Here is a 56432-nt window from a genome sequence, read left to right as displayed (position 1 = left end):
TCGGCATCCGGACGCGCAAGGGTGGCCAGCAGCGCCTCGATAACCTCCCGGGTATGCGCGGGCGGCGCAGGCCAGTTCAGCAACATCCGGCGCAGGCTTGAGATCGCACTCGTCATCCGCAATTGCTGATGCAGCAAATAATTAAGCAGCGTGTTCTGACGGCGAAAACGGTAGTGGCTCCAGAAAGCCTGGATGCGCAGCAGGTTCATGGTCAGGATTTGGCCGATGACTTTTTCATGCGCGATACGGATATCATCGTTAGTATCGGGCTGCCAGAGCAGGCTGGCATGTTCCAGCAAACGCGCGTGCATCGTTTTAAGGGCGGTGATGAGCGCGGTGCCATCTGAGGTGCTGGGCAGGATCATCATCATGACGCCCCCGCACAGAATGCCGACCATCACTTCACACACGCGTGCCTGGGCGATATCCCACAGCTCGGTGGTATCCAGCACGTTAACGACGGGAAAGGCGATAATGGCCGCAGTGTAACCTGCCAGCTGAAAGGCGTACGCAACGTTATTGGTAAAATGGGCGCAGGCCCAAGTGCACAGCCCCAGCCATGCCGACATGCTTAACAGAAACAGCCAGGGATCGTTCAGGGTATGGCCGGCAAGGAGCAACGCGGCGGTCGCTCCCAGCAGGCTACCCGCCACACGCCCGAGACTTTTACTGATAACGCCACCGACGGTCGGGAAGCTGACGACCGCCGCAGAGGTCATCGCCCAGTAGGGCTCATCCAGATTCAGATAATAGGCAACCGTAAGCGCAAGGCACATGGCGATGCCGTTGCGCAGCGCGTAGCGCCACTGCGGGCGCGTCGCTTTAATCCAGGGCGTATTGCGCCAGGAGAAAGCCCCCAGGTTCATCACCGTGACCCGATGGAGACGGTGCAGGTTGTGCCTGAGACCAGGGTAATGTCTTTCGGCAGTTGATCAAACTCGACGCGAACAGGGACGCGCTGAGCCAGACGCACCCACGGCACGTTGGGTTTGATATCGGGCACCAGACCCGAGTCGGTTTCGACGCTCTGATCGTAAATCGCCCGGCCTATACTTCCAACGTGACCCTGTAACGTTTCTGCGCCGCTGTAGAGCGTGATCCGGGCAGGTGCGCCCTCGCGGATATGACGCAGCTTGGTCTCTTCAAAATAACCCACAACATAGAAAGAGTGGCTATCGACGAGGGCAAAGACCGGCTGTCCTGTGGTGGCATAATCACCTACGCGGGTAGACAGGCTCGTTACCCATCCATCTACCGGGGCTTTAACCACCGTCTGGGTCAGCTGCCACTCGGCCTGTTTCAGCGTTGCCTCTGCAACCTTCAGGCTGGCCTGCATGGTTTTAACATTGATATTGGCGGTATCGAGATCTTCCGCAGAAATGTAATTTCTCGACAGATGTCGGCGGCGGTCGGCTTCATTATTGGCTTTTGCCAGATCTGACTGAGCCTTAGCGAGCTGCGCCTGGGCATTAAGAACCGCAATGTGGAAAGGGGTCTCATCGATGCGGAATAACACATCGCCCGCATGAACGAACTGATTATCCTTCACCAGTAGCGCGCTGATACTGCCGGATACCTGGGGCGTGATGCTGACCTGTTCTGCACGAACCTTACCATCGCGCGTCCAGGGCGACTGCATGTAATAATTCCAGAGCCACCAGCCGGCCAGCAGCGCCAGGGCTAAAACGAAAAGAGTGGAAAAGTATTTTAACGTTTTCAATGACATTCTCACCACACGGTTAACACGGCAAGGCCAAGACAGACGGAGAGGGTAAACAGGGAGAGATCCATCAACATCGGGTGCCAGATTTCACCAGAATACATCCAGTCGCGCAGCAGGCGATGCGCAATGAGCCAGATCACAAAACCAACTAACACGGCTTTAAACAGTGGCGGAAAGTAGACCGATGCGCCAACAATCAGATCCTGGAGGGGCAACCCTGCGGAGGGGGAAAAGAACGTCACAAGCAGCGATCCTTTGCAGTAGGGTACGGGCCACAAGGGCATGTTTCAATGCGATGGCGCATTACAGTTCAGTGTAAATCATCGTTTCAGGAATGATGAATACCGTGATTGCATTTGTTTTGGCAATACAAATACTGCAAACTATTCTAAAATCACTATAATCACTTAGCAAGCTAATTATAAGGAGATGAAATTGGAATCGCCATTAGGTTCTGATCTGGCAAGGTTGGTACGCATCTGGCGTGCTCTGATTGACCATCGCCTGAAACCTCTGGAACTCACGCAGACGCACTGGGTTACGCTGCATAATATTCATCAGCTCCCACCCGACCAGTCACAGATCCAACTGGCAAAAGCGATTGGCATTGAGCAGCCGTCACTGGTGCGTACCCTTGACCAACTGGAAGAGAAGGGACTCATCTCCCGACAAACCTGCGCCAGCGACCGTCGCGCCAAGCGGATCAAATTGACGGAAAAAGCGGCCCCGATTATTACTGAGATGGAAACTGTCATCAGTAAGACGCGAGGGGAGATCTTGTCCGGTATTTCCCCCGCAGAGCTGGAGATGCTGATCGGACTCATTGCCCGTCTTGAGCAGAATATCCACGATCTGCAATCCCGCGACTGACCGAAAGAAAAGGCCTTGTGAATCCTGGGCCTTTCTTATTATTTGAATACCACCACCCGGTTGCGCCCCGTCTCTTTTGCCTCGTACATGGCTTTATCCGCGCTCTCCACGCAGGTTTCCGCACTGGTTTCTGGCGAAGTTGCGGTGAATACGCCCATGCTGATGGTAATGGGCTCCGGCAGATGACCGCCGCTGCTGGCTTTATCAAACCCGCTCAGCTTAAGGCGAATGCGTTCGGCCACCAGCAGCGCGGCGTCTGAAGGGGTATTGGTCAGCATCAGCACAAACTCTTCACCGCCGATTCGGGCCGCGATATCCTGGGGACGCACGGAATCTGTCAGCAGATTAGAGACAAACTGTAAAACCTTATCCCCCTGCAAGTGCCCGTAACAGTCGTTGATGCGCTTGAAACGGTCGAGATCGCTTACCACCACCGATACCGGATGTGCCTCGGTTGCCGATCTGAGGGCGTAATTTAACGAATCATAAAAATAGCTGCGATTATAAAGACGGGTAAGCGGGTCGCGGATTGAATTTTGATAAGACTGCTGATATTTCACGTGTGAGTCACGATACAAATTAAAGACGTCGGAAAGTAAAATGAAAATAATCATTAATGTCGCGACGGTTTCAAATAACCGTGCGCGGTACCATGAAACATCTTCCGCGTGTCCGCCTAACAACAGCATTAACAGCGTGACGACATAACAGACGCATAAAAAATTGCCGCCGATCCAGAACAAATTTTTTATCCGGGTTACGGCCATCAGGGTGATTAAGGTGATAACCCAAAGAATGACCAAAATGATATTGATGGTCTGGCTCCAGAGAACCATAAACTTCCGGGTTTCATTATCCACAAGATCCAGGGTTAGCATCGTGGAGTGGCTGGAATAGAACCACGCCAGCCCAAGCATGCAGCCCGTAAAGAGCGTCGACCCGGCAACAATGCCGATGTGGGCGCTTCGTGCAAGGGGGGAAGCGCGAAATGTATAGAGCAATACTGAGGCCATCATCAGCACCGCCATTAAGAGGTGGCGGAACATATAAAAGATCATCGCGTCATTATAGTTCGCCTCGTTGAACTGATAGAGATCCAGCCAGGCCGGAAAGCTGGACAGCGTACCCACCATCAGCAGTGCAGAACCGGCAAAGGCCAACGCAATCGGAACGAGATATAACCGTTTTTTATCGCACCAGTATTTCATTGCCATAAAACAGGCGATAAACAGATGGAATACCAGGAGAAAAATTGTGAGCGTAGGGAAAAAAAGCGGAGAGAATGATGGAACCCACTCAACAAGCTTTATAAAAAAACCTTGTAATACGGCAATGATAACAATGCACCCAAGTGCGAAGGCCACAAAGCGGTTCTTTACAAATCGACAAATCGCAAGCATAGAATTTAAAAAAAGTAAAAAGAGGAAAAAAGAGAATCAGAGGAGTCTAAAGGAAAGAAATAAAAGATACTTTGCGCAGGAACAATTTCAGATGAAATGAACTATTCACCGTGTGAATGTGTTTTTTATAAATATATTTTTTAAAATGATATTTTTTGTAAAGGGATGCGGCCCGAAGAGACCGCATCCAGCGGAAGATTAACGCGGGGAGACGGTGACCTGACTGCCGTTGCTTGCCAGAACCACGCGCTGGCCAGCAGAGAAGCGGGTATTCCCCTGTTTCTGCACAACCATAATGGTGCTGCCATCGTCTTTACGGATTTCCAGCTCAACGCCCTGGGTTTTATTCATCGCACCCTGAACGCCCTGACCCGCTACGCCGCCGGCCACTGCGCCCGCCGCGGTAGCCAGAGAACGACCGGTGCCGCCGCCAATGGTGTTGCCCAGGAAACCACCCAGTACAGCACCACCAATAGCGCCCACGACGTTCGTGTCATCGCCACCCTGAATCTGAACAGGACGGGCATTAACGATAGTACCGTATGTCACGTTCTGTACCTGTTTAGCTTCAGAAGCACTATATACGTCGCCGGAGAGTGAATTGTCGTTCACACAACCCGCCAGTGTTAAACCAATCAGCGAAACGCCCATTACACGTAAAATCATTTGACTCTCCTGTTCACCAAAAAACGCCCGGACGGGGCATCCGTTATGGCTAAATTATATGGCATTCCTGACCATACTTCCTATCTTTGCATGCCGAATAAATAAATTTTACTGGAATGTGGCTTAACGGAACATAAACAAAAGCCGCCTGCGTTACAGGCCTGAGATTGTTAAAAATTATTATCGCCGCATAGCAAAGCAGCGTCATTTATGGTGGAGTGGTTGCATTTAGCCCACGTAACGTAAGGAAAGCGCATGAAATCGGGTCGCTATATCGGTGTGATGTCTGGTACCAGTCTCGACGGTGTGGATGTCGTTCTGGCTGCCATCGATGAAAACATGGTGGCGCAGCAGGCAAGCCTGAGCTGGCCTATTCCGGTCTCGTTAAAAGAAGAGATTCTGAATATCTGCCAGGGGCAACAGCTGACGCTTTCCCAGCTGGGCCAGCTGGATGTGCGTCTGGGGGCGCTGTTTGCTGATGCGGTACTGGCCCTGATGCAGCAAGAAAGACTCCACCCGCAGGATATCGTGGCGATAGGCTGCCATGGGCAGACCGTCTGGCATGAACCGGTCGGCGAGGCGCCGCACACGATGCAAATTGGCGATAACAACCAGATTGTGGCAAAAACCGGCGTGACGGTCGTGGGCGATTTCCGTCGTCGGGATATGGCCCTCGGCGGGCAGGGCGCGCCGCTGGTGCCGGCCTTTCACCAGGCGCTGCTGGCGCACCCGGTGGAGCGCAGGATGGTCCTGAACATTGGCGGGATTGCCAACCTGTCGATGCTCATTCCCGGGCAGCCCGTACGTGGATACGATACCGGACCCGGCAATATGCTGATGGATGCCTGGATCTGGCGTCAGAGCGGTAAACCCTACGACAAAGACGCGCAGTGGGCCAGCCAGGGTAAAGTGATCCTTCCCTTGCTGCAAACCCTGTTAAGCGAACCTTACTTTGCTCTGCCAGCGCCGAAAAGCACGGGGCGAGAGTATTTCAACTACGGCTGGCTTGAACGTCAGCTGGCGCACTTCCCCGGCCTGGCACCGCAGGATGTGCAGGCCACGCTGACCGAGCTTACCGCCGTGTCGATTTCTGAACAGGTGTTGCTCAGCGGCGGGTGCGAGCGTCTGCTGGTATGCGGGGGCGGAAGCCGTAACCCGCTCCTGATGGCGCGTCTCGCCGCCCTGCTGCCGGGCACCGAAGTCACCACCACTGATGAAGCCGGGATCAGCGGAGACGATATGGAAGCCCTGGCCTTCGCCTGGCTTGCCTGGCGCACGGTTGCCGGTCTGCCGGGGAATTTACCGTCCGTCACCGGTGCGCGGGAGGCGAGCGTCCTCGGGGCCATTTTCCCCGCAAACCCGCGCCATAATCAGAGTTAACTGAAATTCAGCGCCAGACGTAACCCGTAAAATAGGGAAAAACAGGAGGGCGGCTACGCCCTCCAGGACCAGGATAGTCTTCGGAATTTGCTCATGAAAAAACTTCTTCTCATTGCTGTGCCTTTTCTTATGACCGGATGCAGCGTCTATAACCAGTTCGTCGAGCGTATGCAGACCGATACGCTGGAATACCGTTGTGATGAAAAACCGCTGACGGTGAAGCTCAATAACACGCGTCAGGAAGCCAGCTTTATTTATGACAATAAACTGTTGACGCTGAAGCAGGGAATGTCGGCCTCCGGTGCGCGCTACTCTGACGGGATCTATGTCTTCTGGTCGAAAGGTGACAGCGCCACCGTCTACAAGCGAGACCGCATTGTGCTGAACAATTGTCAGCTTGAAAATCCGAAGCGTTGAGATTTTTAAAGGGGGCGCGCACAATAGCGCCACCTAATCTCACTTTCAGCTAACGCCATGTCAGATAACGACGAACTACAGCAAATTGCGCATCTGCGCCGTGAATACACCAAAGGCGGGCTGCGCCGCCAGGATCTTCCCGCCGAACCGCTGGTGCTTTTTGAACGCTGGCTGAAGCAGGCCTGTGAAGCGAAACTGGCCGACCCGACGGCGATGGTGGTTGCGACGGTTGATGAAAATGGTCAGCCGTATCAACGCATCGTACTGCTCAAGCATTATGATGAGAAAGGACTGGTGTTCTACACCAACCTTGGCAGCCGCAAAGCTCACCATCTGGAAAATAATCCGCGTATTAGCCTGCTCTTCCCGTGGCATATGCTGGAGCGCCAGGTGATGGTCACCGGCAAGGCGGAGCGCCTCTCTACGCTCGAAGTGGTGAAATATTTCCACAGCCGCCCGCGCGACAGTCAGATCGGCGCCTGGGTCTCGAAACAGTCCAGCCGAATCTCGGCCCGCGGCGTACTGGAGAGTAAATTCCTCGAACTCAAACAGAAGTTTCAGCAGGGTGAAGTGCCGCTGCCGAGCTTCTGGGGCGGGTTCCGCATTCCCATTGAGCAAATGGAGTTCTGGCAGGGTGGTGAACACCGTCTTCATGACCGCTTTTTATACCAGCGCGACAACGGCGGCTGGAAAATAGACCGACTGGCGCCGTAAACCCTGAAATTTGTTGTGTTAAGCGCTAGCGCACACCGCGCTGGCGCTTTATTCTATGTACCTTTCGCACCAGGCGAAAAGTCGTGTACCGGCAAAGGTGCAGTCGTTTATACATGGAGAATTTGATGGCAAGCAGTAACTTGATTAAACAATTGCAAGAGCGGGGCCTCGTGGCTCAGGTGACGGACGAAGAAGCGTTAGCAGAGCGACTGGCGCAAGGCCCGATCGCGCTCTATTGCGGCTTCGATCCTACCGCTGACAGCTTGCATTTGGGGCATCTTGTTCCGTTGTTATGCCTGAAACGCTTCCAGATGGCCGGCCACAAGCCTGTCGCGCTGGTTGGCGGCGCGACCGGTCTGATTGGCGACCCCAGTTTCAAAGCCGCTGAGCGTAAGCTGAATACCGAAGACACCGTTCAGGAGTGGGTAGACAAGATCCGTAAACAGGTTGCACCGTTCCTTGATTTCGACTGTGGTGACAACGCTGCGATTGCGGCGAACAACTACGACTGGTTTGGTGGCATGAACGTGCTGACGTTCCTGCGCGACATCGGTAAACACTTCTCTGTTAACCAGATGATTAACAAAGAAGCGGTCAAACAGCGTCTTAACCGTGACGACCAGGGCATCTCTTTCACCGAGTTCTCCTACAACCTGTTGCAGGGCTATGACTTCGCGTGCCTGAACAAGCTGCACGGCGTCTCTCTGCAAATTGGCGGTTCCGACCAGTGGGGGAACATCACCTCCGGTATCGATCTGACCCGTCGCCTTCATCAGAATCAGGTGTTTGGTCTGACCGTGCCGCTGATCACCAAAGCAGACGGTACCAAGTTCGGGAAGACCGAAGGCGGTGCGGTATGGCTCGATCCGAAGAAAACCAGCCCGTACAAATTCTACCAGTTCTGGATCAACACGGCGGATGCTGATGTCTATCGTTTCCTGAAGTTCTTCACCTTTATGGATATCGAAGAGATCAATGCGCTGGAAGAAGAAGACAAGAACAGCGGTAAAGCACCGCGCGCCCAGTACGTGCTGGCGGATGAAGTGACCAAACTGGTTCACGGCGAAGAAGGTCTGGCGGCGGCGAAACGCATCACGGCGAGCCTGTTCAACGGCACCCTGAGCGATTTAAGCGAAGCGGACTTCGAACAGCTGGCGCAGGATGGCGTGCCGATGGTGGAGATGGAAAAAGGCGCCGATCTGATGCAGGCGCTGGTCGACTCCGAGCTCCAGCCGTCTCGCGGCCAGGCGCGTAAAACCATCGCCTCTAACGCGATCACCATCAACGGTGAGAAACAGGCCGATCCGGAATACACCTTTAATGACAACGATCGTCTGTATGGTCGCTACACGCTGCTGCGTCGCGGTAAGAAAAACTACTGCCTGGTCTGCTGGAAGTAATTAAAAGAATGCAGGGGCGTGGGAAACCACGCCCCTTTTGTTTTGACAGGGTTTGGTAAGTACAAGATGAAGAACATCCTCGCCATTCAGTCCCACGTTGTTTTTGGACATGCTGGCAACAGCGCTGCGGAATTCCCGATGCGCCGCCTCGGGGCCAACGTCTGGCCCCTCAATACCGTCCAGTTCTCTAATCACACCCAGTATGGTAAATGGACCGGCTGCGTGATGCCGCCGTCGCATCTGACGGAAATCGTTCAGGGCATTGCGGATATCGACCAGCTTAAACGCTGCGATGCTGTACTGAGCGGCTATCTGGGCTCGGCGGAGCAGGGGGAGCATATCCTCGGCATCGTGCGCAAGGTGAAAGCGGCTAACCCTGCGGCGAAATATTTCTGCGATCCGGTGATGGGGCATCCTGAAAAGGGCTGCATCGTAGCGCCGGGCGTTGCGGAGTTTCATGTCCGTCATGCGTTGCCCGCCAGCGATATTATTGCGCCCAACCTGATTGAACTGGAGATCCTCAGCGAGCATCCGGTTAACAGCGTAGAAGAGGCTGTAAGCGCTTCTCGCGAGCTGATCGCGCAGGGGCCAGAGATTGTACTGGTTAAACACCTGGCACGCGCAGGATTGAGCCAGGACCGTTTTGAGATGCTGCTGGTGACGAAGGACGAAGCCTGGCACATCAGTCGGCCGCTGGTGGATTTCGGTACACGTCAGCCCGTCGGGGTCGGTGATGTGACCAGCGGTTTACTGCTGGTGAAGCTCTTGCAGGGCGCGAGCCTGCGCGACGCGCTGGAGCACGTGACGGCAGCCGTTTATGAAATCATGATTGCGACGAAGACGATGCAGGAATATGAGCTACAGGTGGTTGCGGCACAGGATCGTATCGCGAAGCCGGAACACTATTTCAGCGCCACACGGTTATAACCGTCCAGAGTTAGTAGGCCGGGTAGGCGTCCGCGCCACCCGGCAACACAGGCCACTCGGTTAATTCAGTCCTTCCGCTTTCAGCGCCGCAGCTACCGCAGGACGCTCCGCTACGCGCGCCATATATGACGCAATATGATCTAACCCGTCCATGTTCAGCTTAACCGCGCGCGCCCAGCGCAGAACGGTAAACAGATACGCATCGGCGATGGTGAAACGCGAGCCTCCGATCCACTGGTCGTCTTTCAGCGCGTCGTTGATGTACTGTAATTTTTTCTCCAGCAGCATGCGTACGGTGGGTTTGTACTCTTCCGGCGTGTCCGGGCGGAACAGAGGCGTAAAGCCTTTGTGCAGTTCGGTGGCAATATAGTTAAGCCATTCCAGCGTCTTATAGCGCGCAATGCTGCCGGTGGGGGCAAGGAGCTGTCGATCCGGTACGTTGTCCGCCAGGAATTGCATAATCGCCACGCCTTCGGTCAGCAGGGTGCCATCATCCAGCAGCAGGGCCGGAACCTGCCCTTTTGGGTTAATCGCAAAAAAGTCATCCCCGTTTTCCAGGCGCTTTTTCATCAGGTCAACGCCGTCCAGCGTGAAATCCTTACCGCTCTCGCGAAGGGTAATATGCGAAGCAAGAGAGCAGGCGCCCGGTTTATAGAACAGTTTCATCGGTAACTCCTTTTTGCTGAGGTTCCCGCTATGTTAGTGCGCGTTCGGATAAAAAAAAAGCCGCTAATCAATTAGCGGCTTCTGTTCAGTCGTTTCCCGATGACATTACGCGTTCGCGGTGTTGGTCGCTTTAGCGGATTTGTCGTCGTCCTGCGTCATACGATTGAGTTTAGGCGCGGTCAGCAGCATCAGCACGGCAATCACGGCGGTCGCGATACCAATTTGCATGAACACGGTGCCGTAGACGTTCAGGGAGACCAGCGGGTCGGTAACGTTATCCGGTACCGCCATCAGGTTCGCAATCTTACCTGCAATGATCGCTGCACCCGCGGTAGTCAGGAACCAGCTACCCATGATGAAGCCCATCAGACGCTGAGGAACCAGCTGTGCAACCATCGCCAGGCCCAGACCGGAGATCATCAGCTCACCGATAGACTGCAACGCATAGCTCAGGATCAGCCAGTTAACAGAAACGATACCCGCATCGGTCGCGAATTTCGTCCCCAGCGGCAGCACCAGGAACGCGCCTGAGCACAGCACCATACCGATAGCGAACTTGTGCGGCATCGGCAGACGGTCGCCCATCTTGTTATAGATAGCGGCCAGAATTGGGCTACCAATCATGATCCAGAACGGGTTCAGTGCCTGATACTGCTCCGGTTCGAACGCGATACCCAGGATGGAGTGTTCAACGTTGCGGATAGCGAAGAAGTTCAGAGACGTTGGCATCTGGCTGTACAGAACGAAGAAGATAATCGCTTCCAGCATCAGGATGAACGCCACAATCATTTTACGACGTGCCGCACCCTGCATCGCGAAGGCTTCTTTAGCGAAGATGATCACGATACCCAGCGCAACCACGGCCAGTACGGCACGCGCGATACCCTGGTTGTGCAGCAGCCAGGTGGCGACAGCGGCCAGGATCACAATGCCGACGATGGTTGCCAGCAGTTTGCCCATATGCACGGGTTCGAAGTCTGGTTTAGAACCATAATCCTTAACCCAGCTACGGCAGAACAGGAAGTTCACAACGGTGATCAGCATACCCACGAAGCTCAGCGCAAACGCTACGCTCCAGCCGAATTTCGCGGCCAGCCATGGGGTTGCCAGCATAGAGAAGAATGAACCGATGTTGATGGACATGTAGTACATGGTGAATGCACCGTCCAGACGCGGATCATCTTTGTTGTAGCAGGTAGAAAGCAGGGAGGACGGGTTAGCCTTAAAGAGGCCGTTACCTACCGCGATGGTGGCCATACCCATGTATACCACGCCCGCATCGTGCCCTGACCATGCAACCAGACCATAGCCAATTGCCAGAACCACGGCGCCCAGCATAATGACGCGTTTCGTACCGAGGACTTTATCGCCTAACCAGCCGCCGATAGCGACCAGGCCATAGACCAGAGCGCTGAAGGACGAGAACAGCGTGATGGAATCGGCTTCGGACATACCCAGTTGCTTCACCAGGTAAACGGCCATAATCCCTTGCAGGCCGTAGTAGCCAAAACGCTCCCATAATTCGATAGAGAAAATGAGATAGAACGCTTTAGGCTGTTTGAAAGCGTTCAGACTCACGCTTTCATCTGTTGGTTTATTGTTTGCAGTCGACACATATACCTCTTTTTTTACAACCCATATTAACGGGGGTGTTCATAGCGTGATGACCGTAGTCCATCCGCTTTATAGTTATATTGGGAGGGGAAACGGCGGGTAATGTTCACTATCCAGCCCCATCTGGCAATACGTTTGTAATAATCTGTTACATATAACTGCGGCGGTATATTCATCGGTTCACGCAAATGTTATGCAGCGTTAAATTTCATCCGTTGAGAAATGTTGGTTTTTTTCACTGTAAATGACCCTGTTGAATGGCTGTATGGCGATATGTTCTGCTATTTTGGGTGAATAGCAGTGATATAGCCCATATTCTGAAAAATGACTGGTCTTATGTGCGGTATGGAGTCGATGAAATCTTGTCTGACTAAGGGGGCGGAAGGGATTTAACAACAAAAATCCAACATCAGGTTATCAGAGTGATCGCGATCACAGATATATAGAAATTTTTGGTGATGAAAAAACTATTAACCTGTTTGAGTGTTAAATGACCGAAGAATCGACAACGCTTAACGTAAAAAGAGAGGGCAATTTACGGTCAGCGGAGACGATAGTAGAGCCCTTATTAAACTTAAGGGCTTAGACATGTAAAAGGGGGCGACCGCTCAGGGATAGACTTTTTCTTTATACTCACAGAGATCTTCGATGATGCAGGAGCCGCAGCGCGGCTTACGTGCAATGCAGGTATAACGCCCGTGAAGGATCAGCCAGTGGTGGCAGTCTACCTTAAATTCCGCAGGGACCACCTTTAACAGTTTCTCTTCAACCTCTTCGACGTTCTTGCCCGGCGCGAACCGGGTACGGTTAGAGACGCGGAAGATATGGGTGTCCACGGCGATCGTCGGCCAGCCAAACGCCGTGTTCAGCACCACATTTGCCGTTTTCCGCCCGACGCCCGGCAACGCTTCCAGCGCAGCGCGATCTTCCGGTACTTCACCGCCGTGCTGCTCCAGCAGGATCCGGCAGGTCTTAATGACGTTTTCGGCCTTGCTGTTAAACAGGCCGATGGTCTTGATATAGGATTTTACCCCTTCAACGCCCAGCTCCAGCATGGCCTGCGGCGTATTGGCGACAGGGTAAAGCAGGGCCGTTGCCTTGTTGACGCTCACGTCAGTGGCCTGCGCGGAGAGCAGCACCGCGATCAGCAATTCAAACGGCGAGTTAAAATTCAGCTCGGTCGTTGGATGAGGGTTCTCATCGCGCAGGCGCGTGAGGATCGCTATGCGTTTCTCTTTATTCATGCTGCTTTCTCGGGGATCCCTTCCTGTACGCTGCGTTCAGCGGCGCGGCGCTTACGTTTTTCATCAATCAGGTATTTTAACGCCAGCATCATCCCAAGGCCAATGAAGGCTCCCGGGGGCAGCATCGCCAGCAGGAACGGGGTGTCCGTATGGAACACCTCGATGCGCAGCGACTTCGCCCAGCCGCCAAGCAGCGCGTCAGCACCGTCGAAGAGCGTGCCGTTGCCCAAAATTTCACGCACGGAGCCGAGAACAAACATGGCGGCAGTGGCGCCCATGCCGATCGAAAACCCATCCAGCGCGGAGATAGCCGGGTTGTTTTTCACCGCGAAGGCTTCAGCGCGACCAACGACGATACAGTTGGTCACGATAAGGGGAATGAAGATCCCAAGCGACTGGTACAGGCCAAATGCGTAGGCGTTAATCAGCATTTGCACGACGCTGACTACCGACGCAATGATCATGACATAAATCGGAATACGGATTTCCGACGGCGTCCAGCGGCGCAAAACAGAAATTGAGAAGTTGGTCAGGGTCAGCACCAGCGTAGTCGCCAGCCCCAGTCCGAGCGCATTGGTGGCGGTAGACGTCACCGCCAGCAGCGGGCACAACCCGAGCAGCTGTACCAGTGCCGAGTTGTTTTTCCAGAGTCCCTGGACGATAACCTCTTTAACCTGGCTCATGGTCACTCCTCACAGGCGGAAAGGTGATTGATCTGCGCGGGCAGCGTTTCGGCATACAGCCCGGCGCGTTTGACGGCGTTAACTACCGCGCGAGGCGTAATCGTGGCGCCGGTGAACTGGTCAAACTCGCCGCCATCTTTTTTCACCGCAAAAGCGGGATCGTCCTCGCCATGAATCATCTTCCCGGCGAAGTGTAAAATCCAGTCGCTTAAGCGAGTTTCAATTTTGTCGCCAAGGCCCGGCGTTTCGTGATGTTCCGTCACGCGCGTGCCCAGCACGGTGCCGGAAAAATCGCTGCCCACAAGCAGCTGAATCGCGCCGGAGTAACCGTCCGGCGCGGTGGCTTCCATGACGGCACCCACCGGGCTATCGCCCTTACGGGCAATATAAACGCGGTGCGCCCCCTTACCGAGCTGGGGGGCCTGCACAACAAAGCAGCTTTTTTGCAGATCGTTATCATAGATATCTGATGGGATCACCTGATCGAACAGCGCTTTTTGCTGCTTGATTGCCTGCTCTTCAATGGTGTTTTTCGTCAGTTCATTCACCAGCGCGGTCATTCCGGTGAGGGCGGCGGCGAAGATCGCCAGCGTGACGCCGTGTTTTTGCATTGTCTTTAGCATGGCGTGACCCTTAGCGATGGCCGTACACGCGCGGACGCGTGTAGTAGTCGATGAGCGGAACGGTGATATTCGCCAGCAGCACGGCAAAAGCCACGCCGTCCGGATAGCCGCCAAAGCTGCGAATGAGCCAGACCATCAGGCCCGCCAGCGCGCCGAAAATCAGCCGGCCACGGTTAGTGGTGGAGGCGGTGACCGGATCGGTCAGAATGAAGAATGCCCCGAGCATGGTCGCGCCGGAGAGCAGATGGAGCTGCGGGCTGGCCAGTGAATCCGGTGAAATAACCCAGCCGAACGTCGAGCAGACGGCCAGCGTCACCAGGAAGCTCACCGGTATATGCCAGCGGATCGCTTTTTGTTGCAGCAGGAAGGCGCCGCCCAGGAGGTAGGCCAGATTGACCCACTGCCAGCCAGCGCCCGCCAGCACGCCGCTGAATATGGAGGATTGCATCACCTGCTCAACGCTGTGACCGGCGCGCAGAGAGGTTTTGAAGGTATCAAGCGGGGTGGCCTGGCTGATACCGTCCACGCCCATGCGAAGCGCGTTCATATCCGCGCCCAGCGCGGTGTGGCCGGTAAAGATAACGTGAAGGGCATCCATAAAGCCGGGCACGGTGGCGGCGATCTCATGCGGCGGCAGCCAACTGGTCATCTGTACCGGGAAGGAGATCAGCAGCACCACGTAGCCAATCATCGCCGGGTTAAACGGATTATGGCCCAGCCCGCCGTACAGCTGTTTAGCGATAATCACCGCAAATACCGTCCCCAGCACCACCATCCACCACGGGGCGAACGGAGGAATGCTGATGGCCAGCAGCAGGCCGGTCAACAGGGCAGAGTTATCGCTCAGGATGCGCGTGACGTCCATTTTGCGCAGCTTCAGGATCGCGGCTTCTGCTGCAACGGCGCTGGCACAACCCAGAATCAACTGGAAAAGCGTACCCCAGCCGAAAAACCAACACTGAACGGCAATACCTGGCAGCGCGGCCAGACACACCAGCATCATAATACGCGATGTCTGGCGCTGATTATGGGTATACGGGGAACTTGCAATTCTGAAAACCATTTAATCCTCGTTAACGGCTTGCTGCGCGGCTTTCTTTGCCTGAACGCGCGCAATCGCGGCGGCGACTGCGGCTTTGCGTGGATCGTCGTTAGCGGCCGCAGGCAGGTCGTCCTGCTGCGACGCTTTTCGTGCTTTCGCGCGGGCGATGGCCGCTTCAACGGCGGCTTTACGCGGGTCGACGGGCGCTTCACTCTCTTCGGCAGGCTGACTCTGCGCTGCTTTACGTGCTTTGGCGCGGGCTATAGCGGCTTCCACAGCCGCCTTGCGCGGATCCGTCGCTTCCTGTTCAACCACTACTGACTGCTGTCCGGCTTTGCGAGCTTTTGCACGGGCGATAGCCGCCTCCACCGCCGCTTTACGCGGGTCGATATCGGCTTCCGGTTTGGCGTTTTGCGCTTTCTCCGCCTGACGCGCACGCGCTTCGGCTTTACGCGCTTCGCGGGCCGCAATCGCTTCGCTGTTGTCCGGCTTCTGTCCCGCCACGATCGCTACCGCCTGGGCGGCAGTGGCTTTTTTCTCGCGCACGCGGGCCAGGGCTGCGTTAATGGCGTCCTGATCTTTGGCCGCAGGCTGCACGGCGGCCTGCTTATGCCGTTCCTGACGGGCTTGTTTCTCGCGCTCCAGTCGCGCCTGGCGCGCTTCAAATCGGGCCTTCGCTTCAGCGGCACGTTTTTCTTCCATGGAGATCGCGTAGATTTCGGCTTTCTCCTGACGGAAGTACTGCACCAGCGGAATATTACTTGGGCAGACCCAGGCGCAGGCACCGCATTCAATGCAGTCTGCCAGATTGTGCGCCTGAGCTTTATCGTGCAGTTGGCCTTTGCTGTACCAGTACAGCTGCTGCGGCAGCAAATCTGCCGGACACGCGTCCGCGCAGGCGCTACAGCGGATGCAGCCTTTCTCTTCCTGTGTTTCGCCCATCTCCGATGGGGAAGGGGCCAGCAGGCAGTTGGTAATCTTCACTACCGGCACGTCGAGCCACGGCAGGGTAAAGCCCATCAGCGGGCCGCCCATAATGACCATCTGATCGCTTCCCGGGCAGAAGTCCGCCTGTTCAAGCAGATGACGTACCGGCGTACCCAGACGCGCCCAGACGTTACCGGGACGGGAGACGGACTCGCCGGTCAGCGTGACGACACGTTCGGTCAACGGCTCACCGTCGATGACCGCACGCTTCACCGCGTAAGCGGTACCCACGTTTTGCATCAGCACGCCGATGTCGGACGAACGGCCCCCGTGGGGTACCTGTTTACCGGTCAGGATCTGCGTCAGCTGCTTTGCCCCGCCGGACGGGTATTTCGTTGGGATCACGCGCAGACCAATATCATGACTGTCGGCCAGCACCGCGCGCAGCATCGAAATGGCCTGCGGTTTATTGTCCTCAATACCGATCAGCACCTCACGGGGTTGCAGAATATGCGCAAGGATGCGAATACCTTCCACCACCTGCGCCGCGCAGTCCTGCATCAGACGGTCATCGGCGGTGATGTACGGTTCGCACTCGGCGGCGTTGATAATCAGCGTTTCGATTTTATCGCCGCCGCCGTTCAGCTTGACGCCGGTCGGGAAGCCAGCGCCCCCCAGACCCGCCACGCCGAACTGATGAATGCGTGCAATCAGCTCTTCACGGCTGCGGGCGCGGTAATCGCTCCAGCCGTCACGATCGATCCAGCGGTCTTCGCCATCAGCTTCAATGATGACGCTCAGCTCAGACAACGCCGACGGGTGGGCAACGGTATGGGGGGCAATGGACACCACCTTACCGGAAGTCGGGGCATGTATCGGCAACATCCGTCCGCGACCAAAAGTCAGTGGCTGACCGCGAAGAACGCTATCGCCTTCCTTCACGCACAGCTCACCCTCAGCGCCGATGTGCTGTTTCAGGGGCATAACGTAACGGGTCGCCAGCGGGATCTGGCGCAGCGGCGTGCCGTTAGACTGCGATTTCATTTCCGGCGGATGAATACCGCCATCGAAATCCCAGATCTTCTCTTTTCTGAAAGCAGAAAATAACTTAAGCATGTTGTTCCACAGGAATATTGCGAACCGGAATGGTCTGAAGATCCCACTTCCAGTTTTCGGTAGTCGTTTCAACCGGGCGTAGTTCTATACACTGCGTCGGGCAGGGCGCCACGCAGAGATTACAGCCGGTGCACAGATCCGCCACAACGGTGTGCATCGCGCGCGTAGCGCCCACAATGGCGTCTACAGGACACGCCTGAATACATTTGGTGCAGCCGATGCAGTTGGCTTCGTCGATCACAGCAAGGGCACGGACGGGCTCCTGCGACTGTTCATCGCCGTCGACAGGCTGCGGATCGACGTTAAGCAGCGCGGCAATTTTAAGCATGACGGCTTCGCCACCCGGCGCGCAGCGGTTGATCTTTTCTCCCTGCACGCCCACCGCCTCAGCGTAAGGGCGACAGCCAGGGTAGCCGCACTGCCCGCACTGGCTCTGCGGTAAAAGTTCATCAATTTTTTCAACAACCGGATCGTCCTCTACCGCAAAACGGCGGGAGGCATAACCCAGAATGACGCCAAAGACGAGTCCCAGTACGCTGATGGACGCGATGGCAATCCAGATAGCACTCATTACAACTTCACCAGACCACTAAAGCCCATAAAGGCCAGAGACATTAAACCGGCGGTCACCAGGGCGATGGCGTTACCGCGAAACGGCGCGGGGATATCCGCCGCTGCCAGACGTTCGCGAATCGACGCGAACAGGACCATTACAAAAGAGAAACCGACCGCCGCGGAAAAACCGTACAGCGCCGACTGCATAAAATTATGCCCAAGGTTGATGTTGAGCAGCGCCACGCCCAGCACCGCACAGTTAGTGGTAATGAGCGGCAGAAAGATGCCCAGCAGACGATACAGTGCAGGGCTGGTTTTTCGCACAACCATTTCGGTAAACTGCACCACGACCGCGATAACCAGGATAAAGGACAAGGTGCGCAGGTAAAGCATGTCCAGCGGGATCAGGATCCAGGTGTCAATCAGCCATGCGCAAATGGAGGCCATCGTCATCACGAAGGTGGTAGCCAGCCCCATGCCCATTGCCGTCTCCAGCTTTTTGGAGACGCCCATAAACGGGCACAGGCCAAGGAACTTCACCAGTACGAAGTTATTAACCAGCACAGTTCCGACAAAGAGCAGTAAGTAATCGGTCATTATTTAGCCTGAAATAAAATAGCCGCCTATTATCGGATAAACGACAACAGGCCACAACAGGTTAACTGTAAGGTTATTACGGGTTAACGAAGGTCTTCTTAACGCGCGTCGAACGCTTGAAATAGGGCACCAGAAGCGCCGTTGCCAGCAGCGGAAACAGGAGCTGGCGAACCGCCAGCGCGTCAGATACTGGCGAAAAAGCGAACGCTTTAACCGCCAGCAGCACGGAGACAAGCAGCCAGATAATATAATGTTTCGGCACGTTTTTGCGGCGCTTAAAGAAGGCGATGGTCAGCCACAGCGTGTAGTACCACATCGCGATCGCGAAAACGAACGACACAAACCACGTTGCAATATTAATCGCACTCTGGGACATCAGCGTCTGAATAGCATGAGGCGTAACCAGTGCGGTGGTATAAAGCAACAGCGCCAGCGATGCGCTTAATAGTGCCACCAGCAGCCATGCCAGCGGGGCGATTAACCAGCCCCCAATTCTTTCTCCAGGCAATGCGGTCATACGCTCTCCCATAGTCTGCGCGAAATGTTATACAGAAATTTGCAGGGCGGAGAGTATATAACATTTCGCGCCGAAGGCTACTTTCTTATACAACGTAACGCCAGACGGACTTAGGCACTTCCCCCACGTTGAACAAACGACCGCCGGAGACGAGTTCGGCGCGACGATGATCGGCAGCGCGGTACATATTGATGATGTCCTGATGATCCGACAGCGTGTAGTTCAGATGGTCAAACAGTTTTTCCAGGCTTTCAAGGGAATTGATCTTGCGAAATTTTAATAAATAGTCCTGAACTGTCATATTAATAAGTTTCCATATAAAAGGGTAATACCCATAAAGGTAATGCGTTCGAATAATAAACGGATTAATAAAGACGTAAACTGTCCACTCGGGTAACGCGACGAAATTAGGAGTTTTCTTTGCGAAGAATCAGGCATCAGCAGATGCCTGGAAGAGAAGGGTAACCCCGTTCATTACGGCTGGCAATACGTACCATAACGTAATGTGTCACGCTTTATGACGATATGGCTTACTTTTGTTGCGCGACAGTGACGGGCTCCGGCGGCTGGTAGTTATCAATATGGCTGGCAATGCCAAGCAACACGACCGAAACCCCAAGGACAATCCATCCCGCTAATTCAATGATTCGATTAATTATTGACGTCATAATTTGTGTTTGTAATTTATCCATAAATACAGATTACAAATGTTACAGCGCCCTTTTCTCCAGAGCAAGCGCTTTGGGAACGATTCCCGGCGGCAATATGTCTTCTTTAATGCGGCGTTACAAAAAAACGTTGCTGCGAGATGCTATTTTAACGCTCAGGGCACATTATTAATCTGTGCGATAAGCACAGGGCCAGTGATAAATAAGCGCACAGCGAGGGGGCACACGATGAGTGAAAACATCCGCGTCGGTCTTATTGGCTACGGGTACGCAAGTAAAACCTTTCATGCACCTCTGATTGCCGGCACGCCGGGCATGGCGCTGGCGGCTATTTCAAGCAGCGATGAAGCCAAAGTCCACGCCGACTGGCCCAACGTGCCGGTGGTGACGGAGCCTAAGCATCTGTTTAACGATCCTAATATTGACCTTATTGTTATTCCTACCCCTAACGACACCCACTTCCCGCTGGCGAAAGCGGCGCTGGAGGCGGGTAAACATGTTGTCGTCGATAAGCCCTTTACCGTGACGTTGTCACAGGCCCGCGAGCTGGACGCGCTGGCGCGAAGCCTGGGGCGGTTATTATCGGTCTTTCACAACCGGCGCTGGGACAGCGATTTCCTGACGGTGAAAGCGTTGCTGAGCGAAGGCACGCTCGGCGAAATTGCCTATTTTGAATCGCACTTCGATCGTTATCGTCCTCAGGTGCGGGACCGCTGGCGCGAGCAGGCGGGGCCGGGCAGCGGCATCTGGTATGACTTAGCGCCGCATCTGCTCGATCAGGCCGTCCATCTGTTTGGTCTTCCCGTCAGTATGACGGTCGATTTAGCGCAGCTCAGGCCGGGCGCGGAGACAACCGACTATTTTCACGCCATTTTAAGCTATCCGCAGCGCCGTATCGTGCTGCACGGGACAATGCTTGCGGCTGCGGAATCGGCCCGCTATATCCTTCACGGGGCGCGCGGAAGCTACGTGAAGTTCGGCCTGGATCCCCAGGAAGAGCGCCTCAAAAATGGCGAACGCTTGCCGCAGGAGGACTGGGGCTACGACATGCGGGACGGAGTGGTGACGCGTGCGGAGGGAGAGACGCTGGTTGAGGAAACGGTGTTGACCCTGCCGGGGAATTACCCGGCCTACTACGCTGCAATCCGTGACGCGCTGAACGGTTCAGGTGAAAATCCGGTTCCGGCGAGCCAGGCCATTCAGATTATGGAGCTCATCGAGCTGGGGATCGAATCTGCCAGACATCGCGCCACGCTCTGTCTGGCATAGGTGTTAATACGTTTGTTGGCCGGGTTAGGCGTAGCCGCCACCCGGCAAAGGGTTTATGCGGTCGCCACCTTATCCCGAAGCGCCTGTTTCTCTTCAGGCGTCAGGAAGGCAATTTCCAGCCCGTTAATTTGCGCCTGACGGATCTGCTCGCGGCTCAGTCCGGCCTGCGGTGCGGCGACAGTGTATTCGTGAATAATGTCCACGCCCTGAACGGCCGGATCGTCCGTGTTCAGTGAAGCGAGAACCCCGTGTTCAAGGAAGGTTTTCAGGGGGTGTTGCGCCAGCGATGCCACCGTACTGGTCTGAATATTGGAGGTCAGGCAGGATTCAATCCCGATACGTTGCTCTGCGAGGAAATCCATCAGCGCACGATCTTCAATCGCCTTCACGCCGTGACCGATACGTTCTGCACCCAGCTCACGAATGGCCTGCCAGATGCTTTCCGGCCCCGCAGCTTCACCCGCATGAACGGTAATATGCCAGCCGGCATCACGTGCGCGGTTGAAATGAGACAGGAACAGGCTGCCCGGGAAGCCCAGCTCGTCACCGGCGAGGTCGATGGCGGTGATCTGGTCGCGATGCGCCAGTAACGCCTCCAGCTCCTGAAGACAGGCCGCTTCACCGAAGGTACGGCTCATAATGCCGATTAAACGCGCCTGAACGTCAAAGGTTTTGCAGCCTTCACGCACGCCTTCAATGACCGCTTCAACCACGCCCGCCACGGGCAGGTTGTGGGTCATCGCCATATAGCCCGGGGAGAAACGCAGCTCGACATAGTGCAGGCCGTTGCGTGCGGCATCTTCGATATTTTCAAAGGCGACACGGCGACAGGCATCGAGCGAGGCCAGCATCTTCACGCCCCAGTCGAGCTTGCTCAGGAAACTCACCAGATCCGGCTCGTTCGACGTGACCTGGACATGGGGGATCAGGGTTTCAAGCGTTTCAGCAGGAAGCGTCAAATTGAACTGGCGGCCAAGATCGAGAATGGTTTGGGCACGAATGTTGCCGTCAAGATGGCGGTGAATATCGGTTAAAGGCAGGCGTGTATCAATCATGGTCGCACTCTTTGCTGGTTAAAGTGCGCCATATTATAAAAACAAAATGGGGTAAAAAGCTATTTGCGCAAGGGAATATTCCGTTGCGCAAATAATTTACAGCAGCGTGTTGATGCCCGCGATGAGGCGTTGAACGCCCTGTTCAAGCTTACTCCGGGGGCAACCCGCGTTCAGACGAACGTAGCCTTTTCCTTCTGCTCCATAGGTATATCCCGGCATGATGGCCACTTTTTGCTGCTCAATAAGCACCTTTTGCAGCGTATTGTCGTCAATGCCGAGCGGGCTAAGGTCGATCCAGGCCAGATAGGTGGCCTCAGGCGGTTGCCAGCTAAGGGCAGGAAATGCGGTATTCAGTTCGGCAGCAATATAGTGCAGATTTTCTTCAAGATATGCCCGCAGCGCATCCAGCCAGGGTTCGCCCTGCCGATAAGCCGCAATGTGTGCGGTCAGTGCCAGCACGGAAGGGGAAGAGAGCCCGTCCCGGCCCTTTAATGCATTCAGATAGGCATTACGACTGTCGTTATCAGCGATAAGCCCGTAGGCGCCCGTCAGCGCCGGAATGTTGAAGCTTTTGGACCCCGAGGTCAGCAGCGCCCATTTACCCCTCGCCACCTCATTCCAGGGCGTATGGCGATGCGTTCCCCATACCATATCCATATGAATTTCGTCGCTGATTACCGCCACATCGTAACGTCTGCAAAGCGCCGCCATTGTGGCCAGCTCGTCCCGCGTCCAGACTTTGCCGGTCGGGTTTTGCGGGCTGCACAGCAGCAAAATCGTGTTTTCCGGTTTTGCCAGCGCCGCTTCCAGCGCGGCCATATTGCCGTCCCAGCCGCGCGCCGTTTTCTGCATCGGCACGGAAACAACGTTACGCTGGTTGCCTTCGACCGCTTTATAAAACGCATCATAAGCCGGGGTATGGATCACCACGCCGTCGCCCGGCAAGGACCAGATGCGGATCAGCTCAGAGACCATATAAATAACAGACGGTCCATACACCACGGTTTCGCTATCAATCTGACTGTTAAAGCGTTGCCGGAACCAGTGCGCCACGGCGGCCAGGAAGTCGTCATTTTTCCAGCGACTGTAGCCAAACACCCCGTGGTTAATTCGCTGGTGCAGCGCTTCGGTAATGCAGGGGGCGGTGGCAAAATCCATATCAGAGATGGTGAAGGGCAGCAGGTCGGCAGCACCAAAACGGTCGGCGACATAATCCCACTGGGTACACCAGGTGCCGTGTCGATCCACGACGGTAGAAAAATCAAACATGACGGTGCTCCGTAAAGTAAAACCCCCTCATGACGAGGGGGGCGAGGCATCAGGCTTCGACGGTTCGCATCAGGGTTGCCAGCTCATCCTTCACTGACTGAACCTGCGGGCCAATGACGACCTGCAAATTGTGTTGATTTAACTGTACCACGCCAATAGCCCGGTTAGCTTTAAGGGCGTTGGTGTCCACTTTCGACATGTCTGCCACCGACAGGCGCAGGCGGGTGATGCAGTTATCCAGAGAGGTGATGTTATCCGCACCGCCGAGCGCCGCCAGAATAGCCGGCGTGTTATAGCCGGATTTACCCACGGTTCCGGCTACCGCCTGTTCAACGCTGGTGGCCGTATCGGCATCGCGGCCTGGCGTTTTCAGGTTAAAGCGGGTGATGGCGAAGCGGAAGATCCCGTAGTACACCGCAAACCAGATGGCCGCCACTACCGGCACCAGATACCACTTGGTGGACAGGCCGTGCAGGATACCGAACACCACGAAGTCGATTACGTTGCCGTCGGTATTGCCGATGGTGACGCCCAGCACCGCCATCACGGTGAAGCCCAGGCCGGTCAGCACGGCGTGAATGAGGTACAGCACCGGGGCAACGAACAGGAACAGGAACTCGATAGGCTCGGTAGTGCCGCCTACGACGCAGGCGATCACGCCGGAAATCAGCAGGCCTTTAATTTTGTGACGGTTTTCCGGACGGGCGCAGTGGTACATCGCCAGCGCCGCGCCGGGCAGACCGCCGAGGAAGGCAGGCATTTTACCCTGCGACAGGAAACGGGTCGCGCTTTCAGAGAAGCCGTGCGTGGTCGGGCAGCTCAGCTGCGCCTGGAAGATGGTCAGCGCGCCGCTCACGGAGTGGCCGCAAACGTCCATGGTGCCGCCCGCTTCGGTAAAGCGGATCAGGGCAACCAGAATGTGCTGTAGGCCGAACGGCAGCAGCAGACGTTCGCCCGTGCCGAAAATCATCGGTCCGAAATCACCCGCGCCGTTGATAATGCGGCCAATACCAGCGATCCCCATAGCAAAAACGGGCCAAATCAGGAGAATGATCAGGCCAAACAGCCCCATCACAACCAGCGTAATAATTGGCACAAAGCGGGTGCCGCCGAAGAAGGCCAGCGCATCGGGCAGGCGGATGTTATGGAAGCGCTCGTGCAGCATCCAGATGATCACCCCGGCGATCACGGCTCCCAGGATCCCGGTGTCGATGGACTGAATACCGATCACGCTCTGAATGTTATTGGCTTTCAGTACGGCCGCGTCGATCGTCGGCAGTATGCCTTTCGCGGTCAGCCAGAAGTTAACCGCAAGGTTCATGACCGCATAGCCCACGAAGCCCGCAAAGGCCGCCACGCCTTTATTTTCGCGCGCCAGGCCCAGAGGGATGGCGATACAGAACATCACCGGCAGGAAACTGAAGGCAAACGATCCGACCTTGCTCATCCAGATGAAGATCGCCTGAAGTACCGGATTTCCCAGGAAAGGGATCAGGGTAATAACATCGTGGCTGCTTAACGAACTGCCGATCCCCAGCATGATCCCGCAAAAGGAGAGAAGTGCCACGGGCAGCATAAAGGTTTTACCCAGTTGCTGGAAAAACTCCCACAGCGATATTTTTTGTGCTGCTTTCGTCGTCATAAAACGACTCCTTAAATGGTAGAAAGAGATTTAACGGCCTCGATGCAGCGAGAAGATAAAACGTTTTATCAAACTTTAGTGCGCGCTAAATCACATTCTCAGGCTTTTACTGGTAGTATAAAGATAACGTATTGATAAAACGTTTTAGCGTTCTCATTATCAGGGAGTCACGCCACCACATGGCTGTAGCGAAAAAGATCACCATCAACGATGTCGCGCTGGCGGCGGGGGTTTCCGTCAGCACCGTTTCGCTGGTACTGAGCGGAAAGGGGCGCATCTCTCCTGCAACGGGTCAGCGCGTCAACGAGGCCGTTGAGCAGCTGGGCTTTGTGCGAAATCGCCAGGCATCGGCGCTGCGCGGCGGGCAAAGCGGAGTGATAGGGCTGATCGTTCGCGACCTCACGTCGCCGTTTTATGCAGAACTGACCGCGGGGCTTACCGAAGCGCTTGAAGCGCAGGGGCGAATGGTGTTCCTGCTCCACGGTGGGCGCGAACCGGAGCAGCTGCTCTCCAGGCTGGATATGCTGCTGACGCAAGGGGTGGATGGGGTGATAGTGGCCGGCGCGTCCGGCGTGGGCAGCGAACTCTGTGAGCGCGCCGCGCAGAAAGGCGTACCGCTGGTGTTTGCGTCGCGCGCCAGCTATCTCGACGAAGCCGATACCCTTCGCCCGGATAACATGCAGGCCGCGCAAATGCTGACCGAACATCTTATTCATCGCGGGCATCAGCGCATCGCCTGGCTCGGCGGTAAAAGCTCGTCCCTCACGCGTGCCGAGCGAGTGGGCGGTTACTGTTCCACGCTCATCAAATACGGCCTACCGTTTCACAGCGAATGGGTGATGGAGTGCGAATCCAGCCAGAAGAAAGCCGCAGAAGCCATCGGCACGTTGCTCCGCACCAGCCCGACAATCAGCGCGGTGATTTGCTATAACGATGTGATTGCGATGGGGGCGTGGTTCGGCTTGATCCGCGCCGGACGCCAGAGCGGTGAGGGCGGGGTAGAAACCTTCTTCGGTCACCAGGTGGCGCTGGGGGCGTTTGCCGATGTGGGTGAAAATGCGCTGGACGATCTCCCAATCGTCTGGGCGACAACGCCGGCTCGTGAAATGGGGTACACCCTCGCGGACAGGATCATGCAGCGGATCGAGAAGGCGGACGTACAGGCCGGGCATCAGATTGTGGCGGCGCGGTTAGTGACGGTGAAGTGACGTAGGCTCAGAATCGTAGGCCGGGTGAGGCGCAGCCGCCACCCGGCAATAAAAAACCCCTCGTGCGAGGGGTTTTGTCATTTACTGCTGCGGTACTGCCGGCGGCGCTGCCGGTTCAGCCGGTGCCGGAATGCCCAGCGTCGGCATACCAAACATGCCGACAAAATCTTCCAGCGGCATTTTGTCGCCGTTGAGCGTCACCTGACCATTAGCGTATTGCAGGCTGGTGGAAATGGTGTTGTCTTCCACTTTCGTGATGCGGAACATCTGGCCCATCGCCGCCAGGCCTTTTACCTGCTGGTTCGCCAGTTTGCCTGCATCCTCTTCACCATAACCTTCAAGCTTCGCAATCTGCGTCATGAACTCGGTCGCCATATCCATCGGGATAGTCAGCTTGCTGTCGAGCGACTTCACGCTGCGGTCAACTTCTTGGGCCAGGGTCTGCGGTTCGCCGGTAGCGGCTGCCGGATCCTTCAGGAACAGCGACAGGTTGAAGTTGGTTTCGCCCTTGTCGTTTTTCCAGCTTAGTGGCGCAACGGTAATTACCGGCTCGCCTTTCAGCAGGATCGGCAGGTTATTGAACAGCACGCTCATCGCCTGCTGCTGGTACGCCTGCGGGTTCTGTTGCAGGGCGGTATCGGTCAGCAGAGCCTGGCTCTCTTTGCTGTATTTCTGGCTAAATTCGTGCCATGCCTGGCCGTCAATGTTACCGATTTTCAGTGACAGCTTGCCGGTACCCAGGTCCTGATTTTGAACCTTCAGACTTTTCAGGCTGTAATCCAGCTGGGTATTGATACTTTTACCGTCTTTGGACACGTCCGACTTGCCGTCCAGATCCATGCCTTCCAGCACCGCCATCTCCTTGCCTTCAATCGCAATGGCGATCTTATCGAGGCTCAGCTTCTGGTCGCCAATACGCTCGTCAAAATCAGTCATACGGCTGTTGCCGCTGGCCTTCAGGTTGTTAAAGGTGAGCTGAACCTTCTGGTTATATTCATTAACTGAATTCACCAGGCCGCTTTCAGCATCGCCAGTCAGGGAGACATTCTTGCCGTCACGATCGGCGTCAAGCTTGAAATTACCGCCGCTGAAGGCGACTTTATCGGTGCCTTGTTCGTAATTCAGCGCTTTCAGGTCGATGTCGGAATGCGTATCGCCGGCATAGCTGATGCGGGTATTGATCTCAAACGGCGACGTATTTTTCGCCATATCGAACAGCGGCTTCGTCACCTCATTATTGACCAGTACGGTTCTGGCTGATGCCATTGAGGGGATCAGGTTAAATTTCTTCAACTGCGCCAGCGGGAACGGACCGTGGCTGACCACCTCATCCAGCACCACGCTCTGGCCCGGTTTCAGCCAGGCGTTCTGATTACCCGCAACCGGCTTCACCACCACCTGCATATGGCTGGTAAACACGCCGCGCTGGTAATTCTGGTAGCTCAGCTCCAGGCCTGCTTCAGGCGCGCTGCGCTTAATCTCGCTGTTTGCCTGCGCCATCATCTCTGCCAGACGGCTTTCCAGCTGTTTCCCGGTATACCAGGAAGCACCCGTCCAGATCACGCCTAAAGCAACAATCACTCCTACCGCTACGACCGATTTTTTCATTGCGATTATCCCTAAAATGAAACCAGGCGGTCAAAACCGCCTGGTGTTACAACGCCTGTTAATAGCTTAGCAAGAGTTGTTAAAAAATTCAGTAAGTCCCTAAAGCTTATTAAAAACGCGCGCCAGACGGCCAGTGCCGCTCACGGAGACAGGCGACTCGTTTGCCGGAACAAAAGCGGATTCCCCCGGCTTAAGTACGAGACGTTCGCTACCGTTATGCAAGGTCGCTTCTCCTTCCACGCAGAACAGGATCGCCGCGCTCTCCTGAGCAATGGCGGTTTCGTCTGCGCTAAGGTCGTGCAGGGAGAAGGCAAAATCGTCAACCGGGATCGGGAAGTCCAGCTCTGCGCCATTTTTCACCGGCTGTGTAAGCAGCTCCACAGCAGGTTTCGCCTCGAACTTCACGTTGGCAACCAGCTCAGGGATGTCGATGTATTTAGGCGTCAGGCCCGCGCGCAGCACGTTATCGGAGTTAGCCATCACCTCCAGCGCCACGCCGTTCAGGTAGGCGTGCGGGGTTTCAGCGAACAGGAACATCGCTTCGCCCGGATTAAGCTTCACCACGTTCAGCAGCAGCGGAGAGAAGAGGCCGCTGTCGTCCGGGTAAAATGCCGAAATCACGCGAATGGTCTCCCATGGCTCACCCTGCTGGCCGTTCAGCACGGCTTTCAGCACCGCCAGCGCGTGGGATTTTTCCTCGCCCTGTATATTCAGCAGGCTGGCAAACAGCGCGCTCAGGGCTTCCGCGGTAGGGTTCTCCAGGAAGTGGGCGATAGCCTTGTGCGCTCCGGCGACCGGTTGCAGCAGGGAAATGATCTCGGAAAACTCGCGGAAGGCATTCATCGCCAGGAAAGGAGTAAGGGCGAACACCAGTTCCGGCTTATGGTTAGGATCTTTGTAGTTACGCTCTGCCGCGTCTAACGGAATACCTGCGGCATTTTCTTTGGCAAACCCGATTTCAGATGCTTTTTTGTTCGGATGAACCTGAATGGAGAGCGGCTGGTCGGCACACAGGACCTTGAACAGAAACGGCAATTCACCAAAACGATTCGCCACTTTTTCGCCGAGCAGCGCAGCCTTGTCGGCGTCGATGACGTCACGCAGGCTACGAGCCTGGCCGCTGGCATCTTCTATTTTTGAGCTGCTCTTCGGGTGCGCGCCCATCCACAGCTCTGCCATCGGCAGATTGTCCGGGTTGGCGATACCGTAGAGATCCGTTAACGCAGTTTTACTTCCCCAGGCGTAGTTTTGCACTGAGTTGATGAGTTTTTGCATTATCAAGCCCTGATTCAAATGTGGAATTAACTCCGGGTATTAAAGCAATAAACCGGATGGAAGTAACCTGCGGATGTAAAAAGTCGTACTAGTCTCAGTTTTTGTTAAAAAATTGTGTAGGATAAGCTGACTCGCTTTTAAGCCGGGCAGCGGAACATCTGCCCTGAATAAACAGACCGACGCAGTAAGTGAGAGAACAATGTCGAATAAACCCTTCCATTATCAGGATCCTTTCCCCCTCAGTCAGGATCGGACCGAGTATTACCTGTTAACCCGCGATTACGTTTCTGTCTCTGAGTTTGAAGGGCAGGAGATCCTCAAAGTTGACCCCCAGGCGCTGACGCTACTGGCGCAGCAGGCCTTCCACGATGCTTCCTTTATGCTTCGTCCGGCGCATCAGCAGCAGGTTGCCGATATCCTGAGCGACCCGGAAGCCAGCGAGAACGACAAATACGTCGCGCTGCAATTCCTGCGTAACTCGGATATCGCGGCGAAAGGCATTCTGCCGACCTGCCAGGACACCGGCACGGCCATTATCACCGGTAAAAAAGGACAGCGCGTCTGGACCGGCGGCGGTGACGAAGCGGCGCTGGCGCACGGCGTCTACAACACCTACACCGAAGATAACCTGCGCTACTCCCAAAACGCGGCGCTGGATATGTACAAAGAGGTGAACACCGGCACTAACCTGCCGGCGCAGATTGACCTCTACAGTGTCGACGGTGACGAATATAAATTCCTCTGCATCGCCAAAGGCGGCGGTTCAGCCAACAAAACCTATCTTTACCAGGAAACCAAAGCGCTGCTGACTCCGGGCAAGCTGAAGAACTATCTGGTCGAGAAGATGCGCACCCTCGGCACCGCGGCCTGTCCACCGTACCATATCGCGTTTGTGATTGGCGGCACCTCCGCGGAAAGCACCCTGAAAACCGTCAAGCTGGCCTCCACCAAATACTACGATGGCCTGCCAACCGAAGGTAACGAGCATGGTCAGGCGTTCCGCGACGTGCAGCTTGAGCAGGAACTGCTGACAGAAGCGCAGAATCTGGGTCTGGGCGCGCAGTTTGGCGGGAAATACTTCGCGCATGACATTCGCGTGATCCGACTCCCGCGTCACGGTGCATCCTGCCCGGTGGGTATGGGCGTGTCGTGCTCTGCGGATCGTAACATCAAGGCCAAGATCAACCGCGACGGCATCTGGATCGAAAAGCTGGAGAACAATCCGGGTAAATATATTCCGGAAGCGCTGCGTAAAGCGGGTGAGGGCGAAGCGGTGCGCGTCGACCTCAACCGTCCAATGAAGGAGATCCTGGCCCAGCTTTCGCAGTATCCGGTTTCAACGCGCCTGTCCCTGAACGGGACAATCATCGTGGGTCGCGACATCGCCCATGCGAAGCTGAAAGAGCGCCTGGACAACGGCGAAGGGCTGCCGCAGTACATTAAAGATCACCCGATCTACTACGCAGGCCCGGCAAAAACGCCTGAGGGGTATGCTTCCGGTTCGTTAGGCCCCACCACGGCGGGCCGTATGGACTCTTACGTTGACCAGTTGCAGGCCAACGGGGGCAGCATGATTATGCTGGCGAAAGGCAACCGCAGCCAGCAGGTGACGGACGCGTGCCACAAGCACGGCGGCTTCTATCTCGGCAGCATCGGCGGCCCGGCAGCGGTGCTGGCGCAGGGCAGTATCAAAAGCCTGGAGTGCGTGGAGTACCCGGAGCTGGGTATGGAAGCGATCTGGAAAATTGAGGTGGAAGACTTCCCGGCGTTCATCCTCGTGGATGACAAAGGTAACGACTTCTTCAAACAGATCCAGTCGTCTCAGTGTTCGGCGTGTGTGAAGTAATTCTGTAAATTGCCGGGTGGCGCTGACGCTTACCCGGCTTACATTCTCGTAGGTCGGGTAAGCGTCAGCGCCACCCGACGTCAAAAAGAGCGCACAAAGCGCCATAACGTTTCTCAGAAGTCATCAATACTTATCTCTTAAGCATGTGAGCAATCCCATCTTTGTTATCAAGGAGTAAGTAATGACAATGCATCGCCGCGAGAAAGACTCTATGGGCGCCATCGACGTCCCGGCCGACAAGCTATGGGGCGCGCAAACCCAGCGTTCGCTGGAGCATTTCCGCATTTCGACAGAAAAAATGCCCGTCTCGCTCATCCAGGCGCTAGCGTTGACCAAACGCGCAGCCGCCAAAGTAAACCAGGATTTGGGCCTGCTGGATGCTGATAAAGCCAGCGCCATCATTAACGCCGCCGACGAAGTGCTGGCGGGCAAACATCCCGACGAGTTTCCCCTCGCCATCTGGCAGACCGGTTCAGGCACCCAGAGCAACATGAACATGAACGAGGTGCTGGCGAACCGCGCGAGCGAGCTGCTTGGCGGCGCGCGCGGCATGGAGCGTAAAGTTCACCCGAACGATGACGTGAATAAAAGCCAGAGTTCCAACGACGTGTTCCCGACGGCCATGCACGTGGCGGCTGTCATCGCTGTCCGCGAGCAGCTTATTCCGCAGCTCAACGTGCTCAAATCGACGCTTTATGAGAAAGCGCAGGCTTTCCGTGACATCGTTAAAATTGGTCGTACGCATCTCCAGGACGCCACGCCGCTGACGCTCGGCCAGGAAATCTCCGGCTGGGTGGCGATGCTGGAGCACAACCTTAAGCATATCGAACACAGCCTGCCGCACCTGGCGGAGCTGGCGCTCGGCGGAACGGCGGTTGGCACCGGGTTAAATACCCATCCCGAGTATGCAGTGCGCGTGGCCGACGAGCTGGCGAAGATCACCGGGCAGGCGTTTGTTACCGCCCCGAATAAATTCGAAGCGCTGGCGACCTGCGATGCGCTGGTTCACACCCATGGCGCGCTGAAAGGGCTGGCAGCCTCGCTGATGAAAATCGCCAACGACGTCCGCTGGCTGGCCTCCGGCCCGCGCTGCGGCATCGGCGAGATCAGCATTCCGGAAAACGAGCCGGGCAGCTCCATTATGCCGGGTAAAGTGAACCCAACCCAGTGCGAAGCCATGACCATGCTGTGCTGCCAGGTGATGGGTAATGACGTGGCGGTGAACATGGGCGGCGCGTCGGGTAACTTCGAGCTTAACGTCTATCGCCCGATGGTGATCCACAACGTACTGCAATCGATTCGTCTGCTGGCCGACGGCATGGATAGCTTTAACGAGCACTGCGCGGTGGGCATTGAGCCAAATCGCGAGCGAATCAGCCAGCTGCTGAATGAGTCCCTGATGCTGGTAACGGCGTTGAACACCCATATCGGCTATGACAAGGCGGCTGAAATCGCGAAAAAAGCGCACAAAGAGGGGCTTACCCTGAAAGCCTCTGCGCTGGCGCTGGGCTACCTGACGGACGCCGAGTTTGACGCCTGGGTCCGCCCGGAAGCGATGGTGGGCAGCCTTAAATAATCACTGCGCCACGTACAGGTGCAGCCGCGGAATAATCAGCTGTAGCGGCTGCGCCTGGGGTTTATAGCGATGCTGAATATTTTCGGCATCGTAGTTCAGCAGTTCCCCGATATCCGGCACTACCGCACCCCGATCGGCATCGTAGAGCGCAATCAGCGGCGTTGGGCAGGCATACTGCACCTGCTTTTGCTGCCCGGCATACCAGACGCGGGCGATAGGCTGCACCTTCACCGGACGCTTTATCTTAAGGCGCGTATCAGCCGGCAGGGAGGCAATGCTGTGGTACTCCTGCTCCAGCCGTTCAATCCACTGCTCCCGCGACCACGGGGCGACCGTGCGCGGCGATTTCAGGCTTTTCTCCAGCTGCGCCAGGATCTCATCGCGCGTGAAGTTTTTAATGATGTGCTTGTTGGCCCAGCCGAAGCGCAGCGTGGCGGGGTGGCGCAGTACCGTCAGCGAGCGGTAAGCGTTCAGGGTGATCAGCCCCGGAAGCTGGCGATGCACCCATTCAAAGCGGGCTGCGGGCGCCAGCCCGGACTCAACGGTCACGATCTTCTCGAAGGCGGCTTTCAGCGCATTAATATGCGTAATCCGCGCCTCAATCTCTTCACGCGTTGCGGTATCCGTTTGCAGACAGATGACGCCGGGCAGGCGAACGGCGGCCTTACTGCTGCGATTTTCGGACTGCTGCTGGATGAAGAGGCGGCGATAGTGCTGCAACGTCAGCTCCAGGGCCGCCTTACCAATATGCTGCGTCACCTCAATGGTGTTCAGCGGATCGTGTTCCGCGCCTTTCGCCACGTCGGGCAGGGAAAAGACGCGGGCGGCCAGCAGGCGGCAGCCCTGTAGTTGCCCCGTCAGGGTCAATAACGCCTGCTCTATTTCCCGAAACGTAGTGTTCAGCCTTTCGATGAGATCGTAAGTCGCCATGGTCGCCCTTAATTAGTTACAACATACTAAAGGTATAGCACAACACGCCGGGTCAGGCCAGCGTGCGGTTTAGGTCAGGCAGGTACGGGAAGGGGAATGTTGTGATAGATCGGCCAGCTAAAGACGAAGCGGGCCCCTCCCAGCTCGCTGGCTTCGCAGCGAACCGTGCCGCCCATCGCCAGGGCAATGGATCGGACAATCGCCAGCCCCAGACCACAGCCGCCGGTAGCGCGGTCGCGGCTGGGGTCGAGGCGCACAAACGGCTCGAAAACCTTCTCACGCTCGGCTGGCTCAATGCCGGGACCATCGTCTTCCACATGCAGAATCGCCTGGCTCCCCTGCAAATCTAAACCTATGCGCAGCGTAGTTTCGCTGTAGCGCATGGCGTTGTTCATCAGATTATCCAGCACGCGCTCCATCAGGCGCATATCCAGCGCGCCATACGCCCCGGGAGTAATAGCCGTCAGCAGTTTTCGCTGAGGATTAACGCTCTGCACATCGTTAATGTGCGACTGTAACCAGGCGGGGAGATCCGGCGTACTCAGGTGCAACTCTGTCTGAGGGCGATCGAGGCGGGCATAGGTCAGCAGCTCTTCAATCAGCGCTTCGAGCTGGCCAATATCCCGATTGAGCGCCTGAGATTCCGCATCGGTCAGGTTTTCGCTCATCTCCAGACGATACCGCAGGCGTACCAGCGGCGTGCGCAGTTCATGCGCAATGCCGTCGATCAGCTGTTTCTTACTGGCTATCAGGGCGTTGATGTTATCGGCCATCTGGTTAAAGGCAATACCCAGGCGGTCAAAGCTGGAGCCGCTGTCGAAGTGTATACGTTCAGTGAAATGACCTTCCCCAAAACGCAGCGCGGCGGATTCCAGTTTCAGCATGTCCTGCCAGTGCGGGCGCATCCAGATGAAAACAGGGAAAGCGAGCGAGATGGCAATAAAGCCCAGCAGGGCGAGATCCAGCAGGCGCATCTGGTGCAGGTAATAGAGGTAGGGTACCGGCCCGACGGCCAGGACATAGTGGCTGCGGGGAATACGCTGAATGAAGGTGTATTTTTCGTCCAGCGCCACGATGTCTCCGTCGCGCAGGCGCTGCATCGCGGGCGGCGCTAAATCAAAATCCTTCATCGGCTCGATGCGCAGGTCAAACGACAGATTCAGATCCAGTTCTTTTAAGGTGCGTGCCCAGTCATGCGGAGGAATTTCACGCAGTTCGCTGCGCATCAGGTAGAGCGAGCTTTTCATCAGGTCGTCCAGGGATTGTCTGCCCGCGCGCTCTGCGGTGAATTTATAGACCAGCCCGACCAGCATCGTCATTACCAGGAAGCAGACAAACAGCAGAAGATAAAACTGTACAAACAGCTTTTTCATTAAATATCACCGGAAAATCAATAAATTAACTACATTGTTTTTAGCTTCAGGGGCACTATAGGGGCATTAGCATATCCGCCAAAGCGCTGATTCAAAAATGATACCTGATCGCTATCGAGAGCATTTATCCACGCAGAGTATACATGGAAGACCATCTCTGCATTCTCATGACCCATCTGATTCGCTATAAAAGCAGGATTAGCACCTGCCGACAACATCCAGCACGCGTATGTATGACGCAACTGATAGGGGCGTCTGCGGCGAATGCCCGATCGTCTTACCGTAATATCCCATAGTGACACAATAGAACTAACTGAATAGTAGGCTGCCTGCTTGCCTTTCTGAGGTCGAGGCATAAACACAAAATGCAGTTTCTGCGTTTCTGTTTTTCCGAACTCCCGGTGGTGAAAAGTGATTGGTACCTTTGGGGAACCTCCCGTTAGCACCTTTTGAGCTCGCAAAGCCTCCAGAGCCGGCTCAAGTAACTTTATCCTCCGGTATCCAGCTTCAGTTTTGGGTGGTCCAAACAAGCCTTCCTGAGTTAGATTGCGCGCTATGTTAGCTTCGCCGGAATTAAGATCGATATCCTCCCAGGCAAGAGCGCAAAGCTCACCGGGCCGAACGCCGGTGTAAGCAAAAAATTGCCACATGTTTTTTTGCTGAGGCGGAGCAGTCTCTTTCAACTGCTCAAACTCATGTCTCAGAAGTGGGTCTGGTTTTGTTTGCCCTTTACGAAGCCTTTTTATCCCGACATATGGTTGATATGAAATGACTTTATTTTTAACCGCATAGTCGAGGATTTGTCGCAGGATGGCCAGATAATAATCTACTGTTCTAACGGCGCGGCCGGTTTTATTTCTCCTCTTTTCGGGTGCATAGTTAGTCTCGCCAGTCAGTAATTCTTTTCTCCAGCCCAGAATGTCGCTGTTGGTGATGGATGCAACCAGTGTTTCAGGGCCAATTAGTTTTGTTAACGTTCTTACAGCTATCCCATAGCTTCTTGTGGCATTGGGGGAGAGATCGATTTTATGGTTTTCGTGCCAGGTTGCTGCAAGTTCTGCGAACGTCGTAATATTTTTAGATGCATAAAACTTTGCTGCTACCTTTGACTCCGGAAACACGCCCCGGTAGTCAAAAGTGCCCAGCTGAATCTCGCTTACAATTTTGGCCCTTAGATTCCCGGCTTTTTTGAGATTCGAAGCATTTACGATCCATCCTTTCAATGTTTCTCGGCATCTAACGCCCTGAAAGTTGAAACTTATTCGTATCTTATTGTTGTGGATCTCAACACCCGTTGGCATTGCAGCCATTATGCCTCCTTCACAAACCTGTTAATGTTTGGGATGTTGTACCAGACAAGTCCTCGCTCTTCGGAGCAGCTTCCATCCAATGGGATTCTCTTAAAATGAACACCTTCTACCCAGGAGGTTTGGCGATAGCTTTTAATCTGACGATCTGTAAGGCCTGTCTTCTCTTTTAGTTTTGAAGCAACGCCCCATTCTGAATCGTAAATTACCTGCGACATTGTTCACCTCAGGTAACCGGCATGAGTATAGATATGCCGGTCTTTAATCGTTGATATTTCAGTTTCAGTTTGCCTGGCCGGGCAGGGAACGCAGTCGGCGCATGCCGGTCATTGCTGTGGCCACGTAGCTTGCCTTGCAGTTGACCACTTCAACCCAGACCTTCACGCCTTCCACTCTCACCGTATAGGTCTCTTTCATCTTGCTGCGCCCATAGTCACCATATCTTCGCTGGTGGGCTGCGAGTGCGATTTCACATGCCTGGCGAGCCAAAGGGGATTGCTTACTGCCTCGATTAATCAGTCGCATTTCTTCTCCTTGAGGGAGGGATTCCCCTCCCGATCTCGTTAGCCCACATATTCCGGTTTCATATCCGCCAGGGTGATTCTGAACTGACCATGCAGCTCGTCGCCCAGATGGCGTTTCGACGATGCAAGAACGCGCTCTACTTCTGCGAACCGCGCAGCTGCATCAGGATCATCTGATGGTGGCAAGGAATTGATTGCGGCCTCAACCTTGTTGCGTGCGTCTACCAGGTAATAACGCTTCACGGCCTTGTTTTTCAGCTCAGTGAACAGGGCAGAACCCAGCGTTGCTTTCACGGTTTCAATATCTGCGCGCAGAGCTTTAGCGCTATCCACATCCTGAGCCGCCTCGATGCGGTCACGGAAATCATCAGCAAGTGCATCGATGTTTTGAGCTGATTCCTGAGCCGTTTGCGTTGTAGTGACGTTGTCACCTGAAATGTCTGCAAGGCTTACGTGCTGCGCTGAGGCAGGGTTTACCTCTCGTTCTTCACGGCGATCATCCAATTCATCGGGGGTATAAACGCCCAGAATCACATCCGGACAGAACAGTCTCGCCCAACGTTTGACAGCCAGGTACGCCAGCTGCTGGCGAGGGTCGTCAGCCCACAGGGTAGAGTTTCGGGTACGGGCCTGAGCCAGCAGTAAATCCAGTTCTCTCGGCTGGTCTTCGCCTTTCAGGGTTGCGCGGATAATGATGCCGATCCCGGCTTCGTCAGCCAAGGTCCAGCCCGGGACGCGGTACTCGCCTTTATCGCCTTTACGGATGTGGAATTTTCCTACAACCTTTTCCCATGGACCGTACCACTCATAATCAAAACGACTGGCAAGCACGCCGCTGCGTGAAATGACGGCATTAACCAGTTGAGCTTCATACCCGAGCACACCGTTAATCAGGTGCGTCTTCTGCGCCACGGCAAAGGGATTCATCTGCCACTGTGCCGCTTGCATTGCTACCGCCATGCAGTCGGCCTGATTACCCTGTAAGTGTTTAGGAACAGTCGCGGTGCCTTGCGCCATGATCTGCGCGAACGTGCTGATGGCGTTCAGATACTGGGAATCGAACAAAGCCACGTTTGAGTTAACAACGGTGTTTTGGTCAGTAACCGTAACATTAGTATTTTGCATAAATCCCCCTTAAGCCTGAGCGCGCAGCGCTTCAAGGCGGCGCAGGTCGAAGTCGTTCAGTTCGTCGGTGTAATTGTCGATGATTGGCGCTGGCCATTCCCCTGTGTCGAAGCCGGTTGCTATAGCGCGCATTGCTTTTCGATACTCGAGCATGCCCAGTTCCAGAAGGTCTGCGGATGCCTCGATGATGGCGATCCAGTGATAGTTCTCGTCTTTGTTGACGAAAATCCAGAAGAACTGGTCCAGCGCCGCGGTTTCGCAGTACATAGCCGCGCTCAGGTGATAATCACGTTCAATGATTTCCCGGTGTAGCCTGGCGCGCAGGCTTTCCTGCTTAACGTTCCACATGCTGATGGTTTTCAGGTCAGCACCAATACGCACGCCGTCCAAGTCGATCTCAAGGTCAGGGCGCACACGAACTTCCAGGCCCGTCTCCTCATCAAAGCCGAAGTAACTCACCTCGACGGCGCGGCTCGGGTGGGTCAGCAGCATGCCAGCGGTCGGGTGTGCCAGAAGAGCTTTTTGAATATCCAGCGCGGTGCTGAGTTGCTGGCGTGTGACCAGTACTTTCCCTTCCGGGTTGTCGCGCCAGGCATCTAGCAACTCGTCGGCAAACACGGCATCTGGTTTGGCTGCCTTCACGGCCTGGATCATGTCTGCTTTGGTACCGGACACTTTCAGTGGCGCCGGTTTCTGTGCTTCCTGAGCCACAAGGTCAGGGTTGATGATTGCCAATTGCTCCAGCAACGCGTCACGGCTGCCGCTGGTTTTAACCGGCGTCGGCAGGGTCGCGTTGTACTCTTTGATGCAAGCCTTCATTGCCGTCGCCGTCTGCTTCTGGTCACCATCAATACGCTGGAAGTCAGCTGGCAGCGCCATATAGTTCTGCGCCGTTTCTTCCAGGTTAGCGCCAAGCGGAACCTGCGGCGGCAGGGTGGCGTTGTACTCTTCCAGTAACACCTTAATGTCGTCGGCAGACAGCAGCGCCGGCAGGCTGGCATTGTACTCATCGATAAAGGCGCGCAGGGTCGCGGCCGTTGTGAATGCGCCTTCCGGGATTACCGGTTCAACGCTGAATTCTGCGTCCAGTTGTTCAGGCTGCAACGCCAGCGCATGTACCAAGTTGCCCATGTCCAGCACCGCAGAGCGCTCTTTGACGATGGTTTTCTCAACGTGGCGCGCATTGAAGTACATCAGCGACACACGGGCATCTTTCACCTGAGTTGAGCTGATGCCGTTTGCTGCGTGATAAACATCATTCGGCAGACCTTCGTAGCGGCCAGGTTCGAAGTATGCAGGGAACTCCACTTCTGGGTTCGATTCCTGAACGTCAATTGTTGTTTCGTGCAACTGGTCTGCTTCTACGGAATCTGTCTGCGAATTAGCTGCATCAGTGCTTTCGCTCGGTGGTACCGAACCAACATCTTCGTCTTTTTCTGGCTTAGCCGTTTCCATCTGCACATCGCTGGTGGTCTCCGCTGTGTTTTCCGTTTTTTCGACTTCATTTGAGTTGGTATTGATGACCGGTTCGGTATTTCCATCCATCAGGCCATCGATGAAGAACACGCCGCTTCCAAGGCTTGCGACCTTTGTCTGGCTTGGAGTACTTGGTTCTTCCACTGTGGAATGACGAACCTCGCGGGAGTCTTCGTTCCATTCTGGATAGCCTTTAGAGCGCTCACCGCTTTCATAGATGCCGTTCGCCGTGAACCACTCACGCACCTGGCTACGCAGTTTGGTTGTGCTTTCTTCTCCAGACCATGAAATAGCGCGGGTAACTCCAAAAATACTGTTGGCGTCGTAGTCGAGGATGTCGGTGGTTTTACTAAGAACCTTGAGCGCCTTGGCGTGCGACTCATCTTTTTTGTCAGCGAGTTCTTTGGCGGCCAGGAGTTGCGTACGGTTGATTTGCCCCGGTACTGCATCTGGGTAAAGCTGAGCAATCGCGATCTCAATGCTCAAGTTCGCCATGTTCTGGGCAACAGCGCGTTTATAGGATTCGGTTGTTTCTGGTTTTTCTGGTTCTAAAGGTGCAGGAGAACCTACTTCAGAAATTCGATTACCCTCAACCCATTCGCGCACCAGGGTGCCGCGGTCAATGTAATCAGTCGCAGCCCAGATTCTGGTGAATCGGAGAACCAAAGCGAGTTCGTGACGCTTCTCCTGGCTGAACACTTTGCGAATGGCGTCGGTGTAGCGCCACAGGTCTTTGGTATCGTAACCCTTCACCTCTTCGCAGTTTTCTGCCGCCAGCAGCAGGTTCTGGACATAGCTGTTGTCTGTGTCCATTTCCAGCGCGCTGATACCTTCGTATTCTTCGCGGGTTAAGTGGTGGCGCAGTTCATCGGCGGTGAACTGAGCGAGTAGCTGCTTGCGAAATGGCATACGAACGACCGGATAACGTGTGGTTTCGTCATCATTCTCGTCAATCTGAATACCGTTTTCAGGTTCTGGAACCTGATCGGTTGTAAAATCGGCGTCGCTGGTTCTTTCTGATTTGAGCAGAGTAAGCTTTCCGTTCCTCCACTCTCTCACTACCTCATTACGGTCGCCGGCATCTACTCTCAACCAGTCGGCCATGAAAGCAGTAAGTAGCTTTACTTCGTGCTCTTCATCTGGCGCGAAGACCTGCTTAATCGCCTGAACCAGTTTCCACTCAGCGTTCAGGCTGAGTTCGGCAACTTCAGGGATGTCGTTCTTCGCCAGCAGCAGATTCTGGAGATAGGTGTTGCCTTCATCCAGAGACATTTCGCTTGCAGCCAGCTGCTGCTCTTTAGTGATGTTTGACTGGTATTTGTCGCTGATCAGGTGGACAGCAAAACGGACCGCTGGAGTGCGGTTTTCAAGCGGGACACTCTCGACGATAGTTTCGACTTTAACGGTCGTTTCCGGTGCGGCAGTTTCGTCCACGGCACCAGTCGACTCAGTACCAGCCTTTGGCAGCCAGGAGCGTCCATCGTCCTGGAGGGCGTAGCGTTTGCACCAGGTGTAATCCACTGTGCTTTCTTCCGGCAGGTCGTTGTAAACAGGGAAATCGGTGCGAACCGGTTTGGCATAATCCTTACCGCGGCCGGTTTCAATACCGGCATCTTCCAGCTCAACATCGAGCTGTAGGTTTGCACGGGCTTCTGATTTAGCAGTGAACCAAATCACTGCGTCTTCTTTGCCAGATTTCTGCGTAGCCTTAACTACATAGAAAAATTCCATGTGAGATCCTCTTTTTTGGATGTAAGATCCCCGGGCCAGAGATAGCGCCCATTGGGTGAACTTTGGTTGTTTAAGTAGTTTTCCGGTGTAACTTTGGTCGGGAGCACCGGACGTACGGGCCGCCTTGCGCGGCTTTTACGTTATGCCTCGTGGGCCATCTGGTCGTACGAAGCACAACGTTCAGAGCAGTATTCTTTTTCTTTGCGCGCCAGCTGTGAGCCGTTGCGATAGAGAAGGGTGCTTTTAACTACTTCCTCCGGTTCAACCGGCTTGCCGCAGTACCCGCATTTCGTCGAGTTACACATCTGGATCCCCCTTTTGCGCCAGCAGGTAGCATAAGCGGCGAAGAATCACTTCGAAGAAGTTCAGCTTTACAGCCTGTTGCCGTCCTGGTTTGCGTGCGAAATCAATCATTCTCACCCTCGTTTGCCTTAACGCCGGCCAGCGGAACGTTTACACCTGATGCGCTTTAATCTCTCCACCTCATCCGACTGTTCATATGCCGTCGGCGGCTACTTCGTGGGCATCCTGCCTTGGTGGAACGTGATGCGTCTTGATGAGTTAGATTAAACACAAAGTTTAAGTGCAGGTCAACAAAATGAGTAATTTTAAATAAACAAAATGTTTATTCGGTGCTTATTGAGAGTGAAATTTTGTTCTTTGGAGGCAAAAAATTCGACGGAATGATACAGGCTGGAAGTCCGGGAAATGGGCGCTTAGTACAAGGGATGTGCTAGTTATTAGAGGGGCATAAAAAAAGGCCACTTTATGGCCATTTCTTATAGTAGATCTTTACGAATCATTGCTGAAAGGATTACTCAATCATCCTGCGAACGAATCCGGCCTTTCATATACTTATCATATAGTTCGTCTAGCTCTTTCAGGCGAAGCGCGAAGATGCGAAGCATGTTCTGTTGTTCTTCTTCGGGAAGCTGACGGTAAAGTTCCAGCAGGCGTTGTTCGTCCGGCTTCAGTCCATCTTTCTCGCCAACATCTTGGCCAAGCAGCCACTCAAGGCTCACCCCAAGCGCATCCGCCAGCTTAATCGCTGAGCTTTTACCAATCGTCCCACGTACGAACCAGTTATTGACCGACTGAGCACTGACGCCACAAATACGGGCCATGTCTGATTTGGTCAACTTCTTGAGCTCAAGAATCTCGTTAAGCCGCTGAACTTGTGGGTGGTTAATCTGATGAGTTTTTTTTTTCATGGACGAATTCTAAACCAAATGTTTATTAGCTCAATATTCAAAATGTTGACACTAACATAAACAATATGTTTAATTGCGTGGTTATTACAGGAGCTATTTATGAAAGCAATTGATAAAGCAATTACCAAAGCAGGAACTGCTACGCGCTTAGCGCAACTGCTAACCGTAAGCGCCATGACTGTTAGTCATTGGCGAAATCGATATCAGGGCGTCGTCCCGGCAGATCGAGTTCTGCAAATTTATGGGGTTACCGGCGTAACTCCGCACGAGTTGCGCCCAGATCTCTACCCAAACCCAACAGACGGTTTACCTAAACAGGAGCCCTAACAATGCAAACTGTTTCATTTCAACAGAGTAGCAGAGCTTCGTCTAATTCACTGATATTCCAGTGTCATCAAAGCGAACCGGCAGCGCAGGATGTTGATCATCGAGATATTTGTTCTGCTGTCCGGGCGTGGGCTGCGGCAGAAGGGCGCGTAGCTGTTGCGCTTCAAATCCAAGAAGCGGCGGAAGAACTCCAACTTGATGGCGTGGATTTCTCTGGCCAGGCAGATGTCTGGAACGTGAAGCTGTTCCGCTGGCTCGACAACAAAGAAGATTCCGCTTCGTACCGAAAGAACGTCGAACAACTCGTGCCCGCGATCATGTCTGTCTTACCGCTTCGATACCGCGACCGTGTCGTTAAAAACGACTCGTTTGCCTACCGCATGGCCAGGTTGGAAAAAGAGGTGAGTGAGGCGAAGCAAGCTTTGATGCTCGATGCACCGAAGAAGGAAAAGCTGAGGGAGTTAGGCGAGGGGATTTTCGAAATGTTCAGAGTCGATCCTGACCTTACAGCGCCGCTGCTGGCGATGGTCACAACCATGCTGGGGGCAATGTGAAGACTTCAGAAAAGGCGAAAGCCGCGGTGCTCGAACACCAACGGCTTTCAGGTGCAAAAACGGAGTGTAATTGCGGAGCTAAGTATGTCAAACACAGCTGAAATTATCAATTTCCCCCACAGAACCGAACAACCGGGAGGTCGTATGGCCGACCTGTCGAACGGGTATACCAAGGTCGCTAACGAGATCCAACAGCTCAAGCCTCGTCTGAGAATGTCAGGCCGGGAGTGGCAGTGTTTTGAAGCAGTGATCTGGCTTACCTACGGCTGGAACAAGAAGCAGGACCGTGTGACGAACACGGTGATAGCCGAACTTACAGGGCTGAGTGATTCCCACGTTTCGGATGCGCTCAAATCACTTGCTGAACGCAAAATTATCTTCAGTCAGAAGCAGGGTGTGATGAAAACGGTCGGTATAAATACTGACCTTTCCGCCTGGATTTTAGACAAACCGAAAACGGGAAAAGTCTTCCCGAAATCGGGAAAAGTGTTACCGAAAACGGGAAAAACCTTCCCGGAAACGGTAGACACCCAAGACTATAACAAGAACAATATTAAAAGATCCTCGTCTCGGAATTCTGACGAATCCCGAAACCAGAAAACTCAAAAGTTTCTCTCGCGCCATCCAGAAGCTGCCGCCGGGATATACACCCCGGCAGGTAAATCATGGGGATCCGCTGACGACCTCAAGGCCGCTCGCTGGATTTACGACAGGCTTCTCACCGTCAACGCTTCGCTATCCGAACCAAACTGGGCTGAATGGGCAAACACCATCAGGCTGATGCGCGTCCAGGACAAGCGCACGCACTACGAAATCTGCGATTTGTTCCAGTGGGCCAACAGGGACGAGTTCTGGAAAGACAACATCCTGAGCCCTTCGAGTCTGCGCAAACAGTGGGATCAGCTCACCACCAAACGGCTGCGCGCAACCGGGGCGGTAAAACCTTTCCGGAGCGGTATCGACCTGCATAACACCGACTGGATTGACGGGGTACTGGAATGAAAAACCTTGCCGAGAGCATTCGCAATTTTGACAGGGAACAGGCTCGCCGTGTGGCCCATAACTTGCCTGAGCAGTACACCGAGCGCGAACAAACGCAGCAGGTGGCGCAGATTATCAATGGGCTATTCGTACAGCTGGCCGCCGCGTTCCCGGCAAGCCTGGTTAATCGCAGCCAGGAAGACGTGAACGAGATTCGCCGGCAATGGGTGCTGGCGTTCAAAGAAAACGGGATAACCACAATGGAGCAGGTTGAAGCAGGCATGCGCATGGTGCGTCGTCAGGAGCGTCCATTCCTGCCGCCACCTGGCCAGTTCATCAAGTGGTGCAGGGAAGGGCGCTGCGTGCTGGGAATCACCACCGGTGACGTCATGGCTGAATACTGGAAGTGGCGTAAGCTGGTGTTCCGGTACCCGAGCAGCGAGCTGTATCCGTGGCCTAAGCCGGTTTATTACCACATTTGCCTCGAACTACGGCGCCGCGGAACTGATGGGCAACTCAGTCATAAAGAGCTCGAGCGTGAAGCCGGAGATATTCTGGATAAGTGGGAAAAGCGGGTGCTGGCTGGGAAGCCGATTCCGCCTGTTCGACGGGCTCTGGCTGCGCCACTGACGCAGAAGGGGCCAACGCCAGCTGAGTTGCTCAAAGCCAAGTATGAGCGGATGAAAGCCGATGGGAGGGCGTAGGGATTAAATGGTCTGCTTTGAGCGAGGAACGGACATTGCTAACAGCCTTCTGTGTGAATTATCAGGGAACACGTCAGATTAATCGACCCTTCCCGCAAAGAGCCAAGGCTCTGGCATCTCGTGCTGTTCTCCTGGTAGAACAGCCAGTCGCAGGTAAGTATTATTGAATGAGGCACATGCGCGGCCTGCGCCGTTATAGTCCCATCCACAGCGCAATTAACGCCAGCAGTGCGGGCAGCACCTGCACATAAAGAATTATCCTGCTGGCGGTGATTGCGCCAAACAGACCCGCAATCAGCACGCATACTAGAAAAAACAATTTAAACTGGAGACCACCGTCGCCCAGCCACAGCCCCCAGAACAATCCCGCCGCTAAAAAACCGTTATACAGCCCCTGATTGGCGGCTAGCACCCGGCTGTCTCGGGCGAAATCAGCGCTGAGATTAAAAGCCTTGCGGCCTGTTTTCGTGTCCCACAAAAATATCTCAAGCACGAGAATATGTATGTGTATGACGGCGACAAGCGCGATAAGAACGGAAGCGATCATGAGCCATTCTCACAAAGAAGAACGCAATATCAACAGTATATACTGAGCAGCTGGTTTGCGGCGGTCATTATGCCGTAGCCGATACCCGTCCGGCCGCGCGCCACCAGACAATTAATGCCGCAAGCGCCACCCCCCCAAGCGTCGCAAATGCCATGCGCCATGACGAATGCGCGACGATGCTGCCCGCCAGCGCCGGGCTAAACGCGGCACCCGCGCCCTGCATCAGCATAATCACGCTCTGCCCCGCGTTGATGTGCCCGGACCCGCGTAGCGCGTTAACAATATAGCCCGGCACCGCCACGCCCAGGATCCCAGCGGCAACGCCATCCAGAATTTGCACCGGAATAACGGATAACGGCCCGGCAAAACTGGCGGCCAGGGCGGCGCGCACCGGCAGCACAATAAGCGCAATCAGAATAAGCCGCCGGTAGCCATAGCGCTGCGCCTGCGCGGAGGTCAGAAGGGCGACCGGGATCATCACGCATTGCGAAATCACTACCGTCGTCGCCGCGTAGATTCCAGGGCTCCACAGGCTGCTGCCGGTAGCAGCCACGCGCATGCTGAGCATTGGCAGCAGCGCAGCGTTTCCGAGGTGAAACAGCAGCAGCGTGATCCCGGTCGTCAGCAACACAGGATGACGCATCAGCACTGACAGCTGCGGCACCACCTGCGCCTTATCGCCGGTTTCAAGGCCGCGCGCCGCGTCATGATCAATATCCTGCTCGCGGATCGCCAGTACGCTAAGCGCGGTGAAAACCGCCATGCCCGTCATCAGGACAAAGACAGCGCCGATGCCCCACAGCCACATCGCGCCGCCTGCCAGCACGGCCGCCAGCATATTGCCGCCGTGGTTGAACGCCTCGTTGCGGCCCATCTGCCGCGTGAAGCCGCGCTGGCCGGTCAGGCCCAGCGTGATCCCCGCTACCAACGGGCCAATCAGCGCGGCGACCAGCCCGGACACAATCTGCGAAAACATCGCAATGCTGTAACGGGTGCTGTACCAGAGCATGAGCGTCGCCAGCGTGACCAGCGCGCAGCAGGCGAGCAGCAGCAGGCGCTTTTTGCGCGTGGCATCGATCATAATCCCTGCGGGTACCGTCGCCAGCAGCGCCGCAATCCCGCCTGCGGTCATCACAAATCCAATATCATCCGGTCGCCAGTGCTGTTCAGTGAGATAAATGCCGAGAAAGGGGCCGAGCCCATCGCGCACATCCGCCAGAAAAAAGCTCATCAGGCAGAGCGCCTGTAGCGATCGCAACATCTTCATTCTTCTCCCTGCAAAAGGTGGTGACCCGAGATGATGTTATTATATTGTTATCAATGCATTATGGCAGTATTGAAAAAAGGCTAGCAAGATAAAAATAACCAAATGAAACGGGCAAGCGGTTGTGCCCGACGTCAATAAACCTGCATCGAGCAACGCTTTATTTGAGAGGTTGTAGTGATCCTTTCCCCGTTAAACAACACTGATGGTTGTTAACTACTTTCGCTACTGGCACAAAGCTGACATTCCAGCCTGTGTATGACCGTAAAAACTACCTTCGCGTGATAAGCCGCTTCGGGTAATGACGAGGCGCTTTTGTGACATGCTGGAAAACCAACTTAGATGTTCACTGAAAGCCCGGTTACCCTGGCTAAACGACCCTTAGAAATTTCTAAGGCGAAATAGTCACATAAGTCTTCTTCACGTGTGTTATAACCGAGTTACAAATCGCCACCACTGGCGGTAAAGAGGCATCTCATGAAACAGCGCATTACAAGAGCAATCGGCCTCAGCAAGTTCTCGCCACGTTGGGTTAAGGTTATCTGTTTACGATTGACTAAAAACGATATTGAGCGCTCCCTCAACGCACTTCTAGCCACAATTGATGAATCTGAGCTATCTTCGGAGCAAGTCAAAGCATTAAGAGAATGCGTTGAGAGAATTAACATCGCAAGGGGAAAGAGGATGAAAGCGTGAGCACTTCAGATAAAAGGTAAGCCAATACTGTATAGGCGCGGCAGCGTTTGCTGCCCAAGTATCGCTTACCGGTCGGTACCAGCTGAGCTATAAAAGCCAAATATGACTGGATGAAAACTGGTAGGAGGGTATAGGGATGAACTGGTTCTTCGTAAACGAAATTGAGGCCAAATATCTAAGCCTGCGCCGTTTACCGCATTTTAGCTGAGTACTGAAGCATTGCTTGTGCATCCGCCGGGCCCGCTGACTTTTCACTATATATTAGTTTATCCGCTTCCAGCTTGACACCCATCGATTATGACTGCGTTAAGCCTATGAAAAAGTAATAAGTCTACAAGTTTTTTTTAACATTCTATGAATTCATTAGATTCTGGCCAGAAGATCTTCAAATATCCATTTTTATCATATTTTGAAAAAAGATTGCCCTGGAAGCAAAATATACCCGCGGATTCTAGCCACATCCATTCTTCTGGTTGTTCGACACCTGTTGCACAAATCCTTATCTCTAAAAGTTCGCCGCAACGTATTAAACTTTGCAGTATCGCCTGCTTAGAGCCGTCCTTATGTATATTATGGATTAGTTGAGGGTGTATTTTGAGCTTCTCAGGCTGAAATTTCGAAAGAAACAATAAACCTGCATTTCCCACACCAAAGTCATTAATAGCAACACTTAAACCGCAGCTTTTGAGAATCTGCACGGAATGCGCGAACTCATCAATTTCAGGGATTATTTCGCTCTCAGAAAACTCAACTATAACTTGTTCTGGGTGTAAGTTACTTTCTCTGATGTAATCGAGCAAAATCTCAATCGCATTCGGTACCCTCAGTAAGGTTAAAGGCAAGAGTGTTATTGATACTCGTTGTGAAGAGGTAATGAAACCCCCTGCAATTTTTAACAAATCTTTCTTCGATTCCAAATCAAAAAGTAAATTATTGGCTTTTATAACGTCATTATCTGATTTAGCATTCAAGACAAAAGAATGGATCTGGGCAGCGAGAGGGTCTATAACTGCATACATATCTTCGATAATGGCGGGATCAACTGATGATACATCTATTTGATCGGATGAAAAAAACCAACTGAACCTATCAGGAAGTTCATAATAGCTATCTGTCTCAGCAGAATCTATAAATGTACGGAAAAACCTTAAGGCTCTGTCGTTGTAAAGCATTTTATGTTGGGTTGTTCCACGTTGAAGAACCCTGTCCAGACACTCTTCTTTACTGAATAGTCTTATATCAATTAATTCCATGCCTGAGCGGCCAAATCGTCGATAGGGGGCATAATCGGATAAGAGTTCTACAATGTTGAAGTGAAGTGTATCCAGGCAAATCTTTTCATAGATTTGCATTACAGCTGCTTCATCACCTTCCAGAAGCTGTAAGAAATGAATCCCATTGAAAAGTAAAACACCAGTTACCCCCGCACATTCATTTCGGGAATTTGCTTCACTGACCATGTCAATAATGGATTGAATTGGTGTATCAGCTCGCAGGTGGCTTCGATAGATGAGAGTGGTAAGCATAGTTGCACACTTTAAAGGATTTTCTTCTAAAGTAGCATAAGAAAGATCAGTTTGGGCTATTTAACTGAAAAATTTACAAATTCGAGTACGGTACCGTTAAAATTGTCCATGAAGAGTAAAATGCTTCACAAAAAAACCAGTAAATTAATGTGGTTTAATCCTGCAAGAAATGCACGATTCTGCAACGTAAATTTGCTTGGTATGCACACGTGACAAAGTAAAAATTGATTCTAAGATTGTGATAGTAAAAATTATCACATGGAGGTTCTAATGGTTTTCATTGTGGCTTTAACTTTATCTCTTCTTCTTTGCGTAGCGGGCCTTATCTTCATTTTGCTGGAGCTAGTTAGCATAGGCTGCAACCCTGAACGACATTGAACGATACGTGCAAGAAATCCAGCAAAAGCATTGAATGAAAGGCACTTGACCTCAAGTTAGCTTGAGTTTTTAAGATGGCGATTCTCGATATAGTCAAAGGATTAGCCTAATGAAAGAGATTGATGTCGGTTTTACGCACGTTGCGTTTGTTGTTAGAGATTTGGAAAAAAGTATTGATTTCTACAGCCGTTATGCTGGTATGGAAGTCGTACATAGGCGAGAGCCTGATCTTCCGGAGGCACGTAAAGTCGCGTGGTTAAGTGACCGAGCTCGCCCTTTTGCGCTTGTCCTTGTCCAGGTTGATGCTGTGACTGACACCCCTTTAGGTAATTTTGGTCACTTGGGAGTAGCTTGTTCAAGCATTGAAGAAATCGACAATAAGGTAGCGATGGCTAGAATGGAGGGCATCTTGCGAAAAGAACCGGCTCAGGCAGGCGAACCGGTAGGTTATTATGTCTTCTTCGCTGATCCTGATGGCAATACACTTGAACTTTCTTATGGTCAGAAAGTCGGGATCGAGGCTTTACGTCAGGATGATAGAGTGCCTGCATCTCAGTGAATTTCGATAATCGGTTGGATCACATTACGCTTTGGTAATGCTTCATGTCGTTTCAGAGCTTGCTGACTAATTTTTTTCTCAATAACAGCAAGCTCCATAATAGCCTTTCCGAATTTTCATTCTATTAATTTCACCTCAAAACCAAAATCTTGTAGCGAAACTGCACAAAACTCCACTTAAAGCTATTCAACATAACTATTGATTTTTGACGGCCAAATCCGAGATTCCTACTATATCGTCCATAAAACAGATACCTACAAGCCTGCAAGCGCTCCGTCGTCCTAACACTCATTAATCGTTGCAAAATCCGTGAGATACGTTTATAAATGCACTGTATATGCATACAGTTGTTCATTGCGGAGGGGAAAATGAAAATCGAGTTATCCATTGATCGCATGAAGAAACTTCCTGATAGGGCTATACCTGCACTTGAGTCAAAACTGCTCGAAAGACTCAGTAAGCAGTTCGATGATTACCAGCTTACGATTAAGCGTGCCGGCAATGATGGGTTGGCTGATTTCGGGGGCGACAAGAAAGAGGTCGAACACAACGTGCAGAAGAACTGGAAAAGCGCGGACGAGTGGTTTTATTAATCGCGTGAATTTCACTGGAGCAGTTTCAAAGAGTATCGCTGTTTGCGTTCCCCTGGCTGTTCCCGGTTACTGTTTATTGCGTCAATACGTCGCTCTGGGGGAAATAGTGTGTAGTGCAGAAGCCTTTAATGCAGATGATCAATGGTACGACGTGGTCAGAAGGGCCGATAAAGCAGTTATTTATAGCTTCCCGGCGGAAGGGAGATATCTGGTTTATCGAGTAAATGGAATAGTTTCATTACGACCGTTACTCGACGAGGAAAAAATCTTTACTCTCAACGGGTTTATGCAATTTGCAAAACGACTGGGGTACCGAGTTACACCACCGTCTGATATTATTCTTTCATAGGCCTGAACAACCTATACCTGATGCGCCACGGAGATAACCATGGCGCTAGAATTACAACTTATAAAACACCACTCAGGAATACTGATCCCGGCTACGCCCGAGACCAGCGATATCCTGCAAACCAAAACCCGTCTTGGCGATGTTCTTGTTGCCGAGTTCAGGCGGGTACGAAACCCTGTATTTCACCGGCGCTTTTTCGCGCTTCTCAGCCTCGGTTTTGAATACTGGGAACCAGCCGGCGGGGCTATCTCGAGTAACGAGCGGAAGCTGATAACCGGCTACGCCAAGTTCCTGGCTTCGTATGGCGGGAATGAGGGCGCGCTGATCGACGCTGCCGAGAAGTATCTTGAGCAGGTTGCTTACCGGCGCGTCACAAATGGCATTAGCTTGTGCAAATCCTTCGATGCTTACCGCTCATGGGTAATCGTCGAGGCAGGGCACTTTGATGCTATTCAGCTACCTGACGGCACACTAAAAAAGCATCCACGTAGCATCTCATTCGCCAACATGGACGAACTCGAGTTCCAGCAACTTTATAAAGCTGCGCTCGATGTTCTTTGGCGCTGGGTCCTGTCTCGTTCATTCCGCAGTCGCGATGAGGCCGAAAATGTCGCCGCGCAGCTGCTTGGCTTTGCGGGGTGATGGGCATGCAACATTCTTGGTTCCATCATACCGAATGCAGCACCGAACAGGCCGACGAACTGGTTAAGCGTTACAGAGCGCGCGGTGTGAGAGTGGAGCGCAGCCTTAACCAGGATTACGTGACCTGGACTGTCAGTGCATTCCTTCCGACCTCAAATACACCAGCACGCCCGGATATACGCTGGCGAAACCGGATGTGGGGGTGAATGTGAAGACATATCAATTCACTTTGCCCTGGCCGCCGAGCAACAACCGGTATTACCGGCACAACCGCGGGCGCACGCACATTAGCGCTGAAGGCGTCGCGTATCGCTACGCGGTTGCCAGTGCCATTCGAAGCGCCCGGCTTAATATCCGGACGGCCGCACCACTCAAAATCCGAATTGAATGTCATATGCCCGACCGCCGGCGCCGCGATCTGGATAACCTCCAAAAAGCTGCATTCGACGCTTTAACCAAGGCGGAATTCTGGCTGGATGACTGCCAGGTAGTCGACTATCGCGTTGTGAAGATGCCTGTCGTTAAGGGCGGGAAATTAGAACTCACCATTACCGAGCTGGAGACCGCATGAATCTTAAAAATACCCTCAAATACCACTTCGCCAAATCGACAATGATTAGCGACTCTCCGCGTGCTACTGCGTCAGACTCATTAACCGGAACGGATATTATGGCCGCTATAGGCATGACGCAGGAACGGGCCGCCATGGGTTATAGCGCTTTTCTCGGGAAGATGGGGATCAGCAATAATGACCGGGAGAGGGCAATTGAATTGTTGGCCCAGTACGCGCTGACCAAATGTGACCGGGTTGCGGCATTGCGGAAGCTTGATGCAGAGATTAAACCGATGGTGATGCACCAGCTGGCCACCATCGCGTTCGAGGACTATTCCCGCAGCGCCGCCAGCGTGAAGCAGTGCGATGGCTGCAATGGGGAAGGGTTTGTTGATGCGGAGGTTTTCAGCACGAAGTCTCACACTCCGGCAAAAGAGAAGAAGTTCGTGAGGTTGTCCCTGAATATGGGCGTCGAAAATATTCGACCTTCTGAATACGAGGTACGCAGACATGTCAGGGAGATAGCTCGCGTTCTCTGCCCTCAGTGTAAGGGTAAGAAGGTTGTAAGTTGTGCCTGTAGAGATTGCCATGGACGCGGGAAAGCCATCAATCAGGCTCTTACAGAACACCAGGGCATCCCGGTTCTGGCTGATTGCAAACGCTGTAGTGGCCGTGGATATGAACGAATCCCATCTACCGAGGCATACGCAGCGGTGTGTCAGATAACTGATGCAATCAGCCTCGATTCCTGGAAGAAGTCTGTTAAACCATTTTACGATCATCTAATCACCAAGTTTGACATAGAAGAGGCTTGGGCTGATGCGCAGTTCAAGAAGATAACAAAATAGGGCGTGAATTTATCGTGAGCTATTTACTTTTCCCTAAACTGTGGTAATTTTAGTCTAACGATGGGCTTTATATATCCATAGTTAAAAATTCTGAACCTCGCTACGGCGGGATTTTTGTTTCTTTGTAAATAGTAAATAAAATGTATCTTTTAAGCGTTATGCCGCGTAAAGTGCTCAGGTGGTGAATCCCCCTAAGCGGTGGGGCGGCTAGGCAAAACCAGTCGGGTTTATGGAACGCGGTTCTGTGGTCTAGCGCAGAGTCACCGGGAGGCACCCGGCACCACAACTTTAATTTCTTTATCTTTAGGCTGCCCAAAGGCAGCTTTTTTGCTTTATGACCTACCTCTTGCACAAACAGCTCACTCTAGAAGGTGTTTGTGTTTATGGTTGGGCCAAGAATTTTCTTAGAAATTTCGGGAAGCACAACTATTTGGCATATGTTTCATCAAAGGAACTATCTTTTAATAGGCATTTGATAATGTTCTCGATACTGAAAACACTTGGTGGGGATACACCTACATCGCAGAGAAAACTGCATGACCCATGACCAGCATCTCATTGCTGGTCTTTTTTTTTCCGCCATTAGCTCAACTGGAAAGAGCACGGAGCTTCTACCTCTGTGGTTCGGGGTTCGAATCCTCGATGGCGGACCAGAGAATTACTTAATTAACGATTTAGTATTTCTAACATCATCACTCACACCGCTGCCATATAATCAAATCCTCACTATGAGGAGATATCAATGAAAGAAGGTTTCTACTGGATACAGCACAACGGCATAGTGCAGGTCGCTTACTACACCGCCGGTGTCACCGAGGACCTTGAAACGGGCCAGACAATAACTGGTGTCTGGCATCTGACACGAGGTGATGATATTTGCCACAACGGTGAGGCTGAAGTGATTGAAGGCCCACTGTCTGTGCCAATGAAATGAATATATTCATCTGATTATGTGGCAGATTTTTCATACTGCACATATGCTTCTTAAGCATCCTGCGTAATGGATGTTTCTGAAAGCGTTTTTGTGGTGGATCCCCCTAAGCGGAGGGGCGGTTCAGCAGGACATTTCTCCAGAGTGTCCAACCAGCGCGCGGAGATGAACTCTGTAAGCATTTCCACCGGGAGGCACCCGGCACCACACCCTCAGTTATTGCCAACTTAGCTATTTATGCCTGCTATTTGAGCAGGCTTTTTTTTGCATGATTTACTTGTCTATTGATCATATGAATGTACCTGTTTAGTTATGAATGTTGTGAATCCCACCTAAGCGGTGGAACGTCTTGTTAATTGCTATGTGCAGGTATGTACGCGACTTTGACGAGCAGAGATAAGTCTCCAGGAAGCACCCGGCATCTCATCCTCAAATAAACGTTTTGTCGACCACCAGGTTCTGAATCGTCATATACACTTCTAAATGAAACAATTTAAGAGGTGAATTATGAAAGAGGGATATTATTGGATTAGACACAATGACTGTGTCCAGATCGCCTACTTTTCGCACGGTAAAACCGAAGATATGGTTACAGGAAAAATAATCAGAGGCGTCTGGCATCTAACTCGTGGCTACGATCTTTGCCATAACGGTGAAGCGGTCGTTCTGGAAGGACCCATACCCCCACCTTTATGAACATAATTCGAAGAACACAGGCTGCCTCAGGGCGGCCTTTTTTATTTCCCCTCAAATTTACTGAGAGGATTCACAGCAATATGAGGGGGGGCCGATGTCCGATCCATTTTCCGGCACGGGGCTGGCCGGTTTAGCTTTGACCGGAGCCAGTGTCTACGGTTTATTGACCGGGACAGACTACGGTGTTGTTTTTGGTGCATTTGCAGGCGCCGTATTTTACATCGCGACAGCAGCTGACCTGAGTGTGTTGCGCCGGCTGGCCTACTTCGTCGTGTCGTATATCGTCGGCATTCTTGGCTCTGGTCTGGTTGGTTCTAAACTCGCGTCCTGGACGGAATATAGCGATAAACCACTGGATGCCATCGGTGCCGTGATTGTTTCTGCGCTGGCCGTTCAAATCCTTACGTTCCTGAACAAACAGGACATCGGCTCGCTGGTGGCGCTGATAACGCGCCGGGGAGGTTCAGGTGGTACTAAATGATCCATCGGCAACTATCAACGCGCTGCTCTGCGCCGGTGTGGTGTTTACCCTGATGTTTTATCGCCGAGGTGATTCTCGGCATCGGCCATGGATTTCGCGTTTAGCCTGGCTGATTACCGTCACCTACAGCGCTGTACCGCTGGCGTACCTGTGTGGGATTTACCCGCATTCATCATGGGCCACCATTGCGGCAAACATCATATTCCTTTCCGTGCTGGTGGCCGTCAAAGGCAACGTTGCACGTCTGGTTGATCATCTGAGGGACTAATGAACCAAACACAATTTCAGAAGGCGGCTGGTATCAGCGCCGGGTTAGCTGCGCGCTGGTTTCCGCATATCGACGCCGCTATGAAGGAATACGGCATAACCACACAGCTTGATCAGGCGATGTTTATTGCCCAGATGGGGCATGAAAGCTCAAGATTTACCCGTGTGGTGGAAAATCTTAATTATGCGGCAGAAAACTTGGTGCCGACGTTCGGCAGCCACCGCATCACATCACAGCAAGCCGCTGCACTTGGCAGAACGGCAACGCAACCGGCAAACCAGAAAGCGATCGCTAATCTGGTATACGGTGGTGAGTGGGGAAAAGAACACCTGGGCAATCAGGTTGCCGGTGATGGATGGAAATATCGCGGTCGCGGGCTGAAACAGGTTACTGGTCTGAGTAACTATCGCAGTTGTGGCCAGGCGTTGAAACTGGACCTTGTAACCCACCCGGAACTGCTTGAAGAGGATGAATACGCCGCGCGCTCAGCCGCATGGTTCTATGCCTCCCGCGGTTGCCTTCTTCATTCCGGCGACGTTGAGCGCGTGACACTATTAATCAATGGTGGCCGCAACGGGCTGGAAAAACGCCGTGCGTTGTTTAACCTGGCGAAATCAGTTCTGGTATGAGGTGAGTGTGGGTATCGAGACAATAATCGGGCTGGCCGCACTGGTCATTTCTGCTATCGCCGGCGCTTTTGGCCTGGGCCATATTCGCGGTACCAGCAAAGCAGAAGTTAAAGCCGACCAGCAACGAACCGAAGATAACGCAGCGGCAATGGTCGCAGCAGCCGAACGCAGGGTAGAAACAACGAAAGAGGCCAGCAATGTACAGCAGACTGTTAATCATATGCCTGGCGACGATGTTGATCGCGAGCTGCGTAACGAATGGAAGCGTCCCGGTGGTGGTTGATACCGCCTGTGATTGGGTGAAGCCAATCTTTTTGACGGATCAAGACATCAACGTTCTGGACCGCCAGACGAAGAAAGACATCCTGGCGCATAACAAAGCATGGAAAGCAAATTGCGGGAAAAATTGAGCCTCATCCCTGAGGTTCGGACACAGTCTCTCCTCTGGACTTTAACCGTAGCAAACATTGAGTACTCCATAATACGAATGGACAATTCTTTGGGGGGAGATAATTAAATGGCAGGGAAAAGCTTGAACAAATCAGGGTGGCTCATCCTTGAGCACACGGGTAGTCCTGAACGACGACTTTACCTGACATAGCAAAGTCTGTGTAAGAGTCTAGAAAACAATGAGTATTTATCAAGGCGGGAAAGTAAAAAAGTCCCTTCCGAAATGAAATCCTGCAATTCGGAAGGGAGACCAAAGGGGTCATCATTACAAGAGAATGTAAA

The 56432-nt window shown here is 53.6% G+C and carries 60 protein-coding genes, 1 tRNA gene and 1 pseudogene (1 of these 62 running past the window's edge); 27 read left to right on the top strand and 35 right to left on the bottom strand.

Annotated features, from left to right (window positions below):
• The 3 genes in view from A3466_RS00300 to A3466_RS00290 are tightly spaced (at most 2 nt apart) and all read right to left on the bottom strand, a layout consistent with a single transcriptional unit that may run on beyond the window.
• Positions 1-866, bottom strand: partial view of an FUSC family protein gene (locus A3466_RS00300; protein WP_063448922.1) — the beginning only. It extends 1168 nt beyond the left edge of the window; 866 of the gene's 2034 nt are visible here — the first part of the coding sequence; its start codon is at positions 864-866; the stop codon falls past the left edge of the window.
• On the bottom strand, positions 866-1726 hold the full coding sequence (locus A3466_RS00295; RefSeq protein ID WP_063448921.1) for an efflux RND transporter periplasmic adaptor subunit: 861 nt from the start codon (positions 1724-1726) through the stop codon (positions 866-868). Before A3466_RS00295 ends, A3466_RS00300 begins: the two co-directional genes overlap by 1 nt.
• A gap of 2 nt (positions 1727-1728) precedes the next feature.
• Entirely contained in the window at positions 1729-1965 is a 237-nt protein-coding gene (locus tag A3466_RS00290; RefSeq protein WP_063448920.1) for a DUF1656 domain-containing protein, read from the bottom strand.
• A gap of 187 nt (positions 1966-2152) precedes the next feature.
• On the opposite strand from A3466_RS00290, the gene slyA reads away from it, so the two are divergent.
• Entirely contained in the window at positions 2153-2593 is a 441-nt protein-coding gene (gene slyA, locus A3466_RS00285) for a transcriptional regulator SlyA (RefSeq protein ID WP_063448919.1), read from the top strand.
• A gap of 38 nt (positions 2594-2631) precedes the next feature.
• On the opposite strand, the gene A3466_RS00280 is transcribed toward slyA, so the two are convergent.
• A complete protein-coding gene (locus A3466_RS00280) occupies positions 2632-3957 on the bottom strand; it encodes a GGDEF domain-containing protein (protein ID WP_245167723.1) in 1326 nt (441 codons plus the stop codon).
• Here A3466_RS00280 and A3466_RS23575 point away from each other — a divergent pair.
• Positions 3848-4093, top strand: coding sequence for a hypothetical protein (locus tag A3466_RS23575; protein WP_245167726.1), 246 nt, complete (start codon positions 3848-3850; stop codon positions 4091-4093). The genes A3466_RS00280 and A3466_RS23575 overlap by 110 nt on opposite strands.
• Before the next feature lie 98 nt (positions 4094-4191).
• On the opposite strand, the gene slyB is transcribed toward A3466_RS23575, so the two are convergent.
• Complete coding sequence (slyB, locus tag A3466_RS00275) at positions 4192-4659, bottom strand: outer membrane lipoprotein SlyB (protein ID WP_063448917.1); 468 nt, start codon at positions 4657-4659, stop codon at positions 4192-4194.
• A 255-nt stretch (positions 4660-4914) separates the two neighbouring features.
• Here slyB and anmK point away from each other — a divergent pair, with 255 nt between their 5' ends.
• The 5 genes from anmK to pdxY all read left to right on the top strand — a co-directional run bounded on the left by anmK (position 4915) and on the right by pdxY (position 9497).
• Positions 4915-6039, top strand: coding sequence for an anhydro-N-acetylmuramic acid kinase (gene anmK, locus A3466_RS00270; RefSeq protein ID WP_063448916.1), 1125 nt, complete (start codon positions 4915-4917; stop codon positions 6037-6039).
• A 93-nt stretch (positions 6040-6132) separates the two neighbouring features.
• The gene (gene mliC / locus A3466_RS00265) at positions 6133-6456 is read left to right on the top strand and encodes a C-type lysozyme inhibitor (protein WP_063448915.1); all 324 of its coding nucleotides are present in this window, start codon (positions 6133-6135) and stop codon (positions 6454-6456) included.
• 57 nt (positions 6457-6513) lie between these two features.
• Positions 6514-7170 carry a pyridoxamine 5'-phosphate oxidase gene (pdxH, locus tag A3466_RS00260; RefSeq protein ID WP_003857601.1) on the top strand — a complete coding sequence of 219 codons (657 nt, stop codon included), beginning with the start codon at positions 6514-6516 and terminating at the stop codon, positions 7168-7170.
• A 125-nt stretch (positions 7171-7295) separates the two neighbouring features.
• A complete protein-coding gene (gene tyrS, locus A3466_RS00255) occupies positions 7296-8570 on the top strand; it encodes a tyrosine--tRNA ligase (RefSeq protein ID WP_063448914.1) in 1275 nt (424 codons plus the stop codon).
• Positions 8571-8636: 66 nt separating this feature from the next.
• The gene (gene pdxY, locus A3466_RS00250) at positions 8637-9497 is read left to right on the top strand and encodes a pyridoxal kinase PdxY (protein WP_063448913.1); all 861 of its coding nucleotides are present in this window, start codon (positions 8637-8639) and stop codon (positions 9495-9497) included.
• 60 nt (positions 9498-9557) lie between these two features.
• On the opposite strand, the gene gstA is transcribed toward pdxY, so the two are convergent.
• From gstA to blr, 12 genes are all read right to left on the bottom strand, one after another.
• The gene (gene gstA / locus A3466_RS00245; protein ID WP_063448912.1) at positions 9558-10163 is read right to left on the bottom strand and encodes a glutathione transferase GstA; all 606 of its coding nucleotides are present in this window, start codon (positions 10161-10163) and stop codon (positions 9558-9560) included.
• A gap of 105 nt (positions 10164-10268) precedes the next feature.
• Entirely contained in the window at positions 10269-11777 is a 1509-nt protein-coding gene (gene dtpA / locus A3466_RS00240; protein WP_023299961.1) for a dipeptide/tripeptide permease DtpA, read from the bottom strand.
• 608 nt (positions 11778-12385) lie between these two features.
• Positions 12386-13021 carry an endonuclease III gene (gene nth, locus A3466_RS00235; protein ID WP_015570668.1) on the bottom strand — a complete coding sequence of 212 codons (636 nt, stop codon included), beginning with the start codon at positions 13019-13021 and terminating at the stop codon, positions 12386-12388.
• The gene (locus tag A3466_RS00230; RefSeq protein ID WP_063448911.1) at positions 13018-13704 is read right to left on the bottom strand and encodes an electron transport complex subunit E; all 687 of its coding nucleotides are present in this window, start codon (positions 13702-13704) and stop codon (positions 13018-13020) included. Before A3466_RS00230 ends, nth begins: the two co-directional genes overlap by 4 nt.
• A 2-nt stretch (positions 13705-13706) precedes the next feature.
• Positions 13707-14327 (bottom strand): electron transport complex subunit RsxG, encoded by a 621-nt coding sequence (gene rsxG / locus A3466_RS00225; RefSeq protein WP_063448910.1) that lies wholly within the window; start codon positions 14325-14327, stop codon positions 13707-13709.
• Between the two features lie 10 nt (positions 14328-14337).
• On the bottom strand, positions 14338-15390 hold the full coding sequence (rsxD, locus tag A3466_RS00220) for an electron transport complex subunit RsxD (RefSeq protein ID WP_063448909.1): 1053 nt from the start codon (positions 15388-15390) through the stop codon (positions 14338-14340).
• A complete protein-coding gene (gene rsxC / locus A3466_RS00215) occupies positions 15391-17412 on the bottom strand; it encodes an electron transport complex subunit RsxC (RefSeq protein ID WP_063448908.1) in 2022 nt (673 codons plus the stop codon).
• Positions 17405-17983 carry an electron transport complex subunit RsxB gene (gene rsxB, locus A3466_RS00210; protein ID WP_063448907.1) on the bottom strand — a complete coding sequence of 193 codons (579 nt, stop codon included), beginning with the start codon at positions 17981-17983 and terminating at the stop codon, positions 17405-17407. The genes rsxC and rsxB overlap by 8 nt, the downstream gene beginning before the upstream one ends.
• Positions 17983-18564, bottom strand: coding sequence for an electron transport complex subunit RsxA (rsxA, locus tag A3466_RS00205; protein ID WP_022647920.1), 582 nt, complete (start codon positions 18562-18564; stop codon positions 17983-17985). Before rsxA ends, rsxB begins: the two co-directional genes overlap by 1 nt.
• Before the next feature lie 76 nt (positions 18565-18640).
• A complete protein-coding gene (locus tag A3466_RS00200; protein WP_063448906.1) occupies positions 18641-19081 on the bottom strand; it encodes a DUF2569 domain-containing protein in 441 nt (146 codons plus the stop codon).
• A gap of 85 nt (positions 19082-19166) precedes the next feature.
• Positions 19167-19382, bottom strand: a complete 216-nt coding sequence (gene ydgT / locus A3466_RS00195; RefSeq protein ID WP_063448905.1) for a transcription modulator YdgT — start codon at positions 19380-19382, stop codon at positions 19167-19169.
• A gap of 229 nt (positions 19383-19611) precedes the next feature.
• Complete coding sequence (gene blr, locus A3466_RS00190; RefSeq protein WP_151884424.1) at positions 19612-19737, bottom strand: division septum protein Blr; 126 nt, start codon at positions 19735-19737, stop codon at positions 19612-19614.
• Positions 19738-19977: 240 nt separating this feature from the next.
• On the opposite strand from blr, the gene A3466_RS00185 reads away from it, so the two are divergent.
• Positions 19978-21018, top strand: coding sequence for an oxidoreductase (locus A3466_RS00185; RefSeq protein WP_063448904.1), 1041 nt, complete (start codon positions 19978-19980; stop codon positions 21016-21018).
• Positions 21019-21071: 53 nt separating this feature from the next.
• Here the strand turns inward: A3466_RS00185 and add are convergent, their stop codons facing one another.
• From add to malX, 3 genes are all read right to left on the bottom strand, one after another.
• Entirely contained in the window at positions 21072-22073 is a 1002-nt protein-coding gene (gene add, locus A3466_RS00180; RefSeq protein ID WP_063448903.1) for an adenosine deaminase, read from the bottom strand.
• A gap of 96 nt (positions 22074-22169) precedes the next feature.
• On the bottom strand, positions 22170-23342 hold the full coding sequence (locus A3466_RS00175) for a MalY/PatB family protein (protein WP_063448902.1): 1173 nt from the start codon (positions 23340-23342) through the stop codon (positions 22170-22172).
• Positions 23343-23391: 49 nt separating this feature from the next.
• Positions 23392-24984 (bottom strand): maltose/glucose-specific PTS transporter subunit IIBC, encoded by a 1593-nt coding sequence (gene malX, locus A3466_RS00170; protein ID WP_063448901.1) that lies wholly within the window; start codon positions 24982-24984, stop codon positions 23392-23394.
• Between the two features lie 179 nt (positions 24985-25163).
• On the opposite strand from malX, the gene A3466_RS00165 reads away from it, so the two are divergent.
• The gene (locus A3466_RS00165; protein WP_063448900.1) at positions 25164-26192 is read left to right on the top strand and encodes a Mal regulon transcriptional regulator MalI; all 1029 of its coding nucleotides are present in this window, start codon (positions 25164-25166) and stop codon (positions 26190-26192) included.
• A gap of 81 nt (positions 26193-26273) precedes the next feature.
• On the opposite strand, the gene A3466_RS00160 is transcribed toward A3466_RS00165, so the two are convergent.
• Together A3466_RS00160 and manA are read right to left on the bottom strand one after the other, a co-directional pair.
• On the bottom strand, positions 26274-27800 hold the full coding sequence (locus tag A3466_RS00160; RefSeq protein ID WP_063448899.1) for a YdgA family protein: 1527 nt from the start codon (positions 27798-27800) through the stop codon (positions 26274-26276).
• Positions 27801-27899: 99 nt separating this feature from the next.
• Complete coding sequence (manA, locus tag A3466_RS00155; RefSeq protein ID WP_063448898.1) at positions 27900-29075, bottom strand: mannose-6-phosphate isomerase; 1176 nt, start codon at positions 29073-29075, stop codon at positions 27900-27902.
• 199 nt (positions 29076-29274) lie between these two features.
• Here manA and fumA point away from each other — a divergent pair, with 199 nt between their 5' ends.
• Both fumA and fumC read left to right on the top strand, forming a co-directional pair.
• Positions 29275-30921, top strand: a complete 1647-nt coding sequence (gene fumA, locus A3466_RS00150) for a class I fumarate hydratase FumA (protein WP_063448897.1) — start codon at positions 29275-29277, stop codon at positions 30919-30921.
• Between the two features lie 181 nt (positions 30922-31102).
• Positions 31103-32497, top strand: coding sequence for a class II fumarate hydratase (gene fumC, locus A3466_RS00145; RefSeq protein ID WP_063448896.1), 1395 nt, complete (start codon positions 31103-31105; stop codon positions 32495-32497).
• On the opposite strand, the gene tus is transcribed toward fumC, so the two are convergent.
• From tus to A3466_RS00105, 10 genes and pseudogenes are all read right to left on the bottom strand, one after another.
• A complete protein-coding gene (gene tus, locus A3466_RS00140) occupies positions 32498-33427 on the bottom strand; it encodes a DNA replication terminus site-binding protein (protein ID WP_063448895.1) in 930 nt (309 codons plus the stop codon).
• A 74-nt stretch (positions 33428-33501) separates the two neighbouring features.
• Entirely contained in the window at positions 33502-34800 is a 1299-nt protein-coding gene (gene rstB / locus A3466_RS00135; protein ID WP_063448894.1) for a two-component system sensor histidine kinase RstB, read from the bottom strand.
• Positions 34801-34829: 29 nt separating this feature from the next.
• Positions 34830-36110, bottom strand: coding sequence for a site-specific integrase (locus A3466_RS00130; protein WP_074160881.1), 1281 nt, complete (start codon positions 36108-36110; stop codon positions 34830-34832).
• Entirely contained in the window at positions 36110-36325 is a 216-nt protein-coding gene (gene xisR / locus A3466_RS21860; protein ID WP_023296467.1) for an excisionase family protein, read from the bottom strand. The genes A3466_RS00130 and xisR overlap by 1 nt, the downstream gene beginning before the upstream one ends.
• Before the next feature lie 64 nt (positions 36326-36389).
• Positions 36390-36632 (bottom strand): DUF4060 family protein, encoded by a 243-nt coding sequence (locus A3466_RS00125; RefSeq protein WP_047365628.1) that lies wholly within the window; start codon positions 36630-36632, stop codon positions 36390-36392.
• Positions 36633-36670: 38 nt separating this feature from the next.
• Entirely contained in the window at positions 36671-37756 is a 1086-nt protein-coding gene (locus A3466_RS00120; RefSeq protein ID WP_063448892.1) for a RecT family recombinase, read from the bottom strand.
• Positions 37757-37765: 9 nt separating this feature from the next.
• The gene (locus A3466_RS00115; RefSeq protein WP_063448891.1) at positions 37766-40963 is read right to left on the bottom strand and encodes a RecE family exodeoxyribonuclease; all 3198 of its coding nucleotides are present in this window, start codon (positions 40961-40963) and stop codon (positions 37766-37768) included.
• A 140-nt stretch (positions 40964-41103) separates the two neighbouring features.
• On the bottom strand, positions 41104-41268 hold the full coding sequence (locus tag A3466_RS23385; RefSeq protein WP_023296471.1) for a YdaE family protein: 165 nt from the start codon (positions 41266-41268) through the stop codon (positions 41104-41106).
• Positions 41261-41416, bottom strand: a pseudogene (locus tag A3466_RS23570) (hypothetical protein); the annotation flags it as partial. The pseudogene A3466_RS23570 and the gene A3466_RS23385, both read right to left, overlap by 8 nt.
• 365 nt (positions 41417-41781) lie before the next feature.
• Complete coding sequence (locus A3466_RS00105) at positions 41782-42174, bottom strand: helix-turn-helix domain-containing protein (protein ID WP_063448890.1); 393 nt, start codon at positions 42172-42174, stop codon at positions 41782-41784.
• 99 nt (positions 42175-42273) lie between these two features.
• Between A3466_RS00105 and A3466_RS00100 the strand changes: the two genes are divergently transcribed.
• The 4 genes from A3466_RS00100 (at position 42274) to A3466_RS00085 (ending at position 44740) form a co-directional block, all read left to right on the top strand.
• Complete coding sequence (locus tag A3466_RS00100) at positions 42274-42501, top strand: transcriptional regulator (RefSeq protein ID WP_022651300.1); 228 nt, start codon at positions 42274-42276, stop codon at positions 42499-42501.
• A gap of 2 nt (positions 42502-42503) precedes the next feature.
• Positions 42504-43055 carry a toxin YdaT family protein gene (locus A3466_RS00095; protein ID WP_063448889.1) on the top strand — a complete coding sequence of 184 codons (552 nt, stop codon included), beginning with the start codon at positions 42504-42506 and terminating at the stop codon, positions 43053-43055.
• 84 nt (positions 43056-43139) lie between these two features.
• A complete protein-coding gene (locus A3466_RS00090; protein ID WP_063448888.1) occupies positions 43140-44057 on the top strand; it encodes a replication protein in 918 nt (305 codons plus the stop codon).
• Positions 44054-44740 (top strand): replication protein P, encoded by a 687-nt coding sequence (locus A3466_RS00085; protein ID WP_063448887.1) that lies wholly within the window; start codon positions 44054-44056, stop codon positions 44738-44740. Before A3466_RS00090 ends, A3466_RS00085 begins: the two co-directional genes overlap by 4 nt.
• 193 nt (positions 44741-44933) lie before the next feature.
• On the opposite strand, the gene A3466_RS00080 is transcribed toward A3466_RS00085, so the two are convergent.
• From A3466_RS00080 to A3466_RS00065, 3 genes are all read right to left on the bottom strand, one after another.
• Positions 44934-45287, bottom strand: coding sequence for a DUF1304 domain-containing protein (locus tag A3466_RS00080; RefSeq protein ID WP_063448886.1), 354 nt, complete (start codon positions 45285-45287; stop codon positions 44934-44936).
• Positions 45288-45354: 67 nt separating this feature from the next.
• Positions 45355-46548: an MFS transporter gene (locus tag A3466_RS00075; RefSeq protein ID WP_063449447.1), complete on the bottom strand. Its 1194-nt coding sequence runs from the start codon at positions 46546-46548 to the stop codon at positions 45355-45357.
• A 1043-nt stretch (positions 46549-47591) separates the two neighbouring features.
• Complete coding sequence (locus A3466_RS00065) at positions 47592-48773, bottom strand: diguanylate phosphodiesterase (protein ID WP_063448884.1); 1182 nt, start codon at positions 48771-48773, stop codon at positions 47592-47594.
• A 487-nt stretch (positions 48774-49260) separates the two neighbouring features.
• Here A3466_RS00065 and A3466_RS00060 point away from each other — a divergent pair, with 487 nt between their 5' ends.
• The 12 genes from A3466_RS00060 (at position 49261) to A3466_RS00005 (ending at position 55983) form a co-directional block, all read left to right on the top strand.
• Positions 49261-49710, top strand: coding sequence for a VOC family protein (locus A3466_RS00060; RefSeq protein WP_063448883.1), 450 nt, complete (start codon positions 49261-49263; stop codon positions 49708-49710).
• Between the two features lie 368 nt (positions 49711-50078).
• Positions 50079-50303 (top strand): DinI-like family protein, encoded by a 225-nt coding sequence (locus A3466_RS00055; protein WP_063448882.1) that lies wholly within the window; start codon positions 50079-50081, stop codon positions 50301-50303.
• 388 nt (positions 50304-50691) lie between these two features.
• Positions 50692-51294 (top strand): DUF1367 family protein, encoded by a 603-nt coding sequence (locus A3466_RS00050; RefSeq protein ID WP_063448881.1) that lies wholly within the window; start codon positions 50692-50694, stop codon positions 51292-51294.
• Complete coding sequence (locus tag A3466_RS23560) at positions 51294-51500, top strand: hypothetical protein (protein WP_074160880.1); 207 nt, start codon at positions 51294-51296, stop codon at positions 51498-51500. Before A3466_RS00050 ends, A3466_RS23560 begins: the two co-directional genes overlap by 1 nt.
• Positions 51501-51502: 2 nt before the next feature.
• Positions 51503-51865 carry a crossover junction endodeoxyribonuclease RusA gene (gene rusA, locus A3466_RS00045; RefSeq protein WP_063449446.1) on the top strand — a complete coding sequence of 121 codons (363 nt, stop codon included), beginning with the start codon at positions 51503-51505 and terminating at the stop codon, positions 51863-51865.
• Positions 51862-52695: an antitermination protein gene (locus A3466_RS00040; RefSeq protein ID WP_063448880.1), complete on the top strand. Its 834-nt coding sequence runs from the start codon at positions 51862-51864 to the stop codon at positions 52693-52695. Before rusA ends, A3466_RS00040 begins: the two co-directional genes overlap by 4 nt.
• 576 nt (positions 52696-53271) lie before the next feature.
• Positions 53272-53348 (top strand) — tRNA-Arg (locus A3466_RS00035).
• A gap of 89 nt (positions 53349-53437) precedes the next feature.
• Positions 53438-53629, top strand: a complete 192-nt coding sequence (locus A3466_RS00030) for a hypothetical protein (RefSeq protein ID WP_063448879.1) — start codon at positions 53438-53440, stop codon at positions 53627-53629.
• A gap of 787 nt (positions 53630-54416) precedes the next feature.
• Entirely contained in the window at positions 54417-54803 is a 387-nt protein-coding gene (locus tag A3466_RS00020) for a phage holin family protein (protein ID WP_063448877.1), read from the top strand.
• On the top strand, positions 54790-55071 hold the full coding sequence (locus A3466_RS00015; protein WP_063448876.1) for a phage holin family protein: 282 nt from the start codon (positions 54790-54792) through the stop codon (positions 55069-55071). The genes A3466_RS00020 and A3466_RS00015 overlap by 14 nt, the downstream gene beginning before the upstream one ends.
• Positions 55071-55700 (top strand): glycoside hydrolase family 19 protein, encoded by a 630-nt coding sequence (locus A3466_RS00010; protein WP_063448875.1) that lies wholly within the window; start codon positions 55071-55073, stop codon positions 55698-55700. Before A3466_RS00015 ends, A3466_RS00010 begins: the two co-directional genes overlap by 1 nt.
• A 7-nt stretch (positions 55701-55707) precedes the next feature.
• Positions 55708-55983, top strand: a complete 276-nt coding sequence (locus tag A3466_RS00005) for a hypothetical protein (RefSeq protein WP_063449445.1) — start codon at positions 55708-55710, stop codon at positions 55981-55983.
• The last annotated feature ends 449 nt before the right edge of the window (positions 55984-56432 follow it).

Origin of the sequence: Enterobacter genomosp. S (genome assembly GCF_001631805.1) — a bacterium.
GTDB classification, from domain to species: domain Bacteria; phylum Pseudomonadota; class Gammaproteobacteria; order Enterobacterales; family Enterobacteriaceae; genus Enterobacter; species Enterobacter quasihormaechei.
The sequence above is the reverse complement of the archived record's forward strand: the minus strand, read 5'-3'. Positions and strand labels throughout refer to the sequence as shown.

Excerpts from the sequence above, each read along its gene's own strand:
- A3466_RS00295 (WP_063448921.1), bottom strand. The coding sequence starts at position 1,726 with ATGTCATTGAAAACGTTAAAATACTTTTCCACTCTTTTCGTTTTAGCC.
- slyA (WP_063448919.1), top strand. The coding sequence starts at position 2,153 with ATGAAATTGGAATCGCCATTAGGTTCTGATCTGGCAAGGTTGGTACGC.
- slyB (WP_063448917.1), bottom strand. The coding sequence starts at position 4,659 with ATGATTTTACGTGTAATGGGCGTTTCGCTGATTGGTTTAACACTGGCG.
- anmK (WP_063448916.1), top strand. The coding sequence starts at position 4,915 with ATGAAATCGGGTCGCTATATCGGTGTGATGTCTGGTACCAGTCTCGAC.
- mliC (WP_063448915.1), top strand. The coding sequence starts at position 6,133 with ATGAAAAAACTTCTTCTCATTGCTGTGCCTTTTCTTATGACCGGATGC.
- pdxH (WP_003857601.1), top strand. The coding sequence starts at position 6,514 with ATGTCAGATAACGACGAACTACAGCAAATTGCGCATCTGCGCCGTGAA.
- tyrS (WP_063448914.1), top strand. The coding sequence starts at position 7,296 with ATGGCAAGCAGTAACTTGATTAAACAATTGCAAGAGCGGGGCCTCGTG.
- pdxY (WP_063448913.1), top strand. The coding sequence starts at position 8,637 with ATGAAGAACATCCTCGCCATTCAGTCCCACGTTGTTTTTGGACATGCT.
- gstA (WP_063448912.1), bottom strand. The coding sequence starts at position 10,163 with ATGAAACTGTTCTATAAACCGGGCGCCTGCTCTCTTGCTTCGCATATT.
- nth (WP_015570668.1), bottom strand. The coding sequence starts at position 13,021 with ATGAATAAAGAGAAACGCATAGCGATCCTCACGCGCCTGCGCGATGAG.
- A3466_RS00230 (WP_063448911.1), bottom strand. The coding sequence starts at position 13,704 with ATGAGCCAGGTTAAAGAGGTTATCGTCCAGGGACTCTGGAAAAACAAC.
- rsxG (WP_063448910.1), bottom strand. The coding sequence starts at position 14,327 with ATGCTAAAGACAATGCAAAAACACGGCGTCACGCTGGCGATCTTCGCC.
- rsxD (WP_063448909.1), bottom strand. The coding sequence starts at position 15,390 with ATGGTTTTCAGAATTGCAAGTTCCCCGTATACCCATAATCAGCGCCAG.
- rsxC (WP_063448908.1), bottom strand. The coding sequence starts at position 17,412 with ATGCTTAAGTTATTTTCTGCTTTCAGAAAAGAGAAGATCTGGGATTTC.
- rsxB (WP_063448907.1), bottom strand. The coding sequence starts at position 17,983 with ATGAGTGCTATCTGGATTGCCATCGCGTCCATCAGCGTACTGGGACTC.
- rsxA (WP_022647920.1), bottom strand. The coding sequence starts at position 18,564 with ATGACCGATTACTTACTGCTCTTTGTCGGAACTGTGCTGGTTAATAAC.
- A3466_RS00200 (WP_063448906.1), bottom strand. The coding sequence starts at position 19,081 with ATGACCGCATTGCCTGGAGAAAGAATTGGGGGCTGGTTAATCGCCCCG.
- ydgT (WP_063448905.1), bottom strand. The coding sequence starts at position 19,382 with ATGACAGTTCAGGACTATTTATTAAAATTTCGCAAGATCAATTCCCTT.
- A3466_RS00185 (WP_063448904.1), top strand. The coding sequence starts at position 19,978 with ATGAGTGAAAACATCCGCGTCGGTCTTATTGGCTACGGGTACGCAAGT.
- add (WP_063448903.1), bottom strand. The coding sequence starts at position 22,073 with ATGATTGATACACGCCTGCCTTTAACCGATATTCACCGCCATCTTGAC.
- A3466_RS00175 (WP_063448902.1), bottom strand. The coding sequence starts at position 23,342 with ATGTTTGATTTTTCTACCGTCGTGGATCGACACGGCACCTGGTGTACC.
- malX (WP_063448901.1), bottom strand. The coding sequence starts at position 24,984 with ATGACGACGAAAGCAGCACAAAAAATATCGCTGTGGGAGTTTTTCCAG.
- A3466_RS00165 (WP_063448900.1), top strand. The coding sequence starts at position 25,164 with ATGGCTGTAGCGAAAAAGATCACCATCAACGATGTCGCGCTGGCGGCG.
- A3466_RS00160 (WP_063448899.1), bottom strand. The coding sequence starts at position 27,800 with ATGAAAAAATCGGTCGTAGCGGTAGGAGTGATTGTTGCTTTAGGCGTG.
- manA (WP_063448898.1), bottom strand. The coding sequence starts at position 29,075 with ATGCAAAAACTCATCAACTCAGTGCAAAACTACGCCTGGGGAAGTAAA.
- fumA (WP_063448897.1), top strand. The coding sequence starts at position 29,275 with ATGTCGAATAAACCCTTCCATTATCAGGATCCTTTCCCCCTCAGTCAG.
- fumC (WP_063448896.1), top strand. The coding sequence starts at position 31,103 with ATGACAATGCATCGCCGCGAGAAAGACTCTATGGGCGCCATCGACGTC.
- tus (WP_063448895.1), bottom strand. The coding sequence starts at position 33,427 with ATGGCGACTTACGATCTCATCGAAAGGCTGAACACTACGTTTCGGGAA.
- rstB (WP_063448894.1), bottom strand. The coding sequence starts at position 34,800 with ATGAAAAAGCTGTTTGTACAGTTTTATCTTCTGCTGTTTGTCTGCTTC.
- A3466_RS00130 (WP_074160881.1), bottom strand. The coding sequence starts at position 36,110 with ATGGCTGCAATGCCAACGGGTGTTGAGATCCACAACAATAAGATACGA.
- xisR (WP_023296467.1), bottom strand. The coding sequence starts at position 36,325 with ATGTCGCAGGTAATTTACGATTCAGAATGGGGCGTTGCTTCAAAACTA.
- A3466_RS00125 (WP_047365628.1), bottom strand. The coding sequence starts at position 36,632 with ATGCGACTGATTAATCGAGGCAGTAAGCAATCCCCTTTGGCTCGCCAG.
- A3466_RS00120 (WP_063448892.1), bottom strand. The coding sequence starts at position 37,756 with ATGCAAAATACTAATGTTACGGTTACTGACCAAAACACCGTTGTTAAC.
- A3466_RS00115 (WP_063448891.1), bottom strand. The coding sequence starts at position 40,963 with ATGGAATTTTTCTATGTAGTTAAGGCTACGCAGAAATCTGGCAAAGAA.
- A3466_RS23385 (WP_023296471.1), bottom strand. The coding sequence starts at position 41,268 with ATGTGTAACTCGACGAAATGCGGGTACTGCGGCAAGCCGGTTGAACCG.
- A3466_RS00105 (WP_063448890.1), bottom strand. The coding sequence starts at position 42,174 with ATGAAAAAAAAAACTCATCAGATTAACCACCCACAAGTTCAGCGGCTT.
- A3466_RS00100 (WP_022651300.1), top strand. The coding sequence starts at position 42,274 with ATGAAAGCAATTGATAAAGCAATTACCAAAGCAGGAACTGCTACGCGC.
- A3466_RS00095 (WP_063448889.1), top strand. The coding sequence starts at position 42,504 with ATGCAAACTGTTTCATTTCAACAGAGTAGCAGAGCTTCGTCTAATTCA.
- A3466_RS00090 (WP_063448888.1), top strand. The coding sequence starts at position 43,140 with ATGTCAAACACAGCTGAAATTATCAATTTCCCCCACAGAACCGAACAA.
- A3466_RS00085 (WP_063448887.1), top strand. The coding sequence starts at position 44,054 with ATGAAAAACCTTGCCGAGAGCATTCGCAATTTTGACAGGGAACAGGCT.
- A3466_RS00080 (WP_063448886.1), bottom strand. The coding sequence starts at position 45,287 with ATGATCGCTTCCGTTCTTATCGCGCTTGTCGCCGTCATACACATACAT.
- A3466_RS00075 (WP_063449447.1), bottom strand. The coding sequence starts at position 46,548 with ATGTTGCGATCGCTACAGGCGCTCTGCCTGATGAGCTTTTTTCTGGCG.
- A3466_RS00065 (WP_063448884.1), bottom strand. The coding sequence starts at position 48,773 with ATGCTTACCACTCTCATCTATCGAAGCCACCTGCGAGCTGATACACCA.
- A3466_RS00060 (WP_063448883.1), top strand. The coding sequence starts at position 49,261 with ATGAAAGAGATTGATGTCGGTTTTACGCACGTTGCGTTTGTTGTTAGA.
- A3466_RS00055 (WP_063448882.1), top strand. The coding sequence starts at position 50,079 with ATGAAAATCGAGTTATCCATTGATCGCATGAAGAAACTTCCTGATAGG.
- A3466_RS00050 (WP_063448881.1), top strand. The coding sequence starts at position 50,692 with ATGGCGCTAGAATTACAACTTATAAAACACCACTCAGGAATACTGATC.
- A3466_RS23560 (WP_074160880.1), top strand. The coding sequence starts at position 51,294 with ATGGGCATGCAACATTCTTGGTTCCATCATACCGAATGCAGCACCGAA.
- A3466_RS00040 (WP_063448880.1), top strand. The coding sequence starts at position 51,862 with ATGAATCTTAAAAATACCCTCAAATACCACTTCGCCAAATCGACAATG.
- A3466_RS00030 (WP_063448879.1), top strand. The coding sequence starts at position 53,438 with ATGAAAGAAGGTTTCTACTGGATACAGCACAACGGCATAGTGCAGGTC.
- A3466_RS00020 (WP_063448877.1), top strand. The coding sequence starts at position 54,417 with ATGTCCGATCCATTTTCCGGCACGGGGCTGGCCGGTTTAGCTTTGACC.
- A3466_RS00010 (WP_063448875.1), top strand. The coding sequence starts at position 55,071 with ATGAACCAAACACAATTTCAGAAGGCGGCTGGTATCAGCGCCGGGTTA.